This is a genomic window from Paraburkholderia sp. GAS206C (assembly GCF_050435645.1).
Classification (GTDB): Bacteria; Pseudomonadota; Gammaproteobacteria; order Burkholderiales; family Burkholderiaceae; genus Paraburkholderia; species Paraburkholderia phenazinium_B.
Genome location: NZ_JBNDKR010000007.1, coordinates 115343 through 172719 on the forward strand (window position 1 = coordinate 115343; position 57377 = coordinate 172719).

The window sequence follows — 57377 nt, forward strand, 5'->3', positions numbered from 1 at the left end:
GACGATGCTCGGCCGCACGCTGGCCGCCGTCGTTCAGGAAGATGCCACGGCGCGTGAGGCCAACCTCGCGCGCCGCGGCGCACGGGTCATGGCGGCGCACAACCTGAGCGCCCATCCGAAAGTCAGCGACGTCTCGCTCGAAGTGCACGCCGGCGAAGCCGTGGGCCTCGCCGGCCTGCTCGGTTCGGGCCGCACGGAGACGATGCGGCTGATGTTCGGTGCCGATCCGCTCGAGCAAGGCACGCTCTCCCTGGGTGGCGAAACCGTCACGCTGAAGTCGCCGCAGGATGCAATCGCCCGTGGCCTCGCCTACCTCACAGAAGACCGCAAAGGCGACGGCATCGTCCCCGAACTGTCGGTGCGCGACAACCTCACGCTTGTCTGTCTACGCACGCTCGCGAAACACGGCATCGTGGATGTCAAAAAACAGCAGGCGATTGTCGAGCGTTTCATTGCCTCGCTCGGCATCAAGCTACGTTCGCCGGATCAGCCGATCCGCGAGCTGTCCGGCGGCAATCAGCAAAAGGTGTTGCTCGCGCGCTGGCTCGCCGCCGAACCGTCGCTGCTGCTGCTCGACGAGCCGACCCGCGGCATCGACGTCGGCGCCAAGGCGGATGTCGCGAAGATCGTGCGCGAACTGCGCGACGCCGGCCTTGCGGTGCTGCTGTCGGCCTCGGAACTGGAAGAACTGACCGCCGTGGCCGACCGCGCCGTCGTGATCCGCGACGGTCGCACGGTCGCCGAACTGAACGGCGCGCAGATGAGCGAAAGCAGCATCATGGACGCCATTGCCTGGGGCAGCGACGGCTCGTCGCAACTCGTCGAAGCCGCCCACTCTGCCCACATTGAAGACGCGCTGGAGGGCGACCGTCATGGCGCTTAAGTCGCTGAAGTCGTTAGGTCAGGAAACCTCGCCGGCCCTGCTCGCCACCACGGACGGCGCCGCGCAGGAACGCGCGAAGAAACGCCACCGTCTGACCATCCAGCGCGAAGTCATCGTGCTGCTGGCCATGCTGGTCTTCAACCTGCTGTTCACACAGCACTTCTGGTCGCTGCAGACGTTCAACGTCAACCTGACCCAGGTGGTGACGATCGTGATCGTCGGCATCGGCATGACGCTGGTGGTGGCCACAGGCGGCATCGACCTCTCGGTGGGCGCGTCGATGGCGATTTCCGGTGCGCTCGCGCCGATGCTGTTCATGAATATCCCGGGGCCCGGCGGCATTGCGCTAGCGTTTGTGCTGCCGGTTATCGCCGCAGCGGCCTGCGGGGTGTTCAACGGGCTGCTGGTGACGAGGCTCTCTGTCCAGCCGATTGTCGCCACGCTGGTGCTGTTCATTGCCGGGCGCGGCATCGCCCAGGTGGTGACCGACGGCAGCCTGCAGGCGTTCGACAACCCCGCGTTCCAATGGATCGCGCTTGGCAAGGTGGGCGGCGTGCCGTTCCAGGTGCTGCTGATGTTCGCGCTGGTCGCGCTGTTTGTCTGGGTCGTGCGCAAAACGTTGTTCGGCCAGTACCTGCTCATCACCGGCGGCAACGAAAAGGCTGCGTACCTGTGCGGCATACCGACTTCGCGCGTCAAGCTGATCGCCTACACGATATGCGCTGCGCTGGCAGGTCTGGCGGGACTGATTTCGATCTCGGTGAATTCGTCCTCGGATGCGAACGTGGTCGGCCTGGGCATTGAGCTCGATGCCATCGCCGCCGTCGCGGTCGGCGGTACCGCATTGACGGGCGGCAAGGCGTATATCGGCGGCACGCTGATCGGCGCGCTGATCATCCAGTTGCTGCGCTACACCCTGCTCGCGCATGGCATTCCCGACGCAGCGGCGCTGGTCGTCAAGGCGGCCATCATCATTGCGGCCGTGTACGTGCAACGGCGCTCGCGCTGAAAGCCACTCCCACCATGCCGACCCCGCTGCGCGCGCTCACAAAGACTTCGGACTCGACGCGATGAAAAAGAATCTCCCCATCCTGCTCGCGCTCGTCGCACTCGTGGTGCTCGGGCTCGTGCGCTACGAACACTTCGGCTCGGCGTACAACATCAATTCGTTCTGGCGCTACAACTCGATGTTTGCGCTGATTTCGGTCGGCATGGCGTTCGTCATCATCACGGGCGGCATCGACCTCTCGGTGGGCACCGTGGCGGCGATGTCCAGCATCGTGGCCGCGCTCATCAGCCCCTATGGCGGCTGGGTCGCCGTGCTCGCCGGTTCTGTGGCGGGGCTGATCGTGGGTGTGGTGAACGGCATCATCATCACGCGTCTGAAGATCCTGCCGTTTATCACGACGCTCGCCACCAGTCTTGGCGCACACGGCGTCGCGCTGCTGCTCGGCAAGAACGACGCCGTGTCGATTGCCGCCGATTCGAATTTTGGCAATTTCGGCCAGGGCGACCTGTTCGGCATGCCGATTCCCGGTATTGTCGCGCTCGTCGCGGCGGTGGCCGGGTGGCTCGCGCTGCGCAGCACGCGCTTCGGGCGGCATTCGCTCGCCATCGGCGGTAGCGAGGAAGCTGCACGCCTGATGGGGCTGAACGTGGACCGCACACTGGTGACGGCTTATGCGGTGAGCGGCTTGCTGGCGGGTATGGCGGGCGTGATACTCGCGGCGCAGTTCGGCGCCGGGCAGCCGAATGAAGGAGTCGGCTGGGAGCTGTTCGCGATCTCCGCCGTAGTGCTGGGCGGCACGCTGCTGACCGGCGGCGAAGGCTCGATTGCGATGACGATTGCCGGTGTGCTGCTGCTCGGGCTGGTGTTCAACCTGCTCAACTTCGAAAACGGGCTCGGCTTCATCAGCCTCTCGGCGTACTGGCAATCTGTGATTCGTGGCGTGTTCCTGCTGCTGGTGATCGTCATGCAGGCTCGTGTGCTGAAGCAGCGCGGTCGCAAACGCGCAGCTGTAACGGCTTGAACAAGGCTCGGACGGCGGCGGATGCCCCGCCGTCCGCCACGCCCGCGCCCAGGCATGACTTCCCTCGCTTTAGCGTCGATTCCACGCCCTTTCCATTGATTTCCCTCACCTTTTGCCAGTTTCGGCAGCAGGGTCAATGCTGCACTGCGCGACGGGTTTCTGTATCATCCCAAAAATTGTTGTCAGGACGCGCGCCTGCCGGCCCGCGATCCGGTCACCGGACGGCGATCGCCCCACGCGAGTTTCGCCCCTCGCCGTACCGCTGCTGAACCCCGGCTGTATCCCCGCCGACGTGCTTCGCCGCGTGCCGTTACGACGCCGGAGCCGCAAGTCCGGCAACCGCTAGAGCCACCGTGCCGCCACCCGCGGACTGCGAGCGCGGTAAAATAGCGGATTGCGCATTATTTTTTCCTTAAGCAATCGGTCAACCACAGGGTTAGCGCAGCATCGCCCTTGCCGTGCCGGCCGGTTATTCGTCTGGCCGTTTTTGTTTTCGCACTATCCAAGAAGCCATGAGCAACCTGAATCAACAAACCGTCCTGAGCGTCCATCACTGGACCGATACGCTGTTCAGTTTCACCTGCACGCGCGACCCGTCGTTCCGTTTCGAAAACGGCCAGTTCACGATGGTCGGCCTCGAAGTCGACGGCAAGCCGCTGATCCGCGCCTACAGTCTCGCGAGCGCGAACTACGAAGAGCACCTCGAATTCCTGAGCATCAAGGTTCAGGACGGCCCGCTCACGTCGCGCCTGCAGCATCTGAAGGTGGGCGACCAGGTCCTGATCGGCAAGAAGCCGGTCGGCACGCTGATGGCGGATAACCTGCTGCCGGGCAAGACGCTGTGGCTGCTGTCCACGGGTACGGGCCTCGCGCCGTTCATGTCGATCATCAAAGATCCGGACATCTACGACCGCTACGAGCGCGTCGTGCTCACGCACACCTGCCGTTTCGTCGACGAACTGGCGTACAAGGAATACATCACGGATCACCTGCCGGCGCACGAGCACCTCGGCGAACTGGTACAGGAAAAGCTGCTGTATTACCCCACCGTCACGCGTGAGGCGTTCCAGAACCGCGGCCGGATCACAGAACTGATCGAAACCGAAAAGCTGTTCGCCGACCTCGGCGTGCCCGGCTTCTCGCTGGAAAACGACCGTGTCATGCTGTGCGGCAGCCCGCACATGCTGCGCGACACGCGCAAGCTGCTCGACGACGCGGGCTTCCAGGAAGGCAGCAACAACGCGCCGGGCCACTACGTCGTGGAAAAGGCGTTCGTGGGCTAAGCACTGCGGCCAGAGCTGCCGTAAGCCACCCCGCTCACCGCAACTAGGTTGAGCCTCAAGAAACCGGAGCCTTCGCGCTCCGGTTTTTGCTTTTTGGCGCTAGCGGATCCGGATACTTTTCACGTCTTCCTGGCGCCCGACGCCCCTCGCAGTGACTGCCAAAATCTCACATACCAGGTAGAACTCTGCCAACCGCGGCCGGTTACAAATCCTACAGCGGCCTTCACCTGGCGTGTCAGCCTTTTTCCTACGTGCAAAATGCATATCGACATGTCAAGCGCGTTAAAGTCCTGGGGCAAAAAACCCACGCTAGCCCTTGTTCTATCTACTCCTTTTCTTTTTTTTTGAGATATGATCGCGGCGCATCATGGGTTGCTGTAGCGCCCACCAGGGTTACATCCGATATGTAACCGAATGTAAATTTCGTTACGCTACACTGTCGCGAATTGTCTGTCGCGGCCACGCGTTGCGGGCACATCACAAGGCCAGAGATTCGCATGCGTTCCCTCGTCTTCGCGCCGTCGATGCGCACCCGGTTTGCTGTGCCAGAGGCATCCTGAGCGGGAGAGTCATGGATACGTCGACTGTCGTACCGATCACTGCGCATGTCCCGCCTTTGATGGCCCGCGAGGAAAGCAGCGCCGAGCGTGAGATCGCGAGTCTGCGCGCCCGCGTGCGCGAACTGTCCGCTGAACTGATCCACGCCCAGGAAGCCGCTTGCCAACGCGTGGCGCGCGAACTGCACGACAGCGTCGGCGCTGAACTGACCGCGACGCGTTTTGCGCTCGCCGGCATCGAAACCTGGCTGCCTGCCGATGCGCCGCCGCAGTGCGTCGCCGCGCTCAAGGTAGCCGGCCGCTCGCTCGATACGGTCTGCGAGGCCGCTCATCAGGCAGTTGCTGAGCTTCATGCGCCCGCGCTCGACGCGGGCATCGTCAATGCACTTTCGCAATGGGCCGGCGACTTCGCCGTGCGGACCCAGCTGCGCACCAGCTTCGTCTGCGCTGCCGACGTGCGGCTCACGCGCTTGCCGGCGGACGCCGCGCTGGCGATTTTCCGGGTCGCCCAGGAAGCCTTGAACAATATTGCCAAGCACGCGCGGGCCAGCGCTGCGGACGTCCGCATCGAAGCCAGCCGTCGCCATCTGACGCTCGTCGTCAGCGACGACGGCGTCGGCCTCGCGCCGCGCGCCCGTACGCGCCAGGGCCATTTCGGCCTCGCCGGCATGCGCGCCCGTTGCGCGGCGTTCGACGGCAGCGTGCAGATCAGCGCCCGCCGCAGCGAGCGCGCCACGCAAGCGCGCGGCACCACGGTGCGCGCGCGTTTCGCATGGAATGCCATGCTCGCCGACGCGGCGTGCATCGAACGCCGTGCGGCCCGCGCCGCCGCGCTTTCTTCGTGAGCGCGCCAACATGAGCCTGCGTATCCTGCTCGTGGACGACCATGCCGTCGTCCGTCAAGGCGTGCGTCAACTATTAATGGACCGCGGCGTCGCGAGCGATGTGGCTGAGGCCGAAACCGGCGCCGAGGCCCTCATCGCCGCGGCAAAGCATGTGTACGACGTGATCCTGCTCGACATCTCGCTGCCGGACATGAATGGCGTCGAAGTGCTCAAGCGCATCAAACGCAAGGCGCCCCGCGCGGCGGTACTGATGTTTTCGATGTATCGCGAGGACCAGTATGCGGTCCGCGCGCTGAAGGCTGGAGCGGCCGGGTATCTGTCGAAGACGGTCGACGCCGCGCAGATGATCGGCGCAATCCAGCAGGTGGCGGCCGGCCGCAAGTATGTCAGCCCGGCGATGGCCGAGGCGCTCGCCGACTACGTTTCGTTCGACGGCGAGCAGTTGCCGCACGAAAAGCTTTCCGACCGCGAATACCAGACGCTGTGCATGCTCGCCTCGGGCAAGCGGCTGACGGACATTGCGAACACACTGTCGCTGTCGGTCAAGACGGTGAGCGTGTACCGCACGCGCCTGCTCGAGAAGATGAAGCTGCGCAACAACGCCGAACTCACCTTCTATGTGATGAGCAACCGGCTCGTCGATCTCAATCCGGCCATGGCCGGATAAAGCGGCATAAGAGCACCGCAAAGGACATAAGACACGCTTGAGGTACGGCGCAAGGCCGTGCCTGCCATCCCGAAAATGCATCGGGGTGCGCATCCGCTAAAATCGCGGGTTTCCCGACATTCGGCGCGCAAGACGCGTGCACTACCGGAGAACCCACGCCAATGTCCCTGTTTCGCAAGAAAAGCGTCGAGCACATGCTCGTCGCCAGCAGCAAAAGCGGCGGCCTGAAGAAAACCCTCGGCGCACTTGACCTCACTTTCCTCGGTGTCGGCGCGATCATCGGCACCGGCATTTTCGTGCTGACCGGCACCGGCGCCGTGCAGGCCGGCCCGGCCCTGATGCTGTCGTTCATCATCGCGGCCATCGCCTGCGGCTTCGCGGCGCTCGCCTATGCCGAGTTCGCGTCCACCATTCCGGTCGCCGGTTCGATCTATACCTATTCGTACGCCACGCTCGGCGAACTGGCCGCGTGGATCATCGGCTGGGACCTGATGCTCGAATACGGGCTGGCCACCTCGGCGGTGTCCGTGGGCTGGTCGGGTTATCTGCAGTCGCTGCTGTCGGGCTTCGGCATTGCGCTGCCGGTTGCACTGTCGGCCGCGCCGGGCGCGCTGCCCGGTCACGCGACCTTCTTCAATCTGCCCGCCTTTCTGGTGATGATGGCTATCACCGCGCTGCTGTCGGTCGGCATCCGCGAATCCGCGCGCATCAACAACATCATGGTGGCGATCAAGGTAACCGTGGTCTTGCTGGTGATCGGCGTCGGCGTGTTCCATGTCACGCCCGCCAACTGGCATCCGTTCATGCCGAACGGCTGGAACGGCGTGTTCGGTGCGGCGGCGGTCATGTTCTTTGCGTTTATCGGCTTCGACTCGGTGTCGTCGGCGGCTGAAGAAGTGAAGAATCCGAAACGCGACCTGCCGGTGGGCATCATCGCCTCGCTCGGCGTGTGTGCCGTGCTGTACGTCGCGGTCGCAGCGGTCGTCACGGGCATCATGCCGTCGGCGCAGTTCGCCAATATCTCGCACCCGGTGTCATATGCCTTGCAGGTGGCCGGTGAAAAATGGGTGGCCGGCTTTATCGATCTGGGCGCCGTGCTCGGCATGCTGACCGTGATTCTGGTGATGGCCTACGGCCAGACCCGCGTGATCTTCGCGATGTCGCGCGACGGGCTTCTGCCGGCCAGGCTGTCGCGCCTGCATCCGCGTTTTGCGACGCCGTTCTTCACCACTTGGCTCGTCGGCATTTTCTTCGGCTTGATCGGCGCTCTGGTGCCGCTCAACGTGCTTGCGGAACTGATCAATATCGGCACGCTGGCGGCGTTTTCGATGGTGTCGATCGCCGTGCTGGTCCTGCGCAAGACGCATCCACAACTGCCGCGTGCGTTCCGTTGCCCGGGTGTGCCGGTGGTGCCGATCCTTGCGGTGGCGTCGTGCCTGTTCCTGATGGTGAACCTGAAATTCGTCACCTGGGTCGCCTTCGTGATCTGGCTGTTGATCGGCATGACGATCTATTTCGGTTACTCACGCCGGCACTCGAAGCTCGCGCACGGGACGCAAGACCACTAGCCTCTCTCCCCCCGCAGCAGCGAACGCAAGCCTCTGGCGTTCACCCTTCTGAAAACGGCACGCCTGCTCACGCGGTGTGCCGTTTTTTATGCTTTGCCGCCCTTGCACACGCCGCATGCCAGCCGCCGGACGATTTCCCCCGATAGCACGCCCGTCCGATTTGTGCTTTACTTTTCGCTGGAACCATAAAAAGCACAAACCGAAGCGAGCCCTCGTAGCAGGCAGGCGGAAGGTAGTGAATTTGGGCCCGCGCCGGTCTCGATCCCCCTCGCAACCATGTTGCATGAGACCAGAGCAAGCAAGCACTACGGCGCTAGCTCTGATCGACAAAGGAGACAGTTCATGGCGATCAGCATCAGTCTGACGGTGAACGGCACAGCCGTTACCGCCGAAATCGAACCTCACACCCTGCTTGTCCAGTTCCTGCGCGATCAACTCCGGCTCACCGGCACGCACATCGGCTGCGACACGGCCCAGTGCGGCGCGTGCACGGTTCATCTGAACGGCCGCGCGATCAAATCGTGCAATATCCTCGCCGTGCAGGCTGAAGGCGCTGAGATCACGACCATCGAAGGACTGGCCAAAGACGGCGAGCTGCATCCCATGCAGACCGCTTTCCGCGCCTGCCACGGCTTGCAGTGCGGTTTCTGTACGCCGGGCATGGTGATGAGTGCGACCTCGCTGGTCCAATGTCAACCCGATCTCACCGAAGCGGATGTACGCGCCCAGCTCGACGGCAACCTGTGCCGCTGTACGGGCTATCACAACATCGTCAAGGCCGTGCTCGAAGGGGCCGCCGGCATGAAGTCCGGCGCTGCCAGTCTGGCGACCGACAAAGTCACCGCCTAAGGAGCCGACGATGAACGCACCCGACCCGCATCCGCTGATTGGCGCCTCCGTCCAGCGCAAGGAAGACTACCGGTTCCTGACCGGCAATGGACAGTACACCGACGATGTCGTCCTGCCCCAGCAAACCTACGCTGTGTTCCTGCGCTCGCCGCATGCGCACGCGCGGATCAAAAGCATCGATACGGCCGCGGCGAAACAATCGCCGGGCGTCGTGGCGGTGTTCACCGGCGCGGATATGGCCGCCGACAACGTGGGCGGCCTGCCCTGCGGCTGGCTGATCCACAGCGTCGACGGCACTCCGATGCACGAACCGCCCCATCCGGTGATTGCGCATACCAAGGCACGCCACGTCGGCGACCAGGTGGCGATAGTGATCGCCGATTCGGTGAAGGCGGCGAAAGACGCGGCCGAGCTGATCGAAGTGGACTACGACGTCCTGCCCGCCGCGGTAGATACCGCTCACGCGGCTGACCCGGGTCAACCGGCCGTGCACGACGAAGTGCCGGACAACGTCTGCTACAACTGGGGCCACGGCGACAAGGCTGCCACCGACGCGGCCTTCGCGAAAGCCGCTCACGTGACGACGCTCGATATCGTCAACAACCGCCTGATCCCGAACGCCATCGAGCCGCGTGCGGTGAACGCCAGTTGGTCGCCGCAGGACGACAGCTACACGGTGTATGTGGCCAACCAGAATCCGCACGTCGAGCGGCTGCTGATGGCCGCGTTCGTGCTATCGCTGCCCGAATCGAAATTGCGCGTGATTGCGCCGGATGTCGGCGGCGGCTTCGGCTCGAAGATCTTTCTGTATGCCGAAGATGTCGCGCTCACGTGGGCATCGAAGAAAATCCGCCGGCCGGTGAAGTGGACGGCCGAACGTTCGGAGGCCTTCATATCCGATGCGCACGGCCGCGACCACGTGACGAAAGCCGAACTGGCGATGGACGCCGACGGCAAATTCCTCGCCATGCGCGTGCACACCATTGCGAACATGGGTGCGTACCTGTCGACGTTCGCCTCGAGCGTGCCGACCATCCTGTACGCGACGCTGCTCGCCGGCCAGTACGCCACGCCCGCGATCTACGCCGAAGTGAAGGCGGTCTTCACCAACACGGTTCCCGTCGATGCCTACCGCGGCGCCGGACGTCCAGAAGCCACGTATGTGGTGGAGCGGCTTGTCGAAACCGCAGCGCGCGAGATGAATCTCGATCCAGCGGAAATCCGCCGTCGCAACTTCATTCGCTCGTTCCCATATGCGACGCCCGTGGGCCTCACCTACGACACCGGCGATTACGAAACCTGCCTCGCCCGCGCGCTGGAACTCGCTGACGTGAAGGGTTTCGCAGCCCGCAAGCAGGCCTCGGAGCAAAACGGCAAGCGGCGTGGCCTCGGCTACTCGTGCTACATCGAAGCCTGCGGACTTGCACCGTCGAACATCGCGGGCGCGTTGGGCGCGCGGGCCGGGTTGTTCGAAGCGGGTGAAGTACGTGTGCACCCGACCGGCTCGGTAACAGTGTTCACCGGCTCGCATAGCCACGGTCAAGGGCATGAGACGACGTTTGCCCAGGTTGTGGCGGACCGGCTCGGTATTCCATTGAACAACGTCGAAATCGTGCACGGCGACACCGGCCGTATTCCATTCGGCATGGGCACGTACGGCTCTCGCTCGATTGCGGTGGGCGGCTCCGCGATCATGAAAGCGCTCGACAAGATCGAATCGAAAGCGAAAAAGATCGCGGCGCATCTGCTGGAAGCGGCGGCAGAAGACATCGAGTTCAAGGACGGCATATTCCGCGTCGCCGGCACGGACCGCACCAAGGCCTTCGCCGATATCTCGCTCGCCGCATATGTGCCGCACAACTATCCGCTCGACAAGCTCGAACCGGGCCTCGACGAAAGCGCGTTCTACGATCCGACCAATTTCACCTATCCGGCTGGTGCTTATATCTGCGAAGTGGAGGTCGATCCAGACACCGGTGAGTGCCGCATCCAGCAGTTCACTGCGGTCGACGACTTCGGCAATGTGATCAATCCGATGATCGTGGAGGGACAGGTGCACGGTGGCCTGGGTCAGGGGATCGGCCAGGCGATGCTCGAACGCTGCGTGTATGACAACGAGAGCGGCCAGTTGCTGACGGGTTCATATATGGACTATGCAATGCCGCGCGCCTCCGACTTGCCGAGCTTCACAGTGGAAACCGCCAAGGGCACGCCGTGCACGCACAATCCGCTCGGCGTGAAGGGCTGTGGCGAAGCAGGAGCCATCGGCTCGCCGCCGGCGGTGATCAACGCGATCATCGATGCGCTCGCGCCGCTCGGCGTGACGGATCTGCAAATGCCCGCGACGCCGCATCGCGTGTGGGCCGCCATCCACGCTGCGCAACAACCCTGACCGGAGCAAGCCGACATGTACACATTCGACTACCAACGTGCGGCCGATCCGAAAGCGGCGGTCGCAGCGCTCGCCGGTGACAGCGACGCCAAATTTCTCGCCGGCGGCCAGAGTCTGCTGCCCACGATGCGTCTGCGCCTCGCACAGCCCTCCAGACTGATCGACATCACGCGTATCGCCGCCCTCAAGGAGATTCGCGTCGACGCCAACACCGTGACCGTAGGCGCTGCCGTCTGCCACGCGGATGTCGCAGAACACGCCGAGATCCAGCGCGTATTGCCGGGGCTCGCCAGCCTCGCCAGCCATATCGGCGACCGTCAGGTGCGCGCGCTAGGGACGATTGGCGGTTCCCTCGCGAACAACGATCCGGCTGCGTGCTATCCGGCTGCGACGCTCGCGTTGGGCGCGACAATTGTCACTGACCGGCGCCGCATCACAGCTGACGACTTCTTTGTCGGCATGTACGAGACCGCGCTCGCGCCCGACGAACTGATCACCGCGATCGAGTTTCCCGTAGCCGAACGCAGCGCCTATGAGAAATTCCGCAATCCCGCTTCACACTTTGCGCTGGTCGGTGTGTTCGTCGCAAAACGCGCAGATGGCGTGCGGGTGGCAGTGACGGGCGCGGCGGCATCGGTGTTTCGCGCGGCCGAGCTGGAAAGCGCGCTCACGGCGGACTTCACGCCAGCGGCGGCGCGAGCGGTGACGGTCTCCGCGGATGAGCTGAACACCGACATGCACGCGAGCGCCGAGTATCGGGCGCATCTGATTCCGGTGCTGACGGCGCGCGCGGTGGCGACAGCGAACGGTTAGTGCGAGGGCGTACGCCCTCAGGAGAATCATGCAGCCCGCTTCAATCGACGACACCCTCGCCCAGCTCGCCGCCCAAAGCTATTTCGCGAACCGCGAACTGGCGACCGCGCTGTTCCTTGCGTTGCGCATGGAGCGGCCGTTGTTTGTCGAAGGCGAGCCGGGGGTCGGCAAAACCGAACTGGCCAAGGCCGCCGCTGGTCTGCTCGGCACGTCGATGTTGCGGCTGCAATGCTACGAGGGGCTCGATACGGCCAGCGCGCTCTACGAGTGGGACTATCCGCGTCAGATCATGGCGCTGAGGCTCGCCGAAGCCGCTGGCGAGCGCCCCGGTAACGACACGCTATATCGCAGCGAATTCCTGCTCAAGCGTCCGTTGTTGCAGGCGCTGATGCCCGACGAACAGCACCCCGGTGCACGCCGGGTGCTGCTGATAGACGAGATCGACCGCGCCGACGAACCGTTCGAAGCGTTCCTGCTCGAACTGCTGTCGGACTTTCAGGTGTCGATTCCGGAATACGGCACGGTGCGCGCGGAGCAGCCGCCGCTCGTCGTGATGACCTCGAACCGCACGCGCGAAGTGCACGACGCGTTGAAGCGCCGCTGCCTGTATCAATGGATCGGCTATCCGGAGCGCGATCGCGAACTGGCGATCGTCGCCGCGCGCGCGCCGCAGACCAGCGCGGAACTGCAAAAGCGCGCGGTCGACTTCGTGCATCAGTTGCGCGGCATGGACCTGTTCAAGGCCCCGGGGATTGCGGAAACAATCGACTGGTGCCGCGCGCTGGCCGCATTGAGCGTCACAGAACTCGATCCGCAATCGGTGCAGGACACGCTCGGCGTGTTGCTCAAGTATCAGGACGATCTGGCGCGGATCGACGCGGCACAGATAGCGAAGTGTCTGGCAGTGCCGGGGTAATGGCAATGAACAGGAATCCTGATAATGGACCGCCGCCCACGCTCGCGCACAACGTCGTTCATTTCGTGCGCGTATTGCGCGGCGCGGGGCTGCCGATGTCTCCCGCACAGGCGGTCGACGCCATCGCCGCCTTGCAGTGGGTCGACCTCGAGCGCCGCGATGACGTGCGCGCCGCGCTCGCCGCCCTGCTCGTCTCCGCACCCGACGAACGCGAAACCTTCAACGCCGCCTTCAATCTGTTCTGGCGCGATCCCGACTGGGAAGGCAAGTTGCGCGCGCTGCTATTGCCCAAAGTGCGCGACGGCCTGCCGCCGCCCAAGCGCAACAACCGCCTCGCCGATGCGCTCGCCGCACGTCCGCCCGGCTCGCGTAACACGCACGCCAAATCCGAAACCGAGCAGCGCGAACTGCACGCTCATGTCACCTTCAGCGCTGAGGAGCGTCTGCGCCACCGCGACTTCGATACCCTCAGCGCCGACGAATGGCGCACGCTGCGCCATGTGATTCGCGCCCACCGTCTGCCGCTCGCCACCGAACCGACTCGCCGCCTCAAGGCTGCCTCGCGCGGCACCCATGCGGACCTGCGCGCCAGCGCACGCCACGCGGTACGCTCGGGTGGCGACTGGACGGTGTGGAAATACCGCGCGGTCGTCGAGCGCAAACCGCCGCTCGTGCTGCTGCTGGACATCTCCGGATCGATGAGTGCGTACTCGCGCGCGGTGCTGTATTTTTGTCACGCGTTGTTGCAATCGCGCGAGCGGCTTCAGGTGTTCCTGTTCGGTACACGCCTCACCAACGCGACGCGTGCGCTGCGCGAGCGCGATCCCGACGTGGCGATCGCGACAATTGCCGATCAGGTCTTGGACTGGTCGGGCGGCACGCGCATCGGCGCCGCGCTCGCCGAATTTAACCGGCGCTGGGCACGCCGCGTGCTGACCGGCAGGGCAACTGTGCTGCTCGTCACCGACGGTCTCGACCACGAGGCCATCGACATGCTCGACACGGAAATGGCCCGTCTGCACCGCTTCGCCCACCGCATCGTCTGGCTCAACCCGTTACTTCGATACAGCGGCTTCTCTGCGAAAGCTCGCGGCATACAGGCGATCCTTCCGCATGTCGATGCGCACCGTCCGGTTCATAATCTCGATAGTCTGGCTGCGTTTGGTCGCGATCTGGCGCAGCTGACGCGCACACCTCGCGCGACTAATGCGGCCGGCACCCAGGCAGGAGTCAGGCAATGGAATTGACCGAAAGCTATACGCTACCCATCTCGCAGCAACGCACGTGGGAAGCGCTGAACGACACCGCCGTCCTGCGCGCGTCGATTCCCGGTTGCGAGAGCATCGAGGCAGACGGCGAGAATGCGTTTGCGCTCTCGATGAGCGCGTCGGTCGGTCCCGTGAAGGCTCGCTTCAAAGGGCGTATGCTGCTGACCGATATCGACGCGCCGCAGACGTATACCATCGTCTTCGAGGGTCAGGGCGGCGTGGCGGGCTTCGGCAAAGGCAGCGCGCGCGTCGTGCTCGAATCCGAAGGCGCCGAGGCGACGAAGCTGACGTACACCGCGAGCGCGCAGGTCGGCGGCAAGCTGGCGCAAATCGGCTCACGGCTCGTCGACGGTGCCGCGCGCAAGCTGGCCGGCGAATTTTTCAAGCGGTTCATCGCGCAGGTGAGCGGCGGCGGCGGAGACGCCGCAGCCGAAACTGCAGCGGCCGCAGACACAGCATCAAACGACGACGCCGATGCAGCATCCGGCGAAGATCAGACGAAAAGGAAGAAATCATGGACAGCGTGGATCTCGAAGTCCTGAAGTCCAGTGCACGCTGGCTCGAACAGGGACATCGCGCGCTACTGGTGACGGTGGTGAAAACGTGGGGCTCTTCGCCCCGTCCTGAAGGCGCCATGCTCGCCGTGCGCGACGATGGCCTCGTGGTGGGATCGGTGTCGGGCGGCTGCATTGAGGACGACCTGATCGAACGCGTGCGGCAACGCGGCATCGAACAGAATGTGCCTGAGGCGGTTAAGTACGGCATCTCGGCGGAGGAAGCGCATCGCTTCGGACTGCCTTGCGGCGGCACGATCCAGTTGGTGCTTGAGCCGCTCAGCAAGGCAAGCCTGATCGCTGAATTGTGCGACTCGGTGGAAAACGGCCGGCTGCTCGCGCGACGCCTCGATATGACAACCGGCGCGGTACAACTCGGACCCGCGCAGGCCACAGATGGCGTCGACTTCGACGGCGAGCGCCTGTTGACGATCCACGGGCCACGCTACCGGATGCTGGTAATCGGCGCGGGGCAATTGTCGCGCTATCTCTGCCACATTGCGGTGGGGCTCGACTATCAGGTGACCGTCTGCGATCCGCGCGAAGAGTACACCGACGAATGGGATATACCCGGCACGAAGATCGTCCGCACAATGCCCGACGACACAGTGCTCGAGATGAAGCTCGACGAACGTTGCGCTGTCATTGCGCTGACGCACGATCCGAAGCTCGACGACCTCGCGCTCATGGAGGCCTTGAAAACACCCGCGTTCTACGTCGGCGCACTGGGCTCGCGGCGCAACAACGCGGCCCGCCGCGAACGGCTCAAGGAGTTCGATCTGAACGATACGGAACTGGCCCGGTTGCACGGGCCGGTGGGCATCTATATCGGTAGCCGGACGCCGCCGGAGATCGCCGTATCGATTCTCGCCGAAGTGACGGCTGCCAAGAATGGCGTTTCGCTGCCCACGCTGCTGCAGGTTGAGGGCGCGAAGGCCGCACGGGAAATCGCTGCGAGCGGCGGAACGGCTTGCAGCGTGTAGTCGTTCGCAATCCTCTTCAACGTTAGCCATTCGGCTGACTGGTATCCCACCCGCAAATCCATAGCATGGCCTCATGCACGGCTCGTCCGTGGCCGGACGAAACGTTCGTCGCGCAAGTCGTTGCGACGTCGCTTTCGGCCGCCGCGTTCCGTGCACATAAATTGACAATTATTCCTTTGACGGAATATTCCATGGAGGCTATATTTATGGCGTGGGACGTTGAATACACCGACATGTTCGGTGCGTGGTGGGACGGTTTGACAGAGAAAGAGCAAGGTTCAGTCGACAATGCAATTGGATTGCTTGAAAACGTAGGACCCCATTTGCCTTACCCACACAGCAGCCAGGTCAAGGGCTCGAAATACAGCCGCATGCGCGAATTGAGAATCCAGCATGCAGGCAGGCCCTTCGGCGTGCTGTACATCTTCGACCCACTGCGCACCGGCATTCTTTTACTCGGTGGCGACAAGACCGGCAAGGATCGCTGGTACGCAATAAATATCCCGCGTGCTGATGCCCTATACGGCGCGCATCTGGCGCGACTTGATCAAGAAGGAGTCAATGATGGCGAGAAAGTATGCAGAACTGCGCGCGCAACTGTCACCGGAAGTGCGTGCCCGATCGGAGCAGGCAACCAAAGATCTGATCGCGGAAATGGCGCTCTCCGAATTGCGTCGTGCGATGGGTTTTTCGCAGGAAGGTCTGGCAACCGTGATGAACGTGAAGCAACCGAGCGTCGCAAAGCTCGAGCAGCGAACGGACATGTACGTCTCCACCCTGCGTGATCATATCCATGCGTTGGGCGGTGAACTGGTTTTGATCGCTCGCTTTGCCGATCGCGATGTGAAGATCAGTTCGGTGGGCGGACCGTCTACGTCGAAAGACGCAGCGGCCTGAACCGCCGCGGTCCGCACGGGCCGACGGGCGGCTATACCGGCCAGAGCGGCCCCTCCTGCATCGCGCCAAGCTGCTCACGCATCTCGAGAATACGGTCTTCCCAGTAGCGCTGCGTGTTGAACCATGGAAAGGCCGCAGGAAACGCGGGATCGTCCCAGCGGCGTGCCAGCCATGCCTGGTAGTGAATCAGCCGCAGCGTGCGCAACGCTTCGATCAGATACAGCTCACGCGGCTCGAACTCGCAAAAGTCTTCGTATCCCGCCAGCAGATCGGTGAGCGCGCGCGACGCTTCCGCACGCTCGCCCGGCAGCAACAGCCACAGATCCTGTACCGCCGGCCCCATGCGGCTATCGTCGAAGTCGACGAAGTGCGGACCGGCATCGGTCCACAGCACATTGCTCGGATGGCAGTCGCCATGCATACGCAAAGCGCGGATTTCGCCCGCTCGCTCGAATGCCTGTTCCACGCCTTCGAGCGCCAGGTTGATCACCGTCTCCCACGCCGTGCGCACATCGTCGGGAACGAAGCGTTGCGACAGCAGGAAATCGCGCGGCTCATAGCCGAAGGTCTGAATGTCGAGCGTAGGTCGTGCGGTGTAATCCCGCGTCTGTCCCACGGCGTGGATGCGGCCGATAAAGCGGCCCAGCCATTCGAGCGTATCGCGCCGGTCGAGATCCGGGGCGCGACCGCCTCGCCGCTCGAAGATCGAAAAGCGAAAACCGTCGAACGTGTGCAGCGTGCGGCCTTCGAAGACGCGCGCGGGCACCGCCGGAATCTCGCGCTCCACCAGTTCGGCCACAAACGCATGCTCTTCGAGAATCGCTTCGTCGGTCCAGCGCTCGGGCCGGTAGAACTTCGCGACAACGGGCGGGCCGTCCTCGACGCCGATCTGATAGACGCGGTTCTCGTAGCTGTTGAGCGGCAGCATGCGGCCATCGGTGCGCACGCCAACCGTGCTCAGCACGCTGTCGATAGCGTCGAGCACGCACTCCGGCTTAAGCCGGGCGAAAGGCACGGTGCCGGAGGCATCGTCCTGCGAATCGTGAGGTTCGTAGTTCATGCCCGCATTGTGCGCCGCGCCGTCGTCAAAGACGAGCGTTGCAGCGACACGCGCGGGCTACAACCCGCGTTCAGTGCATCTGCGCACTGGCTGGGCGCACGAGTTCGCCTGTATCGATAAGGTCTTCGAGGAAAAAGGGTTCTGTATTGAGTTGCAGCGAAGTGCCGGGTTCGCCGGCATACCACGCCACCATCGCCATGTCGCCCAGAATGCGCATGACGATTCCGCGCGCGCCCTGCGGCACGGCGATATGCACGGATCGGACGATAGAACCGACTTGCATGATATTTCCCCGTTCTCACGTAGCCGGCTATATGAGGATCGTGCCGGTCGAGGTGATGATAAAAAGCGCCGCTTCGCCGAACACGTTGCGCACGCACCTAAGTTTCTCCGCGTCGCACGCGGTGGTGGTGAAGCTCATTGTTGCCGTTTTGCGGGTGAGGGAAAAGCGGAAACTCGCGGTACATGACCCTTCATTTCAGCGCTTTCCTCTCATCGACTCCAGCAAAACGCCGCGCCGATGGCCTCACTGTACCGCATGATCAAGAGCCATCATAAACCTTGCGGCACTGATATATCAAAAACATGGGCCCAGGGTTCTTGCCTGGGCTGAACCCCAAGGAAACCGCAGTACAGTGTGAGTAGGAAGCCTGACGACCACTCGCGGGCTCACAGAAAGGACAATGTAATCGAACGCCATAATACGGCGCTGCACGATGGTCCTTTGACAGAAAGCGCTCAGCCCCGCTGGGCAAGCCTTCGGTGCGGCCAGGAGCGCCGCTGCAGTGCCACAAACAACTCCGACAGCAGTTCAGCCGTCGCCTATACTCGAAACAAGCGTGACAGCCACAGCAAACTAAAAAGACCGTCGCTGGCCGCGCGAAGATACAAGGAGACGAGCATGACGACCTACTTTACGATCGCCGATTTCATCCTGATCATTCCGATGGCACTGGCCGGCGCCCTGTTTCTCGGCGCGCTACCCTGCAAGACAGAATTTCGGCACAACGTCTTCCGCTTGATTGGCGCCCTGTTGGGCGTGGGCGTCGCGGTACTGCTAGTAGAAGGGCTTCCAGCGCTCGTCTAGCCCGGCCCGGGAATCCACCTGGGAGTCTTTAACAAGCCGCAGTCGGATAGCTGGTGAGGCAGCTTAGCGCGTGGTCGCGTCCAACGCGCCCGGCCCCTTGAACTGGCGTAACGCGCTACGGAAATAGGCGGGGTCGCTGGATCCGCCCGATTCGCTGCCTGCTGCGCGCTCGAGCGAATCGAGTGCGGGTAGAGCCGTCCACGGCAGCGTCGGGTGCTGATGATGCAGGCGATGCAGATGGTGGTTCATCAGCACACCTTGCCATCCACACGGCACGCGGAAATTGCGCGAGCGCCCGGGCTGATCCAGCGCGACACCATGATGCGGCAGGTTGTCAGCCAGCGAGAGCCACACGCCGCGCAAATACATCGTCAAGGCCAGCACCGGCCACCACGTTCCGTACAGGTAAAAAGCAAGCACGAACAAGCCGAGCGTCAATAGCCAGTCGCGACGGATTCGTGCGCGTCGCGCGGGGTCGGTAGCGAAGCTGGTGAAATGACGCTGTACGTCGACGCCGACCGGTCCCTGCGAGCCGATAGCGCGAGCCACGAGCGAACGCGCGACGTTAGCGGGCGCGAATGCAAGCAGCGGGATCATCAGTTCCCCTGCGTACAGCCCACCGAGCAAACGTCCGTAGTAGCTCACCCAGCAAGGCCACACTTCCGCGACGGGACGGCTGCGATCGAGCACATCCGGGCGATCAAAAGGCTCACGCGTAAAGCGATGATGCATCAGGTGTCCGAAACGTACCGCGTCGAACGGCAACGCAAACGCAATGGCCAGCGCACGTGCAACACCTTCGTTCAGACGCCGTCCAGCAAACAGTTGTCCATGAATCGCCTCGTGAATCAAACCCCAGTGCGTGGGTGTCAACACAACCAGCGGCACGATCAGTAGCAGCGCCGGCATGCCCCATGCGCGCAGCAGCGCGGGAAGCGCAAATAGCTGTAGCGCGGTCGCGATCGTCACGACCGTCAGCAACGTGAGATTGGCACGTACGTCGATGGCAGCGCGTTTGGACGCGCGTCGTCCATGCGCCGTGGATTGCGTTGCCGGGCCGCCCTGGGCGACCGCACCTGGGTCCATCTTCCCTCCGTCGAGACGACATCGCCCGCGACCTTAGCAGTGCTGTATGACAGCGGGAAGAACGGTGTCACCGGGTAACAGCGCGTAACGGAAAGCCCAAGCCCATAAAGGAAAGCCGCCTTACGGCGGCTTTCAGAATCACACTATGTCAGTCAGTTCGACGATCAGACCGCCTGATCCGTCGAGGGCTTTTCCCACAGGTTGACGCCACCCTCGGTCGCGAAGCGATCGATCTCCGCCAGCTCTTCGTTCGAAAACTCGAGGTTCTTCAGCGCGCCCACGTTCTCAACCAGCTGCTCGGGTTTGCTCGCGCCGATCAGCACCGACGTGATACGGCCACCGCGCAGTGCCCAAGCGAGTGCCATCTGCGCGAGACTTTGACCGCGGCGCTGGGCGATTTCATTGAGCTTACGCACATGCTCGATGTTCTGCGCACTGAGGTGGTCCTGCTTCAGCGAGTCGCCGCCCGGTTTGTTGACGCGTGCATCTGCCGGCACACCGTTCACGTACTTGCCGGTCAACAGACCTTGCGCAAGCGGCGTGAAAGCGATGCTGCCAGTGCCGATTTCGTCGAGCGTGTCGAGCAGCTCATGCTCGACCCAACGGTTCAGCATGTTGTACGCCGGCTGGTGGATCAGCAGCGGCACCTTGTATTCGGCAAGCAGCTTCGCCATCTCGCGGGTCTTGGCGGCGGAGTACGACGAAATCCCGACGTAGAGCGCCTTGCCCTGTTGCACGGCGCTCGCCAGTGCACCGGCGGTTTCTTCGAGTGGCGTGTCAGCGTCGAAACGGTGCGAATAGAAGATATCCACGTAGTCGAGCCCCATGCGCTGCAGGCTCTGATCGAGACTCGCGAGTACGTATTTGCGCGAGCCGCCGCCCTGGCCATACGGACCCGGCCACATATCCCAGCCGGCCTTCGACGAGATCAACAGCTCGTCGCGGTACGGCTTGAAATCGTCCTTGAAGATGCGCCCGAAATTCGTTTCGGCACTGCCGTACGGCGGCCCATAATTGTTCGCCAGATCGAAGTGCGTGATGCCGAGATCGAATGCAGTGCGCAGGATGTCGCGTTGCGTCGAGATCGGCGTGGTGTCGCCGAAGTTGTGCCACAGGCCCAGCGAAAGCGCCGGCAGTTTGAGGCCCGACTTGCCGCAAACGCGGTATTGCATGTCCGAATAGCGTGCTGGAGCTGCTTCGTAAGCCATTGCTTGAATCCTTGGTGAAGAAGGAAGGAGAGTTGTCACGCAGCCGCGTTGCCAACTGTCTGGCGAGCCTGGCCGGCCGTGACTACTATGTTGCGCGGCCGCGCACGGTTTCATGCGGGGTGTGACGAACCAACTATATTAGCGAATCGTCGAAAGGATTGCAGGCGTCCATTATGCGGGACACGTGAAGCTTGCACATGGACGCGCCCTTGACGCTCCCCTACACTTCCACGACTTTTCTACAGGAGGAAGTTCATGACCAAAGCGATTTCGCTCGCATTGATTGTCGGCGGCGTGGTGCTGCTGTATTTCGGCGGCCAGGCGTTCCACTCGTTTAGCAGCGACGTGTCGCGCGTCTTCACGGGCTCGCCGACCAACAAGGCCATCATGCTGATCGCAGGCGGCGTGATCGCCACGCTCGCAGGTCTGATCGGAATGGCGACTTCAGGCGGAAAACGCTGAGGCAAGCGACCGGCTGTGGGACTCCGCTGCGCAGGCCGGTTTTAAACGTCCCCGCAGCGGGGCTGGGCGACACGCGATGGCCTACGGGTCGCATTTTCTGCAACGAAGGATTGAACGCGAGCCGGTCCAGCGCGCCCCGGCCTAACGCGCCCCTCAGAATGCAATCTCCGGCTTCGACGCCGAACGCGAACCCGGTAACGGCACATTGCTCGCGCCGTGATAGGTGTACACCAGCGAAAACTTCACCTGGTCGCTGAGATTCTTGCCGGCCGAATGCAGCGTGTTGCAGTGGAAGAACACCACATCGCCCGGCTTGAGTTCCGGTGACACCGCCGTCCGGATCAGCGCCTGATTTTCCGGCAGATCGGAGCGGAAGAATTTCGCTTCGTCGAAACGATCCGACGTGAACGTCGCAGTATGCGATTGCGGCACCAGCCACAGCGCACCGTTATCCACCGTTTCAGAGCCGAGCGCGAGCCACACCGAAACCAGATCATCACGCTCGAACGACCAGTAGCGCACGTCGCGATGCCAGCCGGTCAGGCTGCCATACGCGGGATGCTTGGTCATCATGCAATTGTGATGCGCCCGCGAGAGGCGCGGCTCCTCGCCGAAATAGGTTTCCATCCAACCGCGGATTTCCGGCGCCGTGGCCCACTCCGCAAAATGCGGATGGCGTGCATACGCATCGAGCAGGCGCCGCACGGTATGGCCGCCGGGCGCGTGCTTCGACTCGGGCGCGCCGGGGTACTGCAGATCCGCCTCGAATTCGATCGGAGTGGCTGCTTCCTGCAACTGCCGCTGCGCGATCTGCTTCAGCTCGTTGCAGCGCTCGGGCGAAACCAGCCCCGGCACCACGACGAAGCCCCGTTCCCGCAACACCTGAACCTGTTCTTTCTTTGAGTGACCTGACATGGGTATTCCGTTACTTTCTACTGACCGATGCTCGATTGTAAAACGTGCGCGATCAGCGTGCGGACTTTGCCATGCTCCCATCCCGGACGAGTGCACGCGACAGGGGCGGGCGTGCACGCTTATCGATCGCAAAGGGTCCGACCGTGAGCGCTTTACAGCACGATCTGCCCCGTAAAAACCCGCAGACGCGAGGGTTATAACGGACTTTCTGACGTCACGATTCGCGTGTAGCCTGCACCCATGTTGATTGCAATTCCCGCTGCGTTCCTTAGCGCACGGCCTCCGCAGGTCGCTGCCGCCACTTCCCGCTCAGTTTTCGGGCTTGCGCGTCCATCCCGCTGGCATAGATGGTGCTCGTTTTTATAGCACCTCCCGTCGCGTGACACGCTGCCTACATTTCGAAGCCATGCACACTCTCCTGAATACCCGTCTCACCCGCGCCGCCCTCAAGGCAGCGCGTCCCGCGCGCCGTCACGTCGTGCGTGCGCTGCGCCATCACGCAACCCGCACCCGTGCCCTCGCCGGCCAATGGCGCGAGGCCAAACCGGTCGACAGCATCCGCACATGGTTCCAGATGTTTTTCACCGCGCTGCGTACGCAAGCCGGCTCGCGCCGCTTTTCGCTACGCACGCTCCTGCGCAAGCCGACGCCGCGTCGCGCGCTGCCGCCAAAACGCGTAAGCGCACCACGCAGCACAAGCCGCCGGCCGCGCCGGATGTCGTTTGGCCATGAAGGCTGGTTCGGCTTCGCGGGCCTTTAATAGAAAAAGCCCCGCCCGGCTCAACGCCGGCGGGGCTTTTTGCTGACGCAGTACGAGTACGCGTTAGACGACCGCGGCAACCGGCTCCGTACCAGCAGCCTCGGCGAGGGCCAGCGCTTTGTCCGTCGCTTCCCACGTGAATTCCGGCTCTTCGCGGCCGAAGTGGCCGTAAGCCGCGCTCTTCTCGTAGATCGGACGCAGCAGATCCAGCATCTGGATGATGCCCTTCGGACGCAGGTCGAAGTGTTCCTGCACGAGGCGCGTGATCGTTGCATCCGACACGCGGCCCGTGCCGAACGTGTTGACCATCACCGACGTCGGCTGAGCCACGCCAATCGCATACGACACCTGAATCAGGCAACGCGACGCCAGGCCCGCAGCCACGATGTTCTTCGCGACATAACGGCCAGCATAAGCGGCCGAACGGTCGACCTTCGACGGATCCTTGCCCGAGAACGCGCCGCCGCCGTGCGGTGCTGCGCCGCCGTACGTGTCGACGATGATCTTGCGGCCGGTCAGGCCACAGTCGCCTTGCGGACCGCCAATCACGAAACGGCCAGTCGGGTTGACCAGGAACTTGATGTCGCCCTTGATCAGCTCGGCCGGCAGCGTCGGCTTGATCACTTCTTCGATCACGGCTTCGCGCAGCGTGGACAGTTCGATATCCGGCGAATGCTGCGTGGACAGCACGACCGTATCGATCGAATGCGGCTTGCCGTCGACATAGCGCACGGTGACCTGCGACTTCGCATCCGGACGCAGCCACGGCAGACGGCCGTCGCGGCGCAGGTTGGCCTGGCGCTCGACCAGACGGTGCGACAGGTGGATCGGCAACGGCATCAGTTCCGGCGTTTCTTCACACGCAAAGCCGAACATCAGCCCCTGGTCGCCGGCGCCCTGATCGAGGTTGTTGTCGTGTGCACGGTCGACGCCCTGGGCGATGTCCGGCGACTGCTTGTCGTACGCGACAAGCACCGCGCAACCGCGATAGTCGATACCGTAGTCGGTGTTGTCGTAGCCGATGCGCTTGATCGTATTGCGCGCGACCTGGATGTAGTCGACGTTTGCAGTGGTGGTGATTTCACCGGCCAGCACGACGAGACCCGTGTTGCACAGCGTTTCCGCGGCAACACGTGAGTATTTGTCCTGAGTCAGGATCGCGTCGAGAATCGCGTCCGAGATCTGGTCCGCCACCTTGTCCGGATGGCCTTCGGAAACCGATTCTGAAGTGAAGAGATAGTCGTTTGCCACGTTGCAGACTCCTGTTGTGTGGTTACGGTTGAGTTTCACGTAGCCAGCTCCGGAAGCCTGAAGCGGCGACGCTTTAGCGGATTTCCTGACTGCCCGGTGCGTATCACGTGGATCGCGCCCGGCAGCTTCGCCCCGCAAGTTGTCTATTAACTCGGCGAAGCCCTTATTATAGCGACTTCCTACAATTGTCACAGAGTACCCACGCGTGTTGTATTTCGACTCGTTTTCGGTTTTCTCAAACGTAGCGTCCTCGTGCGCGCGCCGCGGAGCGTCAGCATGCTGAGCCGCTTCGGATCCAAACTCGCCATCGGACTGCTGAAACTGTTTGCGCTATTGCCATACGGAGTGATCGCCCGCCTCGGCGACGGTCTCGGCTGGCTGCTGTATCAAATCCCCAGCAATCGCAAACGCATCGTACATATCAACTTGAAACTGTGCTTCCCCGAGTGGAGCGACGAACGCCGCGAGGACGTCGCCCAGAAGCACTTCCGCCATGCGATCCGCAGCTATGTGGAGCGCAGCGTGCAGTGGTTCGGCTCGGCCAGGAGGCTCGAGAAACTGATCCAGCTCGACAGCGCGATCGACCTCACCGATCCCAACCTGCCGCCCACGCTGTTTCTCGGTTTTCACTTTGTCGGCATCGAGGCAGGTTCGATCTTCCTCAACTACTCGCTGCATCGACAGTGCGGTTCGTTGTATCAGCCCATGTCGAACCCGGAACTCGAGGAAGTCGCCAAGGCGGCGCGCGCACGCTTCGGCGCGGATATGGCGAGCCGCGCGGACAGTGCGCGCATCGTGCTGCGCTGGCTGCGCGACAAAAAGCCGGTCATGCTGGGGGCCGATATGGACTACGGCATGCGCAATTCCGCCTTTGTACCGTTTTTCGGCGTGCCGACCTGCACACTGACCGCCGTCGGACGGCTTGCGAAGGTCGGCCAGGCGCAGGTGGTGCCGTTTATCGGCGAGGTGCTGCCCCACTACAAAGGCTACCGTCTCAAGGTATTCAAGCCGTGGGAAAACTACCCAACCGGCGACGACGAGGCCGACGCGCGCCGCATGAACGCTTTCCTGGAAGAGCAGATTCCGAAGATGCCGGAACAGTACTATTGGGTGCACAAACGCTTCAAGACGCGGCCGCCGGGCGAGCCGAGCGTGTATTGAAACGCCGTTAGCCGCATGTCCGCGCGCGTCACTTACAATAGCGCCATGAGACTGAAATTCACCAAGATGCACGGCGCGGGCAACGACTTTGTCGTGCTCGACGGCTTTACGCAGCCGCTCAGCCTGAGCGGGGAGCAGGTGCGCGCGCTCGCGGACCGGCACTTCGGCGTCGGCGCCGACCAGTTGCTGCTGGTCGAAAAGCCCACCATCGACGGCGTGGATTTCAGGTACCGCATCTTCAATTGCGACGGCGGCGAGGTCGAGCATTGCGGCAATGGCGCACGCTGCTTCGTCAAGTTCGTGCGCGACATCCATCTGACCGACAAGCGCAGCGTGCGCGTCCAGGTGCAGAACGGCATCCTCACGCTGACCATGCAGGACAACGGCGAAGTCACCGTGGACATGGGCATGCCGGTGTTCGAACCGGCCCGCGTGCCGTTCGATGCGAGCGGCCTCGACGGCCGCCGGGAAGGCGACGACACGCTCTGGCCGCTCGAGGTGAACGGCGCCACGCGTTGGGTCTCGGTCGTTTCGATGGGTAATCCACATGCAGTGCAGGTGGTCGACGACGTCGAGGCGTTTGCCGTGCTCGTCGACGGCCCGCTCATCGAGCATCATCCGCGCTTCCCACAACGGGTGAACGCCGGCTTCATGCAGATCGTCGCGCGCAACGAAATCAAGCTGCGTGTCTACGAACGCGGCGTTGGCGAAACGCTGGCGTGCGGCACGGGCGCCTGCGCAGCGGTCGCCGCCGGCATTCGCCGCGGGCAGCTCGAAGCGCCCGTGAAGGTACACACCCACGGCGGTACGCTAACTATTTCCTGGAACGGTGAGCACGAAAACACACCGCTCCTGATGGCCGGTCCCGCTGCGACCGTCTTCGAAGGTGAGATCGAACTGGCCGACTGAGCGAAAGAACGCGCGGCCGGATGCACAGCCCGCGCCTGACCCGACCAGTGGCCAGCTACCCCCAATGACCGATGCGCCCGTTTAAGGGCGTAGTCCTTTAGCCGAAACCATGAACGATCGCGAAGTCGCCGAATACCTGCTCGCCAACCCCGACTTTTTCGCGGAACACGCGGAAATGCTCGCGACCATCAAGCTCGCGAACCCGCACGGCAAATCCGCGGTTTCGCTGCAGGAACGGCAGATGGAAATGCTGCGCGACAAGAACAAGCTTCTCGAACGGCGTCTTGCCGAACTGCTGCGCTACGGGCACGAGAACGACAGCATTGCCTCGAAATTCAACCGCTGGACCACCCGCGTGATGTCAGAGCGCGATCCGTACGCGTTGCCGCGCACCATCGCCAATGGCCTGCGCGAAGTGTTCGACGTACCGCAGGCAGCGCTGCGTGTGTGGGACGTGGCGGAGCCGTACACCCAGGCGGACTTCGCGCGCCAGGTGGGCGAGGAAGTCCGCATCTTCGCCAATAGCCTCACCAGCCCGTATTGCGGTGCGAATACCGGTTTCGAAGCGGCGCAATGGCTGGTGCCGGCGGTGACCTCCGTGCCCGCGGAAGGCGCTGCGGCACAGGAAGGTGCGCACGCAACGGAATCGATCGCATTACTGGCCCTGCGTGAACCCGAGAGCAACGAAGACGCACCGACTTTCGGCCTGCTGGTGATGGGCTCACCCGACCCGCGCCGCTTTCACGAAGGCATGGCAACCGACTTCCTGACGCAGATCGGCACCTTGGCCAGCGCGGCGTTGAGCCGTCTGCTGCCGCGCTGACGCGCCCGGCTGTCCACCAACTCCCGCCGCTCGCCACAGCACGCGCCCGCTACCGTGACCACCGCCGACCCGATCGCCGATTACCTCTCGAATCTCGAACACGAGCGGCGGCTTTCAGCGCACACGCTGCGCGGCTACACCCACGAGCTGGATGAACTGAAGCTGCTGGCCAAGGGACGGCCGCTCGAAAGCCTCACCGCCATCGACATCCGCGGCGCCGTTTCCCGAGCACACGCGGCAGGCATGACGGCTCGCTCGATCAGTCATCGGCTATCGGCATGGCGGGCGTTTTACCGCTGGCTCGCGGGCCGCGTCGATCTGCCAGCCAATCCGGTCGCCACCGTGCGGGCGCCGAAGCAGGCGAAGACGCTGCCCAAGGCGCTCTCGGTCGACGATGCCAACCGGCTAATGGAAGCGCCCAGCGCCGGCACCGCCGAAGGCTTGCGCGACCACGCGATTCTCGAGCTGTTCTATTCGTCCGGCTTGCGCCTCGCCGAACTGGTCGGGCTGGACGTGCGCTTTGCCGATGCCGATGGCTATCGTTCCGCCGGCTGGCTCAAGCTCGATTCGACCGAAGTCGAAGTGCTCGGCAAGGGTAACCGGCGCCGCATCGTGCCGGTCGGCAGCAAGGCAATCGACGCGCTCAACGCCTGGCTCGCGGTGCGCGGCGAGTTCGTCAGGCAGGATCCGCATCCGCTGTTTCTGTCGGCGCGCGGCAACCGGATGTCGCCGAACGTCGTGCGCGACCGGGTCAAACGCCTGGCGCTGGTCGCCGGCATTCCCGCCAACGTGCATCCCCACGTGCTGCGGCATTCGTTTGCCACCCACGTGCTGCAATCGAGCGGTGACCTGCGCGCCGTGCAGGAACTGCTCGGGCACGCCAGCATCACCGCGACCCAGGTGTACACCGCGCTCGATTTCCAGCATCTGGCGCACGTCTACGATCAGGCGCATCCGCGCGCCAAAAAACGCGACTGAGACGGCTTTTTATGGGCCATAGGCGCCCGATGTCTCCGGTTTCGCCGCTTTACGCGGCACCTTGTTCTGCTCAATACCTCTCGAAGTCATGAATACCGTCACGCTGAAACCGTCGAAAGAAAAGTCGCTGCTGCGCCGCCACCCGTGGGTCTACGCGACCGCGATCGACCGCGTCGACGGTAATCCTGCTGCCGGCGCGACCGTGCTGGTGCGCTCGCACGACGGCCGCTTTCTGGCGCGCGCTGCCTACAGCCCGCACTCGCAAATCCGCGCGCGGGTATGGAGTTTCGACGAAGCCGAGCCGATCGACCATGCGTTCTTCAAGCGCCGCGTGCAGCGCGCCATCGAGCATCGCCAGGCGATGGTTCAAAATACCGGCGCTGTGCGGCTTATCTTCGGCGAGGCCGACGGCCTGCCAGGCCTGATCGTCGACCACTACGTCGCCGATGACGCGGGCCAGCGCAGCCAACTCGTCTGCCAGTTCATGGCTGCCGGCGTCGAGGCGTGGAAAGAGGCGATCGTCGCAGCCTTGAGCGCGGCAACCGGCTGCCCGAATGTCTATGAGCGCTCCGACGTGTCGATCCGCGAAAAGGAAGGTCTGGAGCAGATCACCGGCGTGCTGGCGGGCGAAGCGCCGTCCGACGCGCTGATTGCCAGCGAAAACGGCGTGCGCTACCACGTGGATGTGCGCAATGGCCATAAGACCGGCTTTTACGTCGATCAGCGCGACAACCGGGCGCTCGTCCAGCAGCTGGCGAAGGATCGCGAGGTGCTGAACTGCTTCTGCTACACCGGCGGCTTCTCGCTGGCGGCGCTCAAGGGCGGGGCGAAACGCGTGGTGTCGATCGACTCGTCCGGCGAAGCGCTGGCGTTGGCACAACAGAACGTCGTCGCCAATGGTTTTGACGGCGAACGCGCCACCTGGCTCGACGCCGATGCCTTCAAGACACTGCGCCGCCTGCACGAAGAAGGCGAGCGCTTCGACCTGATCGTGCTGGATCCGCCCAAATTCGCGCCATCGCGCGAGCACGTGGACCGTGCCGCGCGCGCCTACAAGGACATTAACCTGACGGGCCTCAAGCTGCTGCGGCCGGGCGGCCTGCTGTTCACATACTCGTGCTCGGGCGCGATCGACGCCGAGCTGTTCCAGAAGATCGTCGCCGGCGCGGCCGCCGATGCCCGCGTCGACGCCCGTATCCTCAAGCGGCTGGGGGCCGGTGTCGATCATCCGTTGCTCACCGCTTTTCCGGAAGGCGAGTACCTGAAAGGCCTATTGTTGCAAATCGCCTGATCGCCCATAGTTGAGGAATATTTCCTTTGCAGGCGGCAGGGTTTGAAGCGCGTCCGAAACCCCGCCTGCAGCGGCTTGACAGATATGTTTCAATAACCGATCAGCTCGAACGGCGCGGCCCACATCTCCGGCGTTCGACACAAGCATTCCGATTCACGCACAAAACAGGCGACCACCATGATTCCCGTCACGATCCTGACCGGCTTCCTCGGCAGCGGTAAAACCACACTGCTCAAGCGCATCCTGAACGAAAAGCACGGCATGAAGATCGCCGTGATCGAGAACGAGTTCGGCGAAGAGAACATCGATAACGAGATCCTCGTGCAGGACAGCAACGAGCAGATCATCCAGATGAGCAACGGCTGCATCTGCTGCACGATCCGCGGCGACCTGGCACGCGTGCTCAGCGACCTGGCCGCGAAAAAGCGCGCCGGCGAACTGGATTTCGAACGCGTCGTGATCGAAACCACAGGTCTCGCGAACCCCGGCCCGGTGGCGCAGACGTTCTTCATGGATAACGAGATCGCCGACGAATTCCTGCTCGACGCGATCATCACGCTGGTCGACGCGAAGCACGCGAATCACCAGCTGGATGAGCACGAAGTGGTGCAGCGCCAGGTCGGCTTTGCGGACCGTCTGTTCGTTACCAAGTCGGACCTCGTGGATGAAGCCGCCCTCGACGACCTGCGCCATCGCCTGCTGCACATGAATCCGCGCGCGGCGATCAAGGTGGTGAATTTCGGTGACGCCGATATCAAGGAAATCTTCGATCTGCGCGGTTTCAACCTGAATTCCAAGCTCGAAATCGATCCGGACTTCCTCGCCGAAGACGAGCACGCGCACGACCACGCCCATGATCATGACCATGGGCACGATCATGCGAATTGCGACCACGATCATGGCCACTGCGATCACGAAGGCCACGACCACGGCCGCCATCACCATGCGCATCACGACGACAAGATCAAATCGTTCGTGTTCCGCAGCGACCGGCCGTTCGATCCGAACAAGCTCGAAGACTTCCTCGGCGGCATTCTGCAGATCTACGGCGAGCGCCTGCTGCGTTACAAGGGCGTGCTGTATATGAAGGGTGTCGACCGCAAAGTGGTGTTCCAGGGCGTCCATCAGATGATGGGCAGCGATCTGGCCGCCAAATGGCAACCGGTCGAGAAGAAGAACAGCAAGATGGTGTTCATCGGCATCGAACTGCCTCAAGACCTGATCGAGGACGGCCTGAGCGCCTGCCTGGCCTGAACGGCGGGGAAGCGCCCGAAAAGCCAGCGTCAGGCGCGGGAAAAGCACTGAAACGAGCCGGGAACGCGAAATGCTGCCGGCTCGACAAGTCCCGAATCCGACTAAAGCCGACCCGAGAGCACGACACGTGTGAAAAACGCGTGAAAACCCCTGTTGCAGGAATCGTGCAAGCCCATCGCTTTTTAGCCGTTCGCGCGTTATATTTTCGGGATATTGGCGTGCCGCCCCTCGTAATAATCCCGGTTGCGGCGGCGGATTGTGATTCAGTTACAATACGTGCCCACTGGAGAATGAGAACGATTGCCCGGTCAGCGCGTATCCCGCGCCGGGCCTGACACGGCGCCGGAAAATCTAATCCGGGGAGTAGCACGCCGACAAGCTGGCTGGCCCACCGCCTCGAAAGGCGCGCCACCGGTAAGCAATGCCTCAGGAGCATTTGAAAATCGTTTCCAGAGGAGTTCGGCCCCGCATCGACGTCTCGTCGCCTGGCGCCTTGGCGTCCGGCGTTTAGACGCCCCGCGCTTCGGCGTCACGACAACCCACCGTCCGTGTTCGCCGGCGCTCATTGAGCGTTTTGAGGCGCCTTTGCGGGCAACACGAGAGTGCGGGCAACATGTACGAGTTTTGCCTCACATTGAAGAAGCAAGCCAGATGACGACGAAACGACTCTTGACCGAAGCCGAAATCCTGAAGATGAGCGACAAGGATTACATGAATGAGGATCAGCTCGCTTTCTTCAAGAACAAGCTCGAACAGCTGCAGGCGGACATTCTCCGCAATGCTGGCCAGACGACCGAAAACCTGCGCGAAACCGTGATCGTGCCGGACCCGGCCGACCGCGCAACGATCGAGGAAGAGCATGCGCTGGAACTGCGCACGCGCGACCGCGAACGCAAGCTGCTGAAGAAGGTGCAGCAATCGATCGCGCGCATCGAATCGGGCGAATACGGCTGGTGCGAAGAAACCGGCGAGCCGATTGGCATTCCGCGTATGCTGGCCCGGCCCACGGCAACCCTGTCGCTCGAAGCGCAGGAACGCCGCGAACTGCGCCAGAAGCTGTTCGGCGACTGAACGTCTGCGGCGCGGCTACCGCGCGCCCTGATACGCTGCTTCGTTGAGAGGCGCACGGTGAACTGTGCGCCTTTTTCTTTGCGTGGGCCGAGCCTTGAGCCAGCCGCGCCATGCCTTGATCCGCCTGTCTTCCGGCTGCCGGAAGCTTTTACCGCTCTGCGCCCCAGCCTCGCTGCGAGGCCCGTCATTTTTCTGCCCGGCCGTCCGATCTCCGCGCCGTACCCCGTCTCTGCCGCTTTTTTCCGGCGTATTTCCGCCCTTAGCCATCCGGCTGGCTCTTGATATGACGGCGCAAGCCCTAAAATAAACCGGACATGCGTTGCACGAGCACGCGCGGGCCGCTTTCTAGCGGCTATACGCTGCGGTTCGCCGCCCAACGCATCGGCACGCTGGCGCACAAGCGCCTCCGCGTCCTACCCGTTTTGCAAAAGGAATGCATATGGAGCAATTTCACGGCACGACGATCGTCTCCGTGCGTCGCGGCGACAAGGTCGCCCTCGGCGGCGACGGCCAGGTCACACTAGGCAATATCGTCATGAAGGGCGGTGCCAAAAAAGTCCGGCGCATCTATAACGGCCAGGTGCTGGTCGGTTTCGCTGGCGGCACCGCCGATGCCTTTTCGCTGCTCGACCGCTTCGAAGCCAAGCTCGAAAAACATCAGGGCAATCTGACCCGCTCGGCCGTCGAGCTGGCGAAAGACTGGCGCACCGACCGCATGCTGCGCCGGCTCGAAGCCATGCTGATCGCCGCCGACGCGCACACCACCCTTGTCATCACCGGCAACGGCGACGTCCTCGATCCGGAAGGCGGCATCTGCGCGATCGGCTCGGGCGGCTCCTACGCGCAGGCGGCGGCCAAGGCGCTAGCGGATAACACCGAGTTGTCGCCGCGCGAGATCGTCGAAAAGTCCCTGCAGATTGCCGGCGACATGTGCATCTACACGAATCACAACCGCGTTATCGAGACGATCGAGTAAGGACACACGATGAGCACCATGACCCCTGCCGAGATCGTCTCGGAACTCGACAAGCACATCATCGGCCAAGGCCGCGCCAAGAAAGCGGTCGCGGTGGCGCTGCGCAACCGCTGGCGCCGTCAGCAGGTGGGCGACCCACTGCGCCAGGAGATCACGCCGAAGAACATTCTGATGATCGGACCGACAGGCGTCGGCAAGACGGAAATCGCCCGGCGTCTGGCCAAGCTGGCCGACGCCCCGTTCATCAAGATCGAGGCCACCAAGTTCACCGAAGTGGGCTACGTAGGCCGCGATGTGGACAGCATCGTGCGCGACCTGATCGAAATCTCGGTCAAACAGACCCGCGAAACCGAAATGCGCAAGGTGCGCACCAAGGCTGGAGATCAGGCGGAAGACCGCATTCTCGACATTCTTTTGCCGAGCGCGCGGCCGGTTGGGTTCGGCGCCAGCGATACCACGGACGAAGGTAGCACCACCCGTCAGACGTTCCGCAAGCGTCTGCGCGAAGGCCAGTTGGACGACAAGGAAATCGAGCTTGACGTCGAACTGCCGCAGGCGGGCATGGACATCATGGGGCCGCCGGGCATGGAGGACATGACCGAGCAGATCCGTTCGATGTTCGCCAATCTCGGCGGCGGCAAGAAGACGCGCCGCAAGCTGAAGGTGAAGGAAGCGTTGAAAGTGCTGACGGATGAAGAAGCGTCCAAGATGCTCAACGACGAGGAAGTGAAAACCAAGGCCGTGCAGAACGTCGAGCAGAACGGCATTGTCTTTCTCGACGAGATCGACAAGATCGCCTCGCGCAGCGAAGCGGGCGGCGCTGAAGTATCGCGTCAGGGCGTGCAGCGCGATCTGCTGCCGCTCGTCGAAGGCACGACGATCAACACCAAGTACGGCATGGTGAAGACCGATCACATCCTGTTCATCGCGAGCGGTGCGTTCCATCTCGCGAAGCCGAGCGATCTGATCCCGGAACTGCAGGGCCGTTTTCCGATTCGCGTCGAACTGGATTCGCTGTCGGTGAATGACTTCGAATCGATTCTGGTGTCGACGGACGCGAGCCTCGTGAAGCAATACCAGGCACTGCTCGCGACCGAAGACGTGCGCCTCGACTTCGCCGACGACGGTATTCGCCGCCTCGCGGAAATCGCCTTTTCGGTGAACGAGAAGACCGAGAATATCGGCGCGCGCCGGCTTTACACGGTGATCGAAAAGCTGCTCGAAGAGGTGTCGTTTGCTGCCGGTAACCATGCCGGCACGGACGTCAGGATCGATGCGGCATACGTGGACCGCGCGCTGAACGAAGTCGCGGACGACGAAGATTTGTCGCGATATGTGCTTTAACGGCTGCATGCGGTTCGGCGGCAGCGGCGCGGTCGGCCGCTGACACCGCTGAAACAAAACGCACGCAGCAAGAAAAACGGGCGGCCTCGCAAGAGACCGCCCGTTTTTTATTAAAGCTAAAAGCCTTCTGGCGACGCTTCACCCGTCGCCGTAACGTGCGCCCGCGCTCGCTCTTACTGCTTCACCGGCCGCTTCGCCAGCTTGCGTTGCAACGTCCGCCGGTGCATGTTCAACGCCCGCGCCGTCGCGGAGATATTGCCGCCGTTCTCCGCCAGCACGCGCTGAATATGTTCCCATTCGAGGCGTGCCACCGAAAGCGGCGTGGGATGCTCGATCGCCGCGTCCGCCTGCAGCGCGCTCGCTTCGGTTTGCAGTGCCGAGAGAATCGTCTCCACGTTGGCAGGCTTGGCCAGATAGTTGTCGGCACCGTCCTTCACCGCCTGCACGGCCGTCGCAATGCTCGCGTAACCGGTCAGCACCAGCATCCGCGCGTCCGGTTGCAATTCGCGCAACGGCGCTACCAGCGTCAGCCCCGAATCGTGGCCCAGGTGCAAATCCACCGTGATCTGGCCGAACTTCTGCTGGTTCGCGAGCTTGATCGCCTCGTCTGCGTTGTGCGCTTCGGCCACCGTGTAGCCGCGCCGCGTCAGACCGCGCGCGAGGATGCCGGAGAACACTTCGTCGTCGTCGATCACCAGAAAATTCATGTCGCTCATGCCTGTTTCTCCGTATTGGATGGCACGGTGCCTGTGCGGCCCGCGCCGGAAGATTGTCGACCCGCCACCGGCAAGCGCAGCACCGCGCGGGTGCCGCGCGGCCTGGCCTCGCGGGCGTCGGTCAGCTCGATCGATCCGCCGAGCCGCGCCGCCGCCGAAAACGCCAGATACAGCCCCACGCCGTGACCACCCTGGGTGCTGTCGACGGGCATCGTGCCAAGCGAGCCGCGCAACGATGCCGGTATGCCGGGCCCTGCGTCGCAAACTTCAAACTGGATGCGATCGCCCGGCAGCGACAGCGTCGCGGTCAGCGTCACGTGATCGCTGCTGGCGCGCGCCGCATTGTCCAGCAGGATCGTGAGAATCTGGCTGACCGCGACCGTATCGTCAAGGTTCAGTTCGGCGGGCGGCGTGCCAAGTTGCTCGAACTTGACGTGCGGATGGCGCAGACGCCACTGCTGCGCAAACGACTCGAGCCACTCGCCAACGGGTTGCCGGCTCGCCGGCGCCGAGGCGCGCGAGCGCAACCGCGCAAGCGCCGAGGTACACAGCGTCATCTGTTGCTCGAGCAGGTCCAGATCAGCGGCGTAAGGGGCGAGGCCCTTGTCGGTACGCGCCGCGTCGCGCAGTTCCTCGGAGAGCATCGCGATGGTCGATAGCGGTGTGCCGATCTCATGCGCGACGGTCGCCGCCTGCACGCCGAGGGCAACCGCGCGTTCGTCCCGCAAGAGGCGCTGCTGGGCGTCGCCGAGTGCCGCGTCACGTTGCCGCAGTGCGCGCGACATGCGTGCGACGAACCATGCAATCAGGCCCACGCTCACCGTGAAGTTCACCCACATGCCCGCCCGGTAGTAGTCGAACAGATTGGCGGGATTGTCGAGATTCAGCGGCACCGAATCGAAACCGAGCACGGCGTAGCAAGCCACCGCAAATGCCGCGAGCCACAGCATCAGATGCCACGGCAACACCGCCGCCGCGATCGCGAGCGAGGGCAGGTAAAGCGAGACGAACGGATTGGTCGTGCCGCCCGACAGAAAGAGCAACGCCGACAATGAACCGAGATCGACCCATAGCTGGCCGAACAGTTCGAGATTGGATTCGGGCCGCTGACGCGAGACGCGCCACCAGGTCAGCGCGTTGAAGGCCACTTCGAGGCTGACCACAAGCAGCATGGCCGGCAGAGGCAGATGCACGCCCACAAAGATCTGCACGACAGCAATGGTCACCAGTTGGCCGATGATCGCAAGACTGCGCAGCCAGAACAGATGTCCCAGGTTGACCCGGCCGGTAATGGTTATACGATGCATAACGCCAGTTTACCTGTTGGGAGTTGTCCGACACACTGTGTTGAGCGTGGACATTACCATTGAGCGTTTGATCGCAATCGCGCTCTCGCCTGGACAGACTCATGCCGCTTACGATTTCCGCCCCCGGCCACCCTGCGTGGGTCGCCTTCCTGATTTTCCTTCAGCGCGCCGCGGCGGCGCAGCAAAACGGCGAGGCCGAAGCCCAGGCCATCTGGCTTGAAGCCGCCACACTGCTGCAGCCCGTCGAACACGACACGCTTGCAAACATCACTGGCGCGCTGCTGGAACAAAACCGCCACGACGACGCCATCGCATTCGCCGCCATTATTGCGCAACTGCGTCCCGACGATGCCGCTGCCAGCTTCCGCTTAGGCTACGCGCTGCAGCTCGCCGACCGCCATGCCGAGGCGCTTGTGCCGTACCGCCGCGCCCTCACTCTCGAACCGGACTTTCCCCAACTGCGCACGAATCTGGCTGGCGCAATCGCGCTCACCGGCGGCGATGTGGCCGAACAGATCACGTTGCTGGAAAGTGCGGTCGCAGCCGACCCGTTCGACAGCAACGCCTGGATCAATCTCACCCAGTCGAGCCGCTTCGCGATGGATCTGCCGCGCGCGCTGGAAGCAGGCGCTCGCGCAGCGGAACTGGCGCCCCACAACTCGTTGGCGCTGAACAACTATGCGCTGGCACTCAAGGAAGCGCAACGCTGGGACGACGCCGTTCGTTTCGCGCAGGCCGCCTGCGAACTCGCGCCCGGCGACCCGGCGATGCGTTCGAATCTGGCGTTGCTGCATCTGGTGCATGGCGACTACGCGCAGGGCTGGCCCGCTCACGAAGCGCGCTGGCAAGGTTCGAAGGAACTTGACGGCAACCGTCCGGCGATGCCGGCGCCGCAGTGGCAGGGCGAGCCGCTTACGGGCAAGACACTGCTGGTGTGGGGCGAACAGGGCATGGGCGATCTGCTGCAATGCTGCAGGTTCATCCCGCTGCTGGCGGCGCATGTGCATGCGCAAGGCGGCCGCGTCGTGTGGAATTCGTTCCCGCAGATGGGAGCGCTGCTGGTACGCAGCCTGGGCAGCCACGTGGACGAATACTCCGCGGGTGGTGGCATCGAGACACTGCCCGCATTCGACTATGAAATACCGTTAATGAGCGTGCCGCTCGTGCTCGGCACGCTCGGCGATACCCTTCCCGACGCGGTCCCGTATCTGCACGCGGATGCCGCAGCCAGCGCAACCTGGCGCGAACGGCTCGCCGGAGAAAAACGGCTTAAGGTCGGACTGGCGTGGACTGGCAGCCTCAGCCATCAGCGCAATCCGTTCCGGGCGGTGGGCTGGCAGCGCTACGCGTCGGCCTTTGCCGGTATCGACGGCGTCGCGTTCTATTCGTTGCAGCATGGCGCCACAGCAGATGTTGCCGCCGCGCAGTCAGCCGGGCTGCCCATGGCCGACTACACCGCCGAGCTGAAAAGTTTCGACGACACCGCGGCCTTCGTCAGCGCGCTCGATCTGGTGATTACGGTGTGCACGTCGGTCGCGCATCTGAGCGGGGCAATCGGGCAGCGCACGTGGGTGCTGCTCGACACCAATCCACACTGGACATGGCTGCTCGAACGGCACGATAACCCGTGGTATCCAACCGCCACGCTGTACCGGCAACGGCAGTTCGCCGACTGGGATCCGGTGCTGGAAGACGTAGCGCGAGACCTCGGCACGCTAGCCGGCCAGCGGTAACGACGCGGCGGGCGCGCCGCGCCCCTCAAACTTCTTCACCACCCCGAACGCCGGCGGCCTGCACGCGGGCAATATCCGCCGCGAGGCACTCCGGACATAAACACCGGCTGCCCGGATCGAGCCGTTCGGCGGGCAACGCCGGCATCGATTTGCACCAGCAGTCGAACGGCTGGCCGTGCATTGCACAATCGAACACGCTGCGGCAGCGTGGGCAACGGGCACTCTGCGCATGGACCTGGGAAGCGGGCTGTTTCATGGCGACCCAATGAAGTACCGGACATCCGGTCAGGAAATGATGCCACGTCCGGCAAGCCACCTGAAGGCCCCTGCCTCGAGGTTGCGTCCACAAAGCGGGATTTCGACGGAATTACCCTCGCAAACGGCGTCGAAAACGGCGCATGAGTGGCGTGCGCGCAACGTCGATTGCGCACTGCGAAACCCCGGCGGGGCCGGCCGCCAGAAGACGTATGGAAAACCCTGTTGCAGCGCGCCAGTCCTGTACAATTCGCCGTGTTTCAACTGATCCGTGCCGAGCCCTGCCGCCATGTCCGAAATTCCCGACCTCTCGCAGATCGCCCCCACCCTGAAGGCTGAAATCCTGGCCGAGGCGCTGCCTTACATCAAGCAGTATCACGGCAAGACCGTGGTGATCAAATACGGCGGCAACGCGATGACCGAGGAGCGCCTCAAGCAAGGCTTCGCGCGCGACGTCATTCTGCTAAAGCTGGTCGGTATCAACCCGGTCATCGTGCACGGCGGCGGCCCGCAGATCGATCAGGCGCTCAAGAAGATCGGCAAGCAGGGCACCTTCATCCAGGGCATGCGCGTCACTGACGAAGAGACGATGGAAGTCGTCGAATGGGTGCTCGGCGGCGAAGTCCAGCAGGACATCGTCACGCTGATCAATCACTTCGGCGGCCAGGCAGTGGGCCTGACCGGCAAAGACGGCGGCCTGATCCATGCGCGCAAGATGCTGATGCCGGATCGCGACAATCCCGGCCAGTACGTCGACATCGGCCAGGTCGGCGAAGTCGAGGCGATCAATCCGGCGGTCGTGAAAGCGCTGCAGGACGACGCGTTCATCCCGGTGATCTCGCCGATCGGCTTCGGCGAAGACGGCCTGTCGTACAACATCAACGCGGATCTGGTCGCGGGCAAACTGGCGGTGGTGCTGAACGCCGAGAAGCTCGTCATGATGACCAACATCCCCGGCGTGATGGACAAGGAAGGCAATCTGCTCACCGATCTGTCGGCACGCGAAATCGATTCGCTGTTCGAAGACGGCACGATCTCCGGCGGCATGCTGCCGAAAATCTCCTCCGCGCTCGACGCAGCAAAGAGCGGCGTGCGCTCGGTGCACATCATCGACGGCCGTATCGAACACTCGGTGCTGCTCGAAATCCTGACCGAGCAGCCGTTCGGTACGATGATCCGCTCGCACTGAGCATGTCTGGATATGCAGCGCGTCCCGTCGATGCGCTGCATATTTCACCTGGCGGTTCCCTTCGCCTTGCTGCGGCAGTTTCCGCGTCGTCCTCCGCATCAGTTTCAGCATCAAGCGCCCGGCCAATCGTCCACCGTGGCACGCCACCCTTCCCTTTTTCTCCCGGCGCACGCATGATGGACCGCAGGCACCCGCTCGTTCATTTCATACGGCGCCGGCAAGAACCCGGTCCGGTTTTCCCTCACCATGCGCACCTTCCCGTCCCGACACGCTAAACGCCGCCGGCCTCACATCGCAGGCGGCAGCCCGGTATGGCTGTTCGATCTCGACAACACGCTGCACCACGCATCGCATGCCATCTTTCCCGAGATCAACCGGGGCATGACGCAGTACATCATTGATTCGCTGCAAGTGGAACGCGACGAAGCCGACCGCCTGCGTACGCTCTACACAGACCGTTACGGCGCGACACTGCTGGGCCTCGCCCGCCACCATCCGGTCGACGTGCACGATTTTCTCAAGGTCGTGCATACGTTCGCCGACCTGCCTTCGATGGTGCGCAGCGAACGCGGCCTCGCGCGTCTCGTTGCCGCCTTGCCGGGCCGCAAGATCGTGCTGACCAATGCCCCGGAAGCCTACGCGCATGCGGTGCTGGCCGAGCTGCGCATCGAGCGGCTGTTCGAGCGCGTGATCGCCATCGAGCACATGCGCGACCGTCGCGGCTGGCGCGCCAAGCCTGACGCGAGCATGCTACGCCGGGCGATGCGCGACGCCCACGTGCCGCTCGCCGACGCCATCCTCGTCGAAGACACGCGCTCGCATCTGAAGAACTATCGCCGGCTGGGGATCCGCACTGTGTGGATCGTCGGCCACCTGCCCAGCAAGGTGCGTGCGGACGGCGTACCAGGCCTGCTGCCCGGCACTGGCCGACCGCACTATGTCGACCGCCGGATTCGTTCGTTAAAATCGCTGAGATTGGGCACCCGCTCAGTGCGCCTGAAGGAACGACAGACATGCAACCGGATCACAAGCATGACGAGGCCGTAACCGAAGACCCGCCAGCCACGGGCAGTACCCGCGCGGCCCGCCTGAAACCGGGCGAGCGCCGCGTGCATATCCTGCAGACGCTCGCCACCATGCTGGAGGCGCCGAAGAACGAAAAGATCACCACCGCGGCGCTGGCCGCGCGGCTGGGCGTCTCGGAAGCCGCGTTGTACCGGCATTTCGCCAGCAAGGCGCAAATGTTCGAAGCACTGATCGAATTCATCGAACAGTCGATCTTCGGGCTTATCAACCAGATCGCGACGAAAGAACCCAACGGCGTGTTGCAGGCCCGTACGATCGCGTTGATGCTGCTCAACTTTTCCGCGAAGAATCCTGGCATGACGCGCGTGCTGACATGCGAAGCGCTGGTGGGCGAGCACGAACGGCTGACCGAGCGCGTCAACCAGTTGCTCGAACGCGTCGAGGCCTCGCTCAAGCAATGCCTGCGGCTCGGCCTGATGGACGCCAATTCGCAGGCCAACGGTAACGCCTCCGCGCAGGGCACCGCCGTGCCGCTACCGGAGGACTACGATCCAGCCGTGCGGGCGAACCTGCTGCTTAGCTACATCGTCGGACGCTGGCACCGGTATGTGCGAGGCGGCTTCGCACGCAATCCGGCTGAGCAGGCCGACGCCCAGTTGAGATTGATTCTTCAGTAGTCCGCTGGAATCGCGGGCGTTGCGGATCAAGACTGCCGCTCGCCGCGATCTGGTTTTGGTGCTTCCGCCATGGTTCACGCATCCAGACGCAACTCGCGCCGGGCGACGCCCGCGCGACATCGGCGCCGCTGCCGCGCGGAATTTTCCGCTATACTTTGCGCTAATTGTTTTGACTGACGCGCCGATTTGCTGACTCGATTGCGGGCGCGCGAACCTGCCGGAATTCCATCCGGCGGTTCACTATAAATGCGGCTAAAGAGGTCGTCAGCCGCGCACATTGTCCTTCTCCGTGCCTTGCCGACACCCATTTAGCCGCCCTGTTGAAGGCGGAATGAATGGATTCAATCGGTATCGTCGCTCCCCAGAAAATGCATTTCTCCGAGCCGCTGCTCATGCAGAACGGCCGCTCGTTGGCCGGTTTCGACCTGATGGTGGAAACCTACGGCACGCTCAACGCCGCGCGCAGCAATGCCGTGCTCGTCTGCCACGCGCTCAACGCTTCGCACCACGTGGCGGGCATCTATGCGGATGACCCGAAAAACGTCGGCTGGTGGGACAACATGGTCGGTCCGGGCAAGCCGCTCGACACGAACAGGTTCTTCGTAATCGGCGTGAACAATCTCGGCTCGTGCTTCGGCTCGACCGGCCCGATGAGCCTCAACCCGGCGACCGGTGAGCCGTACGGCGCGAGCTTTCCCGTGGTGACCGTGGAAGACTGGGTGAACGCGCAGACGCGCGTCGCCGACAGCTTCGGCATCGAGCGTTTCGCAGCGGTGATGGGCGGCAGCCTCGGCGGTATGCAGGCGCTCGCGTGGAGCATGATGTATCCGGAGCGCGTGGGCCATTGCATTGTGGTGGCGTCCACGCCGAAGCTCTCCGCGCAGAACATTGCGTTCAACGAAGTGGCGCGTTCCGCGATCCTCTCGGACCCCGACTTCCACGGCGGCAACTACTACGCGCACAACGTTAAGCCGAAGCGCGGACTACGCGTGGCGCGCATGATCGGTCATATCACCTATCTGTCGGACGATGACATGGCCGAGAAATTCGGCCGCTCGCTGCGACGGGCGGAAGGTGCCCTCGACGCGTACAACTTCAATTTCGACGTCGAATTCGAAGTGGAGTCGTATCTGCGTTATCAGGGCGACAAATTCGCCGACTACTTCGACGCCAACACCTATCTGCTGATCACGCGCGCGCTCGACTACTTCGATCCGGCCAAGGCCTTCGAGGGCGATCTGACCAAGGCCGTTGCGCATACGACGGCGAAATACCTGATCGCCAGTTTCACGACCGACTGGCGTTTCGCGCCGGCGCGCTCGCGCGAACTGGTGAAGGCACTGCTCGATCACAAACGCACGGTGACGTACGCAGAAATCGACGCGCCGCACGGCCACGACGCATTCCTGCTCGACGACGCCCGCTATCACAACCTGATGCGCGCCTATTACGAACGTATTGCCAACGAGGTGAACGCATGAACCAGCGCGCTCTCGATTATCTTGCGCTGCGCCCCGACTTCCGCGCCATCGCCCGGTGGGTTGAACCGCGCGCGACGGTGCTCGATCTGGGCTGCGGCGACGGCTCGCTGCTGTCGACACTCACCGAGGAGCTCGAAGTCTCCGGTTACGGCATCGAGATCAACGACGCCGGCGTGCTCGCCGCCACCCAGAACGGCGTCAACGTGATCCAGCAGAATCTGGAAGACGGCCTGCGGCTCTTCGAAGACGGCAGTTTCGACTTCGCGATCCTGTCGCAGACGCTGCAGACCATCCATCAGACCGCTGCGATCCTGCGCGAGACGGTGCGGGTCGGCAAGGAATGCATCGTATCGTTCCCGAATTTCGGCTACTGGGCACACCGCATTTCGGTGTTGCGCGGACGCATGCCGGTATCGAAATCGCTGCCTTTCCAGTGGCACAACACCCCGAACGTGCGGGTGCTGACGATCAAGGATTTCGAGGCGCTGGCGCCCGAGGTCGGCATCGAAATACTCGACCGGGTCGTGCTGCACGGCGGCCAGGCGGTGCGGTGGGGGGCGAACTGGCGTGGTAGTCTTGCGGTCTATCGCGTCAAGAAAAGCTAACGTCACTCACCCAAATGTCGAACCCGCCGCACGAGGCGCCCGCACTTACCGCTCACGTCGAACACACCGGCTGGCGCGCGTTTCTCAACACGCACATGCTGATCTGCGTCTTTCTCGGCTTTACGTCGGGATTGCCGCTGTTCACGCTCGTCTATCTGGTGCAGGCGTGGCTACGCTCCGAGGGCGTCAATCTGAAGGAAATCGGCCTGTTTGCGCTGATCCAGTTTCCCTATACGTGGAAATTCGTCTGGGCGCCGCTAATGGACCGCTACGTACCGCGCCTGCCCGGCTGGCGGCCGGGCAGGCGGCGCGGCTGGATGCTGGTCACGCAGATTCTGGTGGCCGGCGCGATCGCCACGCTCGGCTTCGTGTCGCCGCGCGATTCGATCTGGACGGTCGCCGCGCTGACCGCCCTGGTGGCGTTCTTCGGCGCGAGCCAGGATATCTCCATTGATGCCTACCGGCGCGAGTTGCTCACCGATACCGAGCAGGGTCTCGGCAACGCGGTTCACGTCAACGCTTACAAGATTGCCGCGCTGGTGCCAGGCTCGCTCGCGTTGATCCTGTCGGACCATTTGCCATGGACTACTGTGTTCATTGTCACGGCCGCATTCATGGTGCCGGGCATGATCATGACGCTCGTCGTGCGCGAGCCGGAAGTGCACGGTGCGCCGCCGAAGAACCTGCGTGAAGCGATCATCGAGCCGTTTCGCGAATTCATCCTGCGCGACGGCTGGCGCGGGGCGCTGTTCGTGCTCGGCTTTATCTTTCTGTACAAGCTCGGCGATACGATGGCGACCAATCTGTCGACCTCGTTCTTTCTGGATATCGGCTACTCGCGCACGCAGATTGGCGTGATCGCCAAGACCACCGCGTTCGGTGCGAGCCTTGCGGGTGGGATCGTCGGCGGGATCTGGATGATGCGCATTGGCATCGGCCGCGGGCTGTGGGTGTTCGGCGTTCTGCAGATGGTGTCGACGCTTGGCTTCGCATGGCTCGCGCATCTTGGGCCGGCGTCGCCTGGACTTACGGCCATCTACGATTTCGCTGTCTTCACGAGCCAGGGTGTGACGAAGCTGCTGTCCGTGTTTGGGGTGGATTGGGCCGTGCAGCTCGATCCGCGCTCGGTTGCGCTGGCGCTGGTCTACGGTCTCGAGACGTTTGCCACTGGTTTGACCATGGCGGCATTTACGGCTTACATCGCCAGTACGACGGATCCGCGTTACACCGCTACCCAGTTCGCACTCTTTACCAGTCTCGCGTCGGTGCCGCGCACGCTGGCGTCGGCGGCGAGCGGGTATGTGGTTGCACAGATAGGCTGGTTCGACTACTTCCTTGCCTGCACCGCACTGGCGCTGCCGGGCATGCTGCTGTTGCTGCGTATCGCGCCTTGGAGGCTGAGGTCGTGAGCGGGTTCGCGTCAAGGCAAGCGGCCGCCTCGGGAGCGATTGCGGCCATCGTACGTCGTGCAATGCCTGACGTGCGTGCACCACATGTGCCACATGCGTTACCTGCTCGGCCTGCGTTACCTGCAAAGGGCGCGCCGCTGGTCGTGGGCGCAGCACGCGCGGCACTTGTGCTGTTCTGCACAGGCGGCATGCTTGCAACGTCGTGGAGCGCCTACGCGGTTGCAACGCCTGCCGTGGCGGCCAGCAGTACCGCCGCGCCGGCCAGCGCACCCGCCACCCGATCGGCGTCGAGCGCACCGGCTCCAGAGGGTCTGGCTTCGACCGCTGCCACTCCCGCAGAAGGCGCCAGCAACCCCAGCCCGGGCACCAGCAGCGCAGCCAGTGCCGCGCACGCGCCCTCGGCTACCTCGTCGGCGTCGGCGACGTCTTCAGCACCCGCGTCCGCATCAGCCGCCTCGCCTACGCCCCCGGCAACCGCGAAGCAACCAGCGCACCCCGCCAGCGCCGCTACCACCGACAACCGGCCGCCTCCCTACACCCCACCGCCGCAGCAACTGCGCTTCGGCAGCTACGCGGTGTTCCGCAACCTGATTCCGTCGCCGCAACTGGAAGCCCAGGCCGCTGACGAGTTCCAGCAGATCGTCTACGGCGCACAGCACGCCGATCGCCTCTACCCGGACACCGACCCACGTGTGATCCGCGTGCAGACCATTCTCGACAAGCTGATTCCCTATTCGTTGAAGTGGAATGAACGGGCAAAGAACTGGAAGTGGCAGATCGCGGTAGTGCGCTCGCCCGACATCCGCATGTACTGTCTGCCAGGCGGCAAGATCGTGATCTACAGCGGCATCCTCGATCGCGCACGCCTGAACGACAACGAACTCGGCATGCTGCTGGGCCACGAAATCGCGCATGCCCTGCGCGAGCATGCGCGGGAGCGCCTGGGCGAGCAGCAGGCGGCGCAGCTCGATTCGTCCGGTACGATTCCGCAGCTATTCGGACTGGCCGATCTGGGCGCCCCGGTGCTGGGCATCGGCTCGCAGCTGGTCGAGATGAAATACACGCCCACTGATGAAACCGAAGCCGACGTGATCGGCAGCGACATCGCCTCACGCGCCGGTTACGATCCGCGCGCCGCGATCACGCTGTGGGACAAGCTGGCGGCGGTGACGCACAGCAGTCGCAATCAGGGCTATATCTACGTGCACCCGTACTCGCCTGCACGCCGCGCGGATCTCATGAAGCGCCTGCCGGACATGCTGCCGCTCTACGCAAAAGCGATCGGCAAGACGGTCGATGAACTGCCCGACTATGCGGGCATCGGCCGTCCGCGCCGCGTGCCGGTTCGCGGCGACTGAACGTTGGCGACCTAAGCCAGAAACGCGCTTACTTCTTCGGCTTCGTCAGCTTGTGGTCGTAGTCGACCGTCAGCGGCGCGTGATCGCTAAACTTGATGTCGCGGAACACGTCCGTGCGCTTCGCCTTCGCGGCAATGCCCGCCGTGGCGATCTGATAATCGATCCGCCACCCCACGTTCTTCGCATACGCCTGACCGCGATTGCTCCACCACGTGTACTGCTCAGGCCGCTGATCCAGCGTGCGAAACACATCGACGTAACCCACTTCGTCGAACAGTTTCGTCAGCCACTCGCGTTCTTCCGGCAGGCAACCTGAGTTCTTCTGGTTGCTCTTCCAGTTCTTGATGTCGATTTCCTTGTGGACGATGTTCACGTCGCCGCACACGATCACTTCGCGCTCTTTACCCAGTTCCGCGAGGTGCGGCATGAACTCGTCCATGAAGCGGAACTTGGCCTGCTGACGATCCTCGCCGCTCGACCCCGATGGCACATACACCGAGACAACGGAGAGTTTGCCGAAGCGCAGTTCAACATAGCGTCCTTCGGGATCGAACTCCTCACTGCCAAAGCCGATCACCACTTCATCCGGCTCGTGACGCGTGTACACTCCGGCGCCGCTGTAGCCCTTCTTCACCGCATGCTGAAAGTAGCCGGTGAAGTTGTGCGGGGCGAGAAACTCGGGGGTCATGTCGTCCTGCGAGCATTTGATTTCCTGCACGCACAGCACGTCTGCTTTCTGCTCACCGAACCATTCGAAAAAGCCCTTCTTCGCCGCAGAGCGGATGCCGTTCAGGTTGGCGGTAATCACACGCAACATGTCGTTCCTTTATTGTCGATTCGTTGTCGAGGCTTGCTTAGCCCGTTTATCTTGCTGGTCTGGCAGAGCGCGAGGCCGAAGCCTGCGCGGCTCTCATTCCACTTTCACGCCTTTGAGCGATTCCTTCGCGGGCGGGTACTCGAGCTTCAATCCTTCGAGGGTACGCAGCAGCAATTCCGCGACCATCACGTTGCGATGCGTCTTCGAATCGGCGGGGATGATGTACCACGGCGCGTAAGGCGTCGAGGTGGCCGAGAGGGCATCGTGATACGCCGTCTGATACTGGTCCCACTGCTTGCGCGCTTCCAGATCCGAGACGTCGAATTTCCAGTGCTTGGTGGGATCGTCGATGCGCGCCTGCAAACGCGAACGCTGCTCGTCCTTCGAGATGTGCAGCATGCATTTGATGATGGTCGTGCCGTTGTCGGCCAACAGAGCCTCGAAATCGCGGATGTGGCTGTAGCGCTTTTCGCAGGCCGCCTTGTCCAGTTGACCCAGCACGACCGGCACGAGCACATCTTCGTACTGACTGCGATTGAAGACGGTCAGTTCGCCGGCGGCGGGCGCCTGCGAGTGCACGCGCCAGAGAAAATCGTGCGCCAGCTCGTCAGGCGTCGGCGCCTTGAACGGCACGATGCGCAAGCCGAGCGGATCGACGTCGCGAAACACCCCGCGAACTGTGCCGTCCTTGCCGCTCGTGTCCATGCCCTGCAGCACCAGCAGCACGCGCTGCAGGCGCTGTGCATGCAGGCGCTCCTGCAACGCATCGAGCTTCGCGCCGATTTCTGCAAGGCGGTCGCGGTCACCGTCTTTCGACCCGGTTGAAAACGGCTTCGCGCCCGGATCGAAATCGGTGAGCGCGAATTTCGCAATCTTCTTGTCGTCGAAGTACGGCACGCGGAAATCGTCGAGTTCCGGCTTCTTCGCCATGCATTGTCTCCAGAGGCGCGTTCAAATGCGGCGCCAGCAAAAGGAAACGGGCCGCTGCCCCACTCTCGTCCGGCAACAGCCCGTTATGACCGAAGCCGCGCACCGATCCGACGACGCGCGCTCCGGCATGTGCATCCTATCGCTCAGGACAGCTTTTTCTTCAGCAGTTCGTTGACCTGCTGCGGATTCGCTTTGCCCTTGGTGGCCTTCATCGCCTGGCCGATCAGCGCATTGAACGCCTTTTCCTTGCCGGCGCGGAATTCCTCGACCGATTTCTGGTTGGCCGCGAGCACCTCATCGATGATCGCTTCCAGCTCGCCGGTGTCGGAGATCTGCTTGAGACCCTTCGCTTCGATGATGCGATCGGCAGCGGCTTCGTCGGTGGCCTTCTCGTCCCAGATCGCGACGAAGATTTCCTTCGCGATCTTGTTCGAGATCGTGCCGTCGGCAATGCGCTGCAGCAGCAAAGCGAGTTGCGCTGACGAGACCGGGCTGTCGGCGATGTCGAGACCTTCGCGGTTCAACAACGACGACACTTCGCCCATCATCCAGTTGGCTGCGACCTTGGCTTGCGCCGGGCCCACTTTCGCCACGACTGCTTCGTAATAGGCGGCCATCGCCTTGCTCGAGGTCAGCACACCCGCATCGTACGGCGTCAAACCGTACTGTTCGACAATGCGCTGCTGGATCGCCACCGGCAATTCCGGCATCTCGGCCTTCACGCGCTCCACCCATGCCGCGTCAATGACCAAAGGCATCAAATCAGGATCTGGGAAATAGCGGTAATCGTGCGCATCTTCCTTGCTGCGCATCGAACGCGTTTCACGTTTGTCCGAATCGTAGAGACGCGTTTCCTGCACCACTGTGCCGCCGTCTTCGATCAGTTCGATCTGACGGCGCACTTCGTACTGGATCGCTTCTTCGAGGAAGCGGAACGAGTTCAGGTTCTTGATCTCGGCACGCGTGCCGAATTCCTTTTGCCCGACCGGTCGCACCGACACGTTCGCATCGCAGCGGAACGAGCCTTCCTGCATGTTGCCGTCGCAGATGCCAAGCCAGGTAACGAGCGTATGCAAGGTCTTCGCATAGGCGACCGCTTCGTCCGCGCTACGCATTTCCGGCTCGGTGACGATTTCGAGCAACGGCGTGCCGGCGCGGTTCAGGTCGATCCCCGTCATGCCCTCGAAGTCTTCATGCAGCGACTTGCCTGCATCTTCTTCGAGGTGAGCGCGCGTCAGGTTGATGGTCTTCTCGTACGCTTCCTTGCCGGCTTTCTCGTTCGCAGGCACCTGAATCGTGACCTGCCCGCCTTGCACCACAGGAATCTCGTACTGGCTGATCTGATAGCCCTTTGGCAGATCGGGATAGAAGTAGTTCTTGCGCGCGAAGATGCTGCGCGGCGCGATTTTCGCGCCGATAGCGAGGCCAAGTTCGATCGCCCGCTGCACAGCGCCGCGGTTCATCACCGGCAGCGTGCCCGGCAACGCGAGGTCGACGGGGCAAGCCTGCGTGTTGGGTTCCGCGCCGAACTGGGTGGCGGCGCCCGAGAAAATCTTCGAGACGGTCGACAGTTGCGTGTGCGTCTCGAGACCGATCACGACTTCCCATTGTTTGGTCATGTGTTCACACTCCTGCCGGTGCCTGGCGATGCCAGTCGGTCGCGCGCTGGAACGCATCCGCAACCTGCAGCATGCGGGCTTCGTTGAAATAGTTGCCGATGATCTGCAGACCTACCGGACGTTGCGCATTGGCGCCCGCGCCGAAGCCGCACGGCACGCTCATGCCGGGCAGACCCGCGAGGCTCACCGACAACGTGTAGATATCGGCCAGATACATCTGCACCGGATCGTCGCCCTTGGCACCGAGATCCCACGCGACCGACGGCGCCACCGGCCCCATGATCACGTCGCATTGCTTGAACGCTTCCTGGAAGTCGTTTGCGATGATGCGGCGAATTTTCTGCGCCTGCAGGTAGTACGCGTCGTAGTAGCCGTGCGACAGCACGTAGGCGCCCACCAGAATGCGGCGCTTTACTTCCGGGCCGAAGCCTTCGGCGCGCGACTTCTTGTACATGTCGAGCAGATCGCGGTACTCCGCGGCGCGGTGACCGTAGCGCACACCGTCGAAACGCGACAGGTTCGACGATGCTTCGGCCGGGGCGATCACGTAGTACACGGGGATCGACAGCTCGGTTTTCGGCAGCGTCACCTCGACCAGCGTGGCGCCAAGCGCTTCGTATTGCTTCAGCGCGGCATCGATCGCGGCGCGCACGTCGTCGGCGAGGCCCGCGCCGAAGTACTCCTTCGGCAGGCCGATGCGCAAACCGGCGAGCGGCTTGCCCGCGGCATTACCCGCAGCATCGGCCGACCAGCTCTGGCCGAGATAGCGCGTGTAGTCTTCGTCGTCGCGCACGAGGCTGGTCGAGTCGCGCTCGTCGAAACCGTGCATGGCGTTGAGCAGCAGCGCGCAGTCCGTGGCGCTGCGCGCCATCGGACCACCCTGATCCAGCGACGACGCGAACGCGATCATGCCGTAGCGCGACACGCGGCCGTAGGTCGGCTTGATGCCGGTGATGCCGGAGAACGACGCCGGCTGACGGATGGAACCACCCGTATCCGTGCCGGTTGCCGCCGGCGCGAGACGCGCGGCCACGGCAGCCGCCGACCCACCCGACGAACCGCCCGGCACCGCCTTCGTATCCCACGGGTTCTGCACCGGGCCGAAATACGAATTCTCATTGGACGAGCCCATCGCGAACTCATCCATATTGGTCTTGCCGACGCACACCATGCCGGCGCGCTTCAGACGGTCGACCACGGTCGCGTCGAACGGGCTCGCGTAATTGGCGAGCATCTTCGAGCCGGCGGTGGAGCGCCAGCCGCGCGTCACGAACACGTCTTTGTGGGCGATCGGCAGGCCAACCAGCGGACCGGCGTGGCCGGTGTGCAGCAGCGCGTCGGCGGCTTTGGCCTGCTCGAGGGTGAGATCGGCGTCGACCTGAACGAAGGCGTTCAGGCTCTTCGCTGCGTCGATCCGCTTCAGATAAAGCTGCGCCAGTTCGACCGCGGAGCATTCCTTCGCAGCGAGGGCGGCACGCAGTTCGGTCAAGCTTTTTTCATGCATTGCGTTTTTCCTGAAGGGTATGGCAGCGCAGCAACCGCCGCGCGCCGCGCCCGTGTTTTTATTCAATCACCTTCGGCACCAGGTACAGCCCGTCCTGCACAGCAGGCGCGGGACGCTGGAATTCGTCGCGCTGGACGATTTCCGTCACTACGTCTTCGCGCAGACGCAGTGCAACATCCTCGATCTGCTCGATCGGATGGGCGAGCGGTTCGATGCCCTTGGTGTCGACGGCCTGCATCTGCTCGACAAGGCCAAAAAAGTCGTTGAGCTGGGCAAGCGTGTGCTCAGCTTCGGCGTCGGCCAGTTCGAGGCGCGCAAGATGCGCGATGCGCTTAACATCGGTCAGGGTCAGAGCCATGCGGTCACCGGAAAATGTAGCGAACTGTCACAGCGCGGAAAAACAAAGCTGTAACAGCGGGTTACGACACTGGAGGAGGCCCTCGAAAAAGGGGCCAGCGGTGGCAAAAAGTGCCAACCGTTTCCTTTAAATCAAGCAAAATTATAAGGTATCATTACGCGTTCGACCCAAACCCGGACCGACTTACCAGGACCTTTCTGGTCATTTCCCACAAAAATGATTCGGAGATAGATGCGGTCTTGTTCGTACCTCCGGTAGATTCCCTCGCAGCTTCAAGTCTCTGTGGCGCAGTATCCGCCCGGTTGAAGCTGTTATTTTTTCCGCTGCCGCCCTACGCAATGTTGCGAGGCCAGGCCCCAAGCGAGACAGGATTTTGAATGTTCGGTTTTTTGCGCAGCTACTTCTCTAACGATCTGGCGATTGACCTTGGCACTGCCAACACGCTCATCTACATGCGTGGCAAAGGTATCGTTCTCGATGAACCGTCAGTTGTGTCTATCCGCCAGGAAGGCGGTCCCAACGGCAAGAAAACCATTCAGGCGGTCGGCAAGGAAGCCAAGCAGATGCTTGGCAAGGTGCCGGGCAACATCGAGGCAATCCGCCCGATGAAAGACGGCGTGATCGCCGACTTCACCGTCACCGAGCAGATGATCAAGCAGTTCATCAAGACCGCCCACGAATCGCGTATGTTCTCGCCGTCGCCGCGCATCATCATCTGCGTGCCGTGCGGTTCTACTCAAGTGGAACGCCGCGCCATCAAGGAAGCGGCTCACGGCGCCGGCGCCTCGCAGGTTTATCTGATCGAAGAGCCGATGGCTGCTGCCATTGGCGCCGGTCTGCCGGTTTCGGAAGCCACGGGCTCGATGGTGGTCGACATCGGCGGCGGCACGACGGAAGTCGGTGTCATCTCGCTTGGCGGCATCGTCTACAAGGGTTCGGTGCGTGTCGGTGGCGACAAGTTCGACGAAGCCATCGTCAACTACATCCGCCGCAACTACGGCATGCTGATCGGCGAGCAAACCGCTGAAGCGATCAAGAAGGAAATTGGCTCCGCGTTCCCAGGCTCGGAAGTCAAGGAAATGGAAGTGAAGGGCCGCAACCTGTCGGAAGGTATCCCGCGCAGCTTTACGATCTCCAGCAACGAAATCCTCGAAGCCCTCACCGATCCGCTGAACCAGATCGTATCGTCGGTGAAGATCGCGCTCGAACAGACGCCGCCGGAACTCGGCGCCGACATCGCCGAGCGCGGCATGATGTTGACGGGCGGCGGCGCACTGCTGCGCGACCTGGATCGTCTGCTGGCGGAAGAAACCGGCTTGCCGGTGCTCGTCGCCGAAGACCCGCTGACTTGCGTCGTACGTGGCTCGGGCATGGCCCTCGAGCGCATGGACAAGCTCGGCAGCATCTTCTCGTACGAGTAAGCGGGAGCCTGGCTCCATGTCAGCAGCGCGAATCGGACGGCTAGCCTTCTTGGGGTTGGCCTGTCCTAAGCTGGTTCATCCAGCCACCGCGCACTGACGCGCGCTTTCGCGCCGCAGTCATACCCAACCGCTCACGCCCCCGGCGCCGACCATGGAATACAGTCCGCCGCCTCTGTTCAAGCAAGGCCCCTCCGCACTCGCACGGCTGATTTTCTTCGTGCTGCTTGCGTTCGTCCTGCTGATCTCAGATGCGCGCTTCAGGACGCTCGAGATCGTCCGCGGCATGTTGGGAGCGGGCCTGTATCCGTTGCAACGTGCCGCGCTCGTGCCGCGCGACATCTTCATGGGCGCGGCGGATCTGGCGGTGACCAGCGCGACGCTGCGCGGTCAGAACGACGAGCTGCGCAAGAAGAACCTGCAACTCTCGCTGCAGGCCAATACGGCATCGGCATTGGCGGCCGAGAACGAGCATCTGCGCTCGCTGCTGCAACTCTCGCAGCGCATGACGACCCAGTCGATTCCGGCCGAAATCCAGTACGACACGCGCGACCCGTTCACGCAGAAGGTCATCATTGGACGTGGCTCGCAGCAAGGCATCCAGAACGGTTCGCCGGTCGTCAATGAGGACGGCGTAATCGGTCAGGTCACGCGCGTGTTTCCGCTGCAGGCGGAGGTCACGCTTCTCACCGACAAGGACCAGGCGGTGCCGGTGCAAGTCGTGCGCACGGGCCTGCGCAGCGTGATCTACGGCACACCGAAGGGCGATACGCTCGATCTGCGCTTCGTGCCGATCAGCGCGGATCTACAGACTGGCGACGAACTGGTGACGAGCGGCCTCGACGGCACCTATCCGCCGGGGCTGCCGGTCGCCAAGGTCGTACGGGTCGACAAGCTGGCCGACACCGCCTTCGCCCACGTGGTCTGCCTGCCGGTTGCGCCGGTGCGCGGTGCGCGCCAGTTGCTGGTGCTGCATTATGTGAACACGGTGCCGCCTCGTCCGGCTGACGAACCTGATGCGGCCAGCGCAGCGAAAGAAGCAAAGGCGAAGAGGGGCGCGAAGTCCGCGGAGAAACCCGCGGACAAGAACGCTAAGGCTGCCGCTCCGGCCTCCGCGGCAGCGGCTGCTGCAAAGCCGGCCTCGGCGGCAAAGCCAGCCTCGGCAGCAAAACCCGCTCTGGCAGAAGCGGAGAAAAAGGGTGCCGACGCGAAGCAGGCCAGAGAAAAGAAAGCGGCGGCTGAACGTCTGGCCGCTATCCGGGCCGCTACCGGACGGTCGGCCTCGGGATCGGCCGCCGCCGGGTCGCCGGCCGACGGAAAGCCGGCCGCAGGCGCGACGAAACCGGCCACGGGGGGGATCGACGAATGAACCGCCCTCAGTACATCCTGCAACCGGTCAACCCGTACTTCATCTCCTTCAGCCTGGCAGCCGCTTTCCTGCTGAACCTGATGCCGTGGGGACGCCTGATTGGCGTGCCTGACTTCGTCGCGCTGGTGCTGCTGTTCTGGAACGTGCATCAGCCGCGCAAGGTCGGCATGGGCATCGCCTTCCTGCTCGGCATCCTGATGGACGTGCACAACGCCAGCCTGCTCGGCGAGCATGCGTTGGCGTATACGCTGCTGTCGTACGGCGCCATCACGATTCACCGGCGTGTATTGTGGATGCCAATGGGCGTGCAGACCTTCGCCGTGATGCCTTTATTGGTCATCGCGCAACTTGTGCCGTTCGTCATCCGTCTACTGATGGGCGCGGCTTTTCCGGGCTGGGGCTACCTGATCGACGGGTTCGTCGAAGCAGCCTTGTGGCCCGTTGCAAGTGTGCTGCTGCTAATGCCGCAGCGCCGTCCGGCCGATCCGGACGACACCCGTCCCATTTAGCGCAACGCGCACATCGAGCCCCTCCTTGAACACGCTAAAGATGTTGCAGACGCCAGGCGATGGTTCGCGGAGTTCGCTCGACCCGCACAGCACTTCCCTGCCGGCCACGAGCGCCAGCCGGACACTCTTACCTGACGGCCGTTTCGCGGCCTTTTGATCGAAAGCATGGCAGCCGAATTCAAGGACACTCAACAACAGCTCTCGAAGTTCCGCCTGCGAGTCGCGGCGGCGGGACTGTTCGTGTTCGTCTGCTTCGGGCTGATTGTTTTCCGCTTCCTGTTCCTGCAGGTCTGGCATTACAGCAAGTACTCGCTACAGGCTGACGAGAACCGCATCTCGGTGGCGCCGATCGTGCCCAATCGCGGCATCATCACGGATCGTAACGGCGTCGTGCTGGCGAAGAACTACTCTGCCTACACGCTGGAAATCACGCCGTCGAAGCTCAACGACACGCTCGACAACGTCATCGACAATCTCGCGACCGTCATTACCATCGACGCCCGCGACCGGCGCAACTTCAAGAAGCTGCAGGAAGATTCGAAGAACTTCGAGAGCCTGCCGATCCGCACCCGCCTCACCGACGACGAAGTCGCACGTTTCACCGCGCAGCGCTTCCGCTTCCCGGGCGTCGAAGTGCGCGCGCGTCTGTTCCGTCAGTACCCGCTTGGGCCGACGGCGGCGCACGTGATTGGGTATATCGGGCGCATTTCGCAGCGCGATCAGGACCGCATCGACGAAGCCAGCGACGAGAACGACAAGGATCCGGATCACTACGATCCGCGCCTCGACGCGAACAACTACAAGGGCACGGACTACATCGGCAAGATCGGTGTGGAGCAAAGCTACGAGACCGAACTGCACGGCCAGACCGGTTTCGAGGAAGTCGAAGTGACGGCGGGTGGCCGCCCGGTGCGCACCTTGTCGCGCACTCAGGCGACGCCGGGCAACAACCTCGTGCTGTCGCTCGATATCGGCCTGCAGCAGGTCGCCGAGCAGGCGTTTGCGGGCAAGCGCGGGGCGCTGGTGGCAATCGAGCCGTCGACCGGCGACGTACTCGCGTTCGTTTCCGCGCCGAGCTTCGATCCGAATTCCTTTGTAGACGGCATCGACCAGCAGACCTGGGACGAGCTGAACAACTCACCCGATCACCCGCTGCTGAACCGTCCACTGCACGGCACCTATCCGCCGGGCTCGACCTATAAGCCGTTCATGGCGCTCGCCGCGCTGACGCTGCACAAGCGCACGCCGAGCTGGGGCTTCCAGGATCCGGGCTTCTATACGTTCGGCGGGCACACGTTCCGCAACGACGTGCGTTCGGGCCAAGGCTGGATCGACCTGAACCGCGCCATCGTGGTGTCGAACGACACGTATTTCTTCATGCTGGCGCACGACCTGGGCGTCAATGCGATCGCCAATTTCATGAAACCGTGGGGCTTCGGCCAGCTCACCGGTATCGATATTGCCGGTGAAGCGAAGGGCATTCTTCCGTCCACCGAATGGAAGCGCAAGGCCTACCGCAAGCCTGAACAACAGCGCTGGTACGAAGGCGAGACGATCAGTCTCGGGATCGGTCAGGGCTACAACTCGTTCACTATCCTGCAGCTCGCCCATGCGGTCGCCACGCTCGCCAACAACGCCGTCGTGATGAAGCCTCACCTGGTGAAGGAAGTCGAAAACCCGATCACCAAGGACACGCGCCTGACCGTGCCAAAGGACGATGGCCGCATCGACGTGCCGCAGAACGATATTGATATCGTCAAGCGCGCGATGGTCGGTGTCGTGAACAGCGGTACCGCGTCGAAGGTTTTCATCGGCGCACCTTATCAGGCGGCCGGCAAAACCGGTACGGCCCAGGTGTATTCGCTGCAGGGCGCCAACTACAAGGGCCACGCAATCCCTGAAAATCTGCGTGACCACGCGCTCTTTATCGCATTCGCGCCAGCAGACAATCCGAAGATCGCGCTCGCGCTGATCGTCGAAAACGGCGGCTGGGGTGCGGAAGTCGCTGGCCCGATCGCGCGTCGCGTGCTCGACTATTACCTCGTCGACCGGCAGAAGCCGGGCGCCGAAGCGGCAGCTGTCGCTGCGGCGGCTTCGGCAACGGCGGATGCGTCGGCACCGGTCATCGGCGCAGCGCCGACTTCCGTCGAGATCTCGCAACCGGCTTCGGTTGCCGCTGGCTTCACGCCGTTGCCGATACCCGGCGCCGCTTCGAATGCGGCCGGGGCGTCTGCGCCCTCTGCGGCGTCGGCCGCCTCGGACGTGACACCTGCAGCGCCGGCCGGCCCGGTAGTCGCAGCACCTGCAGATAAGGGAGCGGGCAAGGCAGGCACCAAACCGGTCGCCGCGACGGCAGCCGATGCCTCTGCTCCGTTCGTCGCCACAACGACGCTGGATGACCCTGCCTCGGCACCCGCGAAAACGCCCGTGCCGCGCAAATCCGGTCCGCGTCATCCGCGCCCGGCGAGCGATTCGGCGCCGAGCGCCGCCGCGCCGTCGCGCGACGACAGCATTCAGCCCACGTCACCCCGCCAGCCGGTCTCCGGCGGCATCGACGAGTAAGGAGAAAGGCATGCAATTCGACAAGCGCGCCTGGCTCGATCGCATCAAGAAGATGTTCATCGGCTTCGACCGTCCGCTCGCGCTGGCGGTGTTTCTGCTGATGTGCGTCGGCATCGTCACGCTGTACAGCGCCACGCTCGACATGCCGGGCAAGGTCGAAGACCAGTTGCGCAACATCATGCTGACCTTCGTGCTGATGTGGGCGCTCGCCAATGTGCCACCCACCACGCTGATGCGCTTCGCGGTCCCGCTTTATACCTTCGGCATCGCGTTACTGGTGGCGGTGGCGCTATTCGGCCTCACGCGCAAGGGGGCGAAGCGCTGGATCAATGTCGGCGTGGTGATCCAGCCGTCCGAGATCATGAAGATCGCCACCCCGCTGATGCTCGCGTGG

General features: G+C 63.1%; 54 protein-coding genes and 1 pseudogene (2 of these 55 running past the window's edge). 41 read left to right on the forward strand and 14 right to left on the reverse strand.

From position 1 onward, the window contains the following. From P3T20_RS20225 to P3T20_RS20300, 16 genes and pseudogenes are all read left to right on the forward strand, one after another. Positions 1-883 carry the 3' portion of a sugar ABC transporter ATP-binding protein gene (locus P3T20_RS20225; protein WP_074263098.1) on the forward strand. Its footprint begins 746 nt before the window's first position, so the window shows 883 of its 1629 coding nt (coding positions 747-1629); its start codon lies off the left edge, out of view; it ends in the stop codon at positions 881-883. Between the two features lie 37 nt (positions 884-920). Then, positions 921-1892 (forward strand): ABC transporter permease, encoded by a 972-nt coding sequence (locus P3T20_RS20230; protein ID WP_429287812.1) that lies wholly within the window; start codon positions 921-923, stop codon positions 1890-1892. 61 nt (positions 1893-1953) lie between these two features. Then, on the forward strand, positions 1954-2913 hold the full coding sequence (locus P3T20_RS20235; protein WP_074263096.1) for an ABC transporter permease: 960 nt from the start codon (positions 1954-1956) through the stop codon (positions 2911-2913). A 512-nt stretch (positions 2914-3425) separates the two neighbouring features. Continuing rightward, positions 3426-4196 (forward strand): ferredoxin--NADP reductase, encoded by a 771-nt coding sequence (locus P3T20_RS20240; RefSeq protein WP_074263095.1) that lies wholly within the window; start codon positions 3426-3428, stop codon positions 4194-4196. A gap of 571 nt (positions 4197-4767) precedes the next feature. After that, on the forward strand, positions 4768-5598 hold the full coding sequence (locus P3T20_RS20245) for a sensor histidine kinase (protein ID WP_074263094.1): 831 nt from the start codon (positions 4768-4770) through the stop codon (positions 5596-5598). A 10-nt stretch (positions 5599-5608) separates the two neighbouring features. Then, a complete protein-coding gene (gene rqpR / locus P3T20_RS20250) occupies positions 5609-6265 on the forward strand; it encodes a response regulator transcription factor RqpR (RefSeq protein WP_074265903.1) in 657 nt (218 codons plus the stop codon). 161 nt (positions 6266-6426) lie between these two features. Next, positions 6427-7833: an amino acid permease gene (locus tag P3T20_RS20255; protein ID WP_074263093.1), complete on the forward strand. Its 1407-nt coding sequence runs from the start codon at positions 6427-6429 to the stop codon at positions 7831-7833. Positions 7834-8175: 342 nt separating this feature from the next. Further along, positions 8176-8682: a (2Fe-2S)-binding protein gene (locus P3T20_RS20260; RefSeq protein WP_074263092.1), complete on the forward strand. Its 507-nt coding sequence runs from the start codon at positions 8176-8178 to the stop codon at positions 8680-8682. A 10-nt stretch (positions 8683-8692) separates the two neighbouring features. After that, positions 8693-11074, forward strand: a complete 2382-nt coding sequence (locus tag P3T20_RS20265) for a xanthine dehydrogenase family protein molybdopterin-binding subunit (RefSeq protein WP_074263091.1) — start codon at positions 8693-8695, stop codon at positions 11072-11074. A gap of 15 nt (positions 11075-11089) precedes the next feature. Next, positions 11090-11887, forward strand: a complete 798-nt coding sequence (locus P3T20_RS20270; RefSeq protein ID WP_074263090.1) for an FAD binding domain-containing protein — start codon at positions 11090-11092, stop codon at positions 11885-11887. Positions 11888-11915: 28 nt separating this feature from the next. After that, on the forward strand, positions 11916-12803 hold the full coding sequence (locus tag P3T20_RS20275; protein ID WP_074263089.1) for an AAA family ATPase: 888 nt from the start codon (positions 11916-11918) through the stop codon (positions 12801-12803). Between the two features lie 5 nt (positions 12804-12808). Next, positions 12809-14050, forward strand: coding sequence for a vWA domain-containing protein (locus tag P3T20_RS20280; RefSeq protein WP_074265902.1), 1242 nt, complete (start codon positions 12809-12811; stop codon positions 14048-14050). Beyond that, positions 14041-14613: a CoxG family protein gene (locus tag P3T20_RS20285; protein ID WP_074263088.1), complete on the forward strand. Its 573-nt coding sequence runs from the start codon at positions 14041-14043 to the stop codon at positions 14611-14613. The genes P3T20_RS20280 and P3T20_RS20285 overlap by 10 nt, the downstream gene beginning before the upstream one ends. Next, positions 14586-15608 carry an XdhC family protein gene (locus P3T20_RS20290; protein WP_074263087.1) on the forward strand — a complete coding sequence of 341 codons (1023 nt, stop codon included), beginning with the start codon at positions 14586-14588 and terminating at the stop codon, positions 15606-15608. Before P3T20_RS20285 ends, P3T20_RS20290 begins: the two co-directional genes overlap by 28 nt. 233 nt (positions 15609-15841) lie before the next feature. Then, positions 15842-16120: pseudogene (locus tag P3T20_RS20295) on the forward strand (type II toxin-antitoxin system RelE/ParE family toxin); the annotation flags it as partial. A 49-nt stretch (positions 16121-16169) separates the two neighbouring features. After that, a complete protein-coding gene (locus P3T20_RS20300; RefSeq protein WP_367946949.1) occupies positions 16170-16505 on the forward strand; it encodes a helix-turn-helix domain-containing protein in 336 nt (111 codons plus the stop codon). Between the two features lie 31 nt (positions 16506-16536). On the opposite strand, the gene P3T20_RS20305 is transcribed toward P3T20_RS20300, so the two are convergent. Both P3T20_RS20305 and P3T20_RS20310 read right to left on the reverse strand, forming a co-directional pair. Continuing rightward, a complete protein-coding gene (locus P3T20_RS20305; protein WP_074263086.1) occupies positions 16537-17565 on the reverse strand; it encodes a serine/threonine protein kinase in 1029 nt (342 codons plus the stop codon). A 70-nt stretch (positions 17566-17635) separates the two neighbouring features. After that, entirely contained in the window at positions 17636-17848 is a 213-nt protein-coding gene (locus P3T20_RS20310) for a hypothetical protein (RefSeq protein WP_074263085.1), read from the reverse strand. Between the two features lie 618 nt (positions 17849-18466). Here P3T20_RS20310 and P3T20_RS20315 point away from each other — a divergent pair. Continuing rightward, positions 18467-18652, forward strand: a complete 186-nt coding sequence (locus tag P3T20_RS20315) for a hypothetical protein (RefSeq protein WP_074263084.1) — start codon at positions 18467-18469, stop codon at positions 18650-18652. A gap of 63 nt (positions 18653-18715) precedes the next feature. Here the strand turns inward: P3T20_RS20315 and P3T20_RS20320 are convergent, their stop codons facing one another. Continuing rightward, entirely contained in the window at positions 18716-19738 is a 1023-nt protein-coding gene (locus P3T20_RS20320; RefSeq protein ID WP_083611342.1) for a fatty acid desaturase, read from the reverse strand. Positions 19739-19902: 164 nt separating this feature from the next. Continuing rightward, on the reverse strand, positions 19903-20946 hold the full coding sequence (mgrA, locus tag P3T20_RS20325; protein WP_074263083.1) for an L-glyceraldehyde 3-phosphate reductase: 1044 nt from the start codon (positions 20944-20946) through the stop codon (positions 19903-19905). A gap of 255 nt (positions 20947-21201) precedes the next feature. Here mgrA and P3T20_RS20330 point away from each other — a divergent pair, with 255 nt between their 5' ends. Then, positions 21202-21408: a DUF3185 family protein gene (locus P3T20_RS20330; RefSeq protein ID WP_074263082.1), complete on the forward strand. Its 207-nt coding sequence runs from the start codon at positions 21202-21204 to the stop codon at positions 21406-21408. 153 nt (positions 21409-21561) lie between these two features. Here the strand turns inward: P3T20_RS20330 and P3T20_RS20335 are convergent, their stop codons facing one another. After that, positions 21562-22323 carry a phytanoyl-CoA dioxygenase family protein gene (locus P3T20_RS20335; RefSeq protein WP_074263081.1) on the reverse strand — a complete coding sequence of 254 codons (762 nt, stop codon included), beginning with the start codon at positions 22321-22323 and terminating at the stop codon, positions 21562-21564. Between the two features lie 406 nt (positions 22324-22729). Here P3T20_RS20335 and P3T20_RS20340 point away from each other — a divergent pair, with 406 nt between their 5' ends. Beyond that, the gene (locus P3T20_RS20340; protein WP_074263080.1) at positions 22730-23083 is read left to right on the forward strand and encodes a hypothetical protein; all 354 of its coding nucleotides are present in this window, start codon (positions 22730-22732) and stop codon (positions 23081-23083) included. A gap of 63 nt (positions 23084-23146) precedes the next feature. On the opposite strand, the gene metK is transcribed toward P3T20_RS20340, so the two are convergent. Beyond that, positions 23147-24334, reverse strand: coding sequence for a methionine adenosyltransferase (gene metK / locus P3T20_RS20345; RefSeq protein WP_074263079.1), 1188 nt, complete (start codon positions 24332-24334; stop codon positions 23147-23149). Between the two features lie 276 nt (positions 24335-24610). Between metK and P3T20_RS20350 the strand changes: the two genes are divergently transcribed. The 9 genes from P3T20_RS20350 to hslU all read left to right on the forward strand — a co-directional run bounded on the left by P3T20_RS20350 (position 24611) and on the right by hslU (position 34141). After that, positions 24611-25495, forward strand: coding sequence for a lipid A biosynthesis lauroyl acyltransferase (locus tag P3T20_RS20350; protein WP_074263078.1), 885 nt, complete (start codon positions 24611-24613; stop codon positions 25493-25495). 45 nt (positions 25496-25540) lie between these two features. Continuing rightward, positions 25541-26404 carry a diaminopimelate epimerase gene (gene dapF / locus P3T20_RS20355; protein WP_074265900.1) on the forward strand — a complete coding sequence of 288 codons (864 nt, stop codon included), beginning with the start codon at positions 25541-25543 and terminating at the stop codon, positions 26402-26404. A 109-nt stretch (positions 26405-26513) separates the two neighbouring features. Then, a complete protein-coding gene (locus P3T20_RS20360) occupies positions 26514-27227 on the forward strand; it encodes a DUF484 family protein (protein ID WP_074263077.1) in 714 nt (237 codons plus the stop codon). Between the two features lie 54 nt (positions 27228-27281). After that, positions 27282-28205 carry a tyrosine recombinase XerC gene (gene xerC / locus P3T20_RS20365; protein WP_074263076.1) on the forward strand — a complete coding sequence of 308 codons (924 nt, stop codon included), beginning with the start codon at positions 27282-27284 and terminating at the stop codon, positions 28203-28205. Positions 28206-28293: 88 nt separating this feature from the next. Then, positions 28294-29496 carry a class I SAM-dependent rRNA methyltransferase gene (locus tag P3T20_RS20370; protein ID WP_074263075.1) on the forward strand — a complete coding sequence of 401 codons (1203 nt, stop codon included), beginning with the start codon at positions 28294-28296 and terminating at the stop codon, positions 29494-29496. 177 nt (positions 29497-29673) lie between these two features. Then, positions 29674-30750, forward strand: coding sequence for a CobW family GTP-binding protein (locus tag P3T20_RS20375; protein ID WP_074263074.1), 1077 nt, complete (start codon positions 29674-29676; stop codon positions 30748-30750). Between the two features lie 651 nt (positions 30751-31401). Beyond that, the gene (gene dksA, locus P3T20_RS20380) at positions 31402-31821 is read left to right on the forward strand and encodes an RNA polymerase-binding protein DksA (protein ID WP_074263073.1); all 420 of its coding nucleotides are present in this window, start codon (positions 31402-31404) and stop codon (positions 31819-31821) included. A gap of 439 nt (positions 31822-32260) precedes the next feature. Further along, positions 32261-32797, forward strand: coding sequence for an ATP-dependent protease subunit HslV (gene hslV / locus P3T20_RS20385; protein ID WP_074263072.1), 537 nt, complete (start codon positions 32261-32263; stop codon positions 32795-32797). Positions 32798-32806: 9 nt separating this feature from the next. Further along, the gene (gene hslU / locus P3T20_RS20390) at positions 32807-34141 is read left to right on the forward strand and encodes an ATP-dependent protease ATPase subunit HslU (RefSeq protein WP_074263071.1); all 1335 of its coding nucleotides are present in this window, start codon (positions 32807-32809) and stop codon (positions 34139-34141) included. A gap of 173 nt (positions 34142-34314) precedes the next feature. On the opposite strand, the gene P3T20_RS20395 is transcribed toward hslU, so the two are convergent. Both P3T20_RS20395 and P3T20_RS20400 read right to left on the reverse strand, forming a co-directional pair. Continuing rightward, on the reverse strand, positions 34315-34857 hold the full coding sequence (locus P3T20_RS20395; RefSeq protein WP_074263070.1) for a response regulator transcription factor: 543 nt from the start codon (positions 34855-34857) through the stop codon (positions 34315-34317). Further along, complete coding sequence (locus P3T20_RS20400) at positions 34854-36164, reverse strand: ATP-binding protein (protein ID WP_074263069.1); 1311 nt, start codon at positions 36162-36164, stop codon at positions 34854-34856. Before P3T20_RS20400 ends, P3T20_RS20395 begins: the two co-directional genes overlap by 4 nt. A gap of 101 nt (positions 36165-36265) precedes the next feature. On the opposite strand from P3T20_RS20400, the gene P3T20_RS20405 reads away from it, so the two are divergent. After that, positions 36266-37897 carry a hypothetical protein gene (locus P3T20_RS20405; RefSeq protein WP_074263068.1) on the forward strand — a complete coding sequence of 544 codons (1632 nt, stop codon included), beginning with the start codon at positions 36266-36268 and terminating at the stop codon, positions 37895-37897. Positions 37898-37922: 25 nt separating this feature from the next. Here P3T20_RS20405 and P3T20_RS20410 read toward each other — a convergent pair whose 3' ends face one another. After that, positions 37923-38153, reverse strand: a complete 231-nt coding sequence (locus P3T20_RS20410; RefSeq protein ID WP_074263067.1) for a cysteine-rich CWC family protein — start codon at positions 38151-38153, stop codon at positions 37923-37925. Positions 38154-38441: 288 nt separating this feature from the next. Here P3T20_RS20410 and argB point away from each other — a divergent pair, with 288 nt between their 5' ends. The 7 genes from argB to P3T20_RS20445 all read left to right on the forward strand — a co-directional run bounded on the left by argB (position 38442) and on the right by P3T20_RS20445 (position 45897). Further along, positions 38442-39341, forward strand: a complete 900-nt coding sequence (argB, locus tag P3T20_RS20415) for an acetylglutamate kinase (protein WP_074263065.1) — start codon at positions 38442-38444, stop codon at positions 39339-39341. Positions 39342-39587: 246 nt separating this feature from the next. Continuing rightward, positions 39588-40388: a pyrimidine 5'-nucleotidase gene (locus P3T20_RS20420; RefSeq protein WP_074263064.1), complete on the forward strand. Its 801-nt coding sequence runs from the start codon at positions 39588-39590 to the stop codon at positions 40386-40388. Next, a complete protein-coding gene (gene slmA / locus P3T20_RS20425; protein WP_074263063.1) occupies positions 40355-41044 on the forward strand; it encodes a nucleoid occlusion factor SlmA in 690 nt (229 codons plus the stop codon). Before P3T20_RS20420 ends, slmA begins: the two co-directional genes overlap by 34 nt. 335 nt (positions 41045-41379) lie before the next feature. Next, on the forward strand, positions 41380-42525 hold the full coding sequence (metX, locus tag P3T20_RS20430; RefSeq protein WP_074263062.1) for a homoserine O-succinyltransferase MetX: 1146 nt from the start codon (positions 41380-41382) through the stop codon (positions 42523-42525). Continuing rightward, positions 42522-43130, forward strand: coding sequence for a methionine biosynthesis protein MetW (gene metW / locus P3T20_RS20435; RefSeq protein WP_074263061.1), 609 nt, complete (start codon positions 42522-42524; stop codon positions 43128-43130). Before metX ends, metW begins: the two co-directional genes overlap by 4 nt. A gap of 14 nt (positions 43131-43144) precedes the next feature. Beyond that, positions 43145-44539 (forward strand): AmpG family muropeptide MFS transporter, encoded by a 1395-nt coding sequence (locus P3T20_RS20440; RefSeq protein ID WP_074263060.1) that lies wholly within the window; start codon positions 43145-43147, stop codon positions 44537-44539. A gap of 62 nt (positions 44540-44601) precedes the next feature. Beyond that, entirely contained in the window at positions 44602-45897 is a 1296-nt protein-coding gene (locus P3T20_RS20445; protein WP_074265899.1) for a M48 family metallopeptidase, read from the forward strand. A 28-nt stretch (positions 45898-45925) separates the two neighbouring features. Here P3T20_RS20445 and P3T20_RS20450 read toward each other — a convergent pair whose 3' ends face one another. The 5 genes from P3T20_RS20450 to gatC form a co-directional block, all read right to left on the reverse strand. Continuing rightward, entirely contained in the window at positions 45926-46714 is a 789-nt protein-coding gene (locus tag P3T20_RS20450; RefSeq protein ID WP_074263059.1) for an exodeoxyribonuclease III, read from the reverse strand. A gap of 93 nt (positions 46715-46807) precedes the next feature. Next, positions 46808-47644: a polyphosphate kinase 2 family protein gene (locus P3T20_RS20455; protein WP_074263058.1), complete on the reverse strand. Its 837-nt coding sequence runs from the start codon at positions 47642-47644 to the stop codon at positions 46808-46810. 143 nt (positions 47645-47787) lie between these two features. Next, positions 47788-49263 (reverse strand): Asp-tRNA(Asn)/Glu-tRNA(Gln) amidotransferase subunit GatB, encoded by a 1476-nt coding sequence (gene gatB / locus P3T20_RS20460; protein WP_074263057.1) that lies wholly within the window; start codon positions 49261-49263, stop codon positions 47788-47790. Positions 49264-49267: 4 nt separating this feature from the next. Continuing rightward, positions 49268-50767, reverse strand: a complete 1500-nt coding sequence (gene gatA, locus P3T20_RS20465; protein ID WP_074263056.1) for an Asp-tRNA(Asn)/Glu-tRNA(Gln) amidotransferase subunit GatA — start codon at positions 50765-50767, stop codon at positions 49268-49270. A gap of 58 nt (positions 50768-50825) precedes the next feature. Continuing rightward, complete coding sequence (gene gatC / locus P3T20_RS20470; RefSeq protein WP_074263055.1) at positions 50826-51125, reverse strand: Asp-tRNA(Asn)/Glu-tRNA(Gln) amidotransferase subunit GatC; 300 nt, start codon at positions 51123-51125, stop codon at positions 50826-50828. 377 nt (positions 51126-51502) lie between these two features. Here gatC and P3T20_RS20475 point away from each other — a divergent pair, with 377 nt between their 5' ends. The 5 genes from P3T20_RS20475 to rodA all read left to right on the forward strand — a co-directional run. Then, positions 51503-52546, forward strand: a complete 1044-nt coding sequence (locus P3T20_RS20475) for a rod shape-determining protein (RefSeq protein WP_004189550.1) — start codon at positions 51503-51505, stop codon at positions 52544-52546. Between the two features lie 151 nt (positions 52547-52697). Beyond that, positions 52698-53912 (forward strand): rod shape-determining protein MreC, encoded by a 1215-nt coding sequence (gene mreC, locus P3T20_RS20480; RefSeq protein WP_083611340.1) that lies wholly within the window; start codon positions 52698-52700, stop codon positions 53910-53912. Next, a complete protein-coding gene (gene mreD / locus P3T20_RS20485) occupies positions 53909-54421 on the forward strand; it encodes a rod shape-determining protein MreD (RefSeq protein ID WP_074263054.1) in 513 nt (170 codons plus the stop codon). The genes mreC and mreD overlap by 4 nt, the downstream gene beginning before the upstream one ends. Before the next feature lie 165 nt (positions 54422-54586). After that, positions 54587-56983, forward strand: a complete 2397-nt coding sequence (mrdA, locus tag P3T20_RS20490; RefSeq protein WP_074263053.1) for a penicillin-binding protein 2 — start codon at positions 54587-54589, stop codon at positions 56981-56983. A 10-nt stretch (positions 56984-56993) separates the two neighbouring features. Then, positions 56994-57377: the 5' portion of a rod shape-determining protein RodA gene (gene rodA / locus P3T20_RS20495; protein WP_074263052.1), read on the forward strand. 765 nt of this gene lie beyond the right edge of the window; 384 of the gene's 1149 nt are visible here — the first part of the coding sequence; its start codon is at positions 56994-56996; its stop codon lies off the right edge, out of view.

Coding starts and splice junctions, on each gene's coding strand:
- P3T20_RS20235 (WP_074263096.1), top strand. CDS start 1,954: ATGAAAAAGAATCTCCCCATCCTGCTCGCGCTCGTCGCACTCGTGGTG.
- P3T20_RS20240 (WP_074263095.1), top strand. CDS start 3,426: ATGAGCAACCTGAATCAACAAACCGTCCTGAGCGTCCATCACTGGACC.
- P3T20_RS20245 (WP_074263094.1), top strand. CDS start 4,768: ATGGATACGTCGACTGTCGTACCGATCACTGCGCATGTCCCGCCTTTG.
- rqpR (WP_074265903.1), top strand. CDS start 5,609: ATGAGCCTGCGTATCCTGCTCGTGGACGACCATGCCGTCGTCCGTCAA.
- P3T20_RS20255 (WP_074263093.1), top strand. CDS start 6,427: ATGTCCCTGTTTCGCAAGAAAAGCGTCGAGCACATGCTCGTCGCCAGC.
- P3T20_RS20260 (WP_074263092.1), top strand. CDS start 8,176: ATGGCGATCAGCATCAGTCTGACGGTGAACGGCACAGCCGTTACCGCC.
- P3T20_RS20265 (WP_074263091.1), top strand. CDS start 8,693: ATGAACGCACCCGACCCGCATCCGCTGATTGGCGCCTCCGTCCAGCGC.
- P3T20_RS20270 (WP_074263090.1), top strand. CDS start 11,090: ATGTACACATTCGACTACCAACGTGCGGCCGATCCGAAAGCGGCGGTC.
- P3T20_RS20275 (WP_074263089.1), top strand. CDS start 11,916: ATGCAGCCCGCTTCAATCGACGACACCCTCGCCCAGCTCGCCGCCCAA.
- P3T20_RS20280 (WP_074265902.1), top strand. CDS start 12,809: ATGAACAGGAATCCTGATAATGGACCGCCGCCCACGCTCGCGCACAAC.
- P3T20_RS20285 (WP_074263088.1), top strand. CDS start 14,041: ATGGAATTGACCGAAAGCTATACGCTACCCATCTCGCAGCAACGCACG.
- P3T20_RS20290 (WP_074263087.1), top strand. CDS start 14,586: ATGGACAGCGTGGATCTCGAAGTCCTGAAGTCCAGTGCACGCTGGCTC.
- P3T20_RS20300 (WP_367946949.1), top strand. CDS start 16,170: ATGATGGCGAGAAAGTATGCAGAACTGCGCGCGCAACTGTCACCGGAA.
- P3T20_RS20305 (WP_074263086.1), bottom strand. CDS start 17,565: ATGAACTACGAACCTCACGATTCGCAGGACGATGCCTCCGGCACCGTG.
- P3T20_RS20310 (WP_074263085.1), bottom strand. CDS start 17,848: ATGCAAGTCGGTTCTATCGTCCGATCCGTGCATATCGCCGTGCCGCAG.
- P3T20_RS20315 (WP_074263084.1), top strand. CDS start 18,467: ATGACGACCTACTTTACGATCGCCGATTTCATCCTGATCATTCCGATG.
- P3T20_RS20320 (WP_083611342.1), bottom strand. CDS start 19,738: ATGGACCCAGGTGCGGTCGCCCAGGGCGGCCCGGCAACGCAATCCACG.
- mgrA (WP_074263083.1), bottom strand. CDS start 20,946: ATGGCTTACGAAGCAGCTCCAGCACGCTATTCGGACATGCAATACCGC.
- P3T20_RS20330 (WP_074263082.1), top strand. CDS start 21,202: ATGACCAAAGCGATTTCGCTCGCATTGATTGTCGGCGGCGTGGTGCTG.
- P3T20_RS20335 (WP_074263081.1), bottom strand. CDS start 22,323: ATGTCAGGTCACTCAAAGAAAGAACAGGTTCAGGTGTTGCGGGAACGG.
- P3T20_RS20340 (WP_074263080.1), top strand. CDS start 22,730: ATGCACACTCTCCTGAATACCCGTCTCACCCGCGCCGCCCTCAAGGCA.
- P3T20_RS20350 (WP_074263078.1), top strand. CDS start 24,611: ATGCTGAGCCGCTTCGGATCCAAACTCGCCATCGGACTGCTGAAACTG.
- dapF (WP_074265900.1), top strand. CDS start 25,541: ATGAGACTGAAATTCACCAAGATGCACGGCGCGGGCAACGACTTTGTC.
- P3T20_RS20360 (WP_074263077.1), top strand. CDS start 26,514: ATGAACGATCGCGAAGTCGCCGAATACCTGCTCGCCAACCCCGACTTT.
- P3T20_RS20370 (WP_074263075.1), top strand. CDS start 28,294: ATGAATACCGTCACGCTGAAACCGTCGAAAGAAAAGTCGCTGCTGCGC.
- P3T20_RS20375 (WP_074263074.1), top strand. CDS start 29,674: ATGATTCCCGTCACGATCCTGACCGGCTTCCTCGGCAGCGGTAAAACC.
- dksA (WP_074263073.1), top strand. CDS start 31,402: ATGACGACGAAACGACTCTTGACCGAAGCCGAAATCCTGAAGATGAGC.
- hslV (WP_074263072.1), top strand. CDS start 32,261: ATGGAGCAATTTCACGGCACGACGATCGTCTCCGTGCGTCGCGGCGAC.
- hslU (WP_074263071.1), top strand. CDS start 32,807: ATGAGCACCATGACCCCTGCCGAGATCGTCTCGGAACTCGACAAGCAC.
- P3T20_RS20395 (WP_074263070.1), bottom strand. CDS start 34,857: ATGAGCGACATGAATTTTCTGGTGATCGACGACGACGAAGTGTTCTCC.
- P3T20_RS20400 (WP_074263069.1), bottom strand. CDS start 36,164: ATGCATCGTATAACCATTACCGGCCGGGTCAACCTGGGACATCTGTTC.
- P3T20_RS20405 (WP_074263068.1), top strand. CDS start 36,266: ATGCCGCTTACGATTTCCGCCCCCGGCCACCCTGCGTGGGTCGCCTTC.
- P3T20_RS20410 (WP_074263067.1), bottom strand. CDS start 38,153: ATGAAACAGCCCGCTTCCCAGGTCCATGCGCAGAGTGCCCGTTGCCCA.
- argB (WP_074263065.1), top strand. CDS start 38,442: ATGTCCGAAATTCCCGACCTCTCGCAGATCGCCCCCACCCTGAAGGCT.
- P3T20_RS20420 (WP_074263064.1), top strand. CDS start 39,588: ATGCGCACCTTCCCGTCCCGACACGCTAAACGCCGCCGGCCTCACATC.
- slmA (WP_074263063.1), top strand. CDS start 40,355: ATGCAACCGGATCACAAGCATGACGAGGCCGTAACCGAAGACCCGCCA.
- metX (WP_074263062.1), top strand. CDS start 41,380: ATGGATTCAATCGGTATCGTCGCTCCCCAGAAAATGCATTTCTCCGAG.
- metW (WP_074263061.1), top strand. CDS start 42,522: ATGAACCAGCGCGCTCTCGATTATCTTGCGCTGCGCCCCGACTTCCGC.
- P3T20_RS20440 (WP_074263060.1), top strand. CDS start 43,145: ATGTCGAACCCGCCGCACGAGGCGCCCGCACTTACCGCTCACGTCGAA.
- P3T20_RS20445 (WP_074265899.1), top strand. CDS start 44,602: ATGCCTGACGTGCGTGCACCACATGTGCCACATGCGTTACCTGCTCGG.
- P3T20_RS20450 (WP_074263059.1), bottom strand. CDS start 46,714: ATGTTGCGTGTGATTACCGCCAACCTGAACGGCATCCGCTCTGCGGCG.
- P3T20_RS20455 (WP_074263058.1), bottom strand. CDS start 47,644: ATGGCGAAGAAGCCGGAACTCGACGATTTCCGCGTGCCGTACTTCGAC.
- gatB (WP_074263057.1), bottom strand. CDS start 49,263: ATGACCAAACAATGGGAAGTCGTGATCGGTCTCGAGACGCACACGCAA.
- gatA (WP_074263056.1), bottom strand. CDS start 50,767: ATGCATGAAAAAAGCTTGACCGAACTGCGTGCCGCCCTCGCTGCGAAG.
- gatC (WP_074263055.1), bottom strand. CDS start 51,125: ATGGCTCTGACCCTGACCGATGTTAAGCGCATCGCGCATCTTGCGCGC.
- P3T20_RS20475 (WP_004189550.1), top strand. CDS start 51,503: ATGTTCGGTTTTTTGCGCAGCTACTTCTCTAACGATCTGGCGATTGAC.
- mreC (WP_083611340.1), top strand. CDS start 52,698: ATGGAATACAGTCCGCCGCCTCTGTTCAAGCAAGGCCCCTCCGCACTC.
- mreD (WP_074263054.1), top strand. CDS start 53,909: ATGAACCGCCCTCAGTACATCCTGCAACCGGTCAACCCGTACTTCATC.
- mrdA (WP_074263053.1), top strand. CDS start 54,587: ATGGCAGCCGAATTCAAGGACACTCAACAACAGCTCTCGAAGTTCCGC.